The organism is Endozoicomonas montiporae CL-33, assembly GCF_001583435.1.
GTDB lineage: Bacteria > Pseudomonadota > Gammaproteobacteria > Pseudomonadales > Endozoicomonadaceae > Endozoicomonas_A > Endozoicomonas_A montiporae.
Genome location: NZ_CP013251.1, coordinates 4,360,123 through 4,417,793 on the forward strand (window position 1 = coordinate 4,360,123; position 57,671 = coordinate 4,417,793).

A 57,671-nucleotide genomic window follows, 5' to 3' on the forward strand; every position below is an offset into this window, starting at 1 on the left:
TCTCTTCCTACACCGGTTTTCCGGAAATGATGGATGGCCGTGTCAAAACCCTGCACCCCAAAGTCCACGGTGGCATTCTGGGCCGCAGCGGTCAGGATGAAGCGATCATGGCCGAACATGGCATCAGCCCGATTGACCTGGTAGTGGTCAACCTGTATCCGTTTGAGCAGACCATTGCCCGGGAAGACTGCGACCTGCCCACCGCCATTGAAAACATCGATATCGGCGGCCCCACCATGGTGCGATCGGCTGCCAAAAATCATCGAGACACCACGATTGTTGTGAATGCCAGCGACTATGCTCGGGTTCTAGAAGAAATGGATAGCAATGACAATGGCGTCACCGCCGCTACCCGTTTCGATCTCGCTGTTCAGGCCTTTGAGCACACAGCCCATTACGATGGTGCCATTGCCAACTATCTTGGCAAACGGGTCCATCAGAGTGAAAGCGATGCTGACCAAGAGTTCCCACGCACATTCAACACCCAGTTCCAGAAAGCGCAGGTCATGCGTTATGGTGAGAACCCTCACCAGAAAGCGGCGTTTTACGTTGAAAAGAACGCGCCTGCCGGAACCATTGCCTCAGCTCAGCAAATTCAGGGCAAAGCGCTTTCCTACAACAACATCGCAGACACCGACGCAGCCCTGGAATGTGTAAAAACCTTTGAAGAGCCCGCCTGCGTGATCGTTAAACACGCCAATCCCTGCGGTGTGGCTGTCGCCGAAACCCCTCTCGACGCTTACGATCTGGCCTATGCCACCGACCCAACCTCTGCGTTTGGTGGCATTATTGCCTTCAACCGGACATTGGATGCTGAGACCGCAAAAGCCATTATCGAGCGGCAGTTTGTGGAAGTGATTATCGCACCAGCGGTCGATACAGCAGCCAGAGAAATTGTTGCCAGTAAAAAAAATGTTCGTCTGCTGGAATGTGGTACCCTTCCAGAGAAACCAGCACCCTTCCTTGATTTCAAGCGGGTTAACGGCGGCTTGCTGGTTCAGGACTGCGACCAGTTTGTGACCACCCACGCCAACATGAAAGTTGTGACAGACCGGGCTCCAACCGAAGCCGAATTAAAAGACCTGTTGTTTGCCTGGAAAGTCGGCAAATTCGTTAAATCCAACGCCATCGTTTATGCCAAAAATAATCAAACCATTGGTGTGGGAGCGGGTCAGATGAGTCGTGTTTACAGTGCCAAAATCGCGGGTATCAAGGCGGCCGATGAAAACCTTGAAGTTCCCGGATCCGTCATGGCGTCTGATGCTTTCTTTCCGTTCCGCGATGGTATTGATGCAGCTGCCAAAGCCGGTGTAACGGCGGTGATTCAACCCGGTGGTTCCATGCGTGATCAGGAAGTCATTGACGCTGCCAATGAAGCAGGCATTGCCATGGTATTCACCGGTGTTCGCCACTTCCGCCATTGATAAGTAACACTGACATCACTCTCGTCTCTAATATTCTTTCGGGTTCACAATGGTTAAACTGCTAACCAGCGTGAACCCATAAAAAGCACCTGAAGGACAGGCAAATCATGAAAGTGCTGATCATCGGAAACGGCGGCCGCGAACATGCTCTGGCATGGAAGGTGGCTCAGGATCAAAACGTACAACAGGTTTTTGTGGCGCCCGGCAATGCCGGTACACACCTTGAGTCCGGCATTACCAATGTCAACATCGGTGTACTGGAGCTGGACAAGCTGGTTGCTTTTGCCAGAGAAGAAGCCATTGATCTCACCATTGTTGGGCCTGAGGCGCCTCTGGTGGCAGGCATTGTGGATCGTTTTGAGGCCGAAAGCCTGAACATCTTTGGCCCGACACAGGCTGCAGCCCAGCTTGAGGGTTCCAAAGCGTTCACCAAAGATTTCCTCGCCCGTCATAACATACCAACCGCTGACTACCAGAACTTTACCGAGATTGAACCCGCCAAAGCTTACGTACGGGAAAAAGGCGCCCCCATCGTGGTCAAAGCCGACGGCCTCGCTGCGGGTAAAGGCGTTATTCTCGCGCAAACGGAACAGGAAGCGTTTGCCGCTATCGACGATATGCTGGCAGGCAATGCCTTTGGCGAAGCCGGACACCGGGTAGTTATTGAAGAGTTTCTGACCGGTGAAGAAGCCAGCTTCATCGTTATGGTCGATGGCAAAAATATTTTGCCTATGGCCACCAGCCAGGACCACAAGGCGCGTGATAATGGCGACAAAGGGCCAAACACTGGCGGCATGGGTGCTTATTCACCCGCACCGGTGGTAACACTGGCTATCCATGACCGAGCCATGAAAGAAGTCATTATTCCAACCGTTGAAGGCATGGCGGCTGAAGGCAATGTCTACAAAGGTTTCCTGTATGCCGGTCTTATGATCGACACAAAAGGAACCCCTAAGGTGTTGGAATACAACTGTCGTTTTGGTGACCCTGAAACCCAGCCTATTATGATGCGCCTGCAGTCCAGTCTTGCCCAACTCTGCCTTGCCGGAGCAAAAGGGGAGCTGAATACCGTCCAACCTGAATGGGATTCCCGCACAGCATTAGGCGTTGTTATGGCTGCCGGAGGCTACCCTGCTGAATACCGCAAAGGGGATCAGATTACCGGTATCGAAGGCGCTAATAACAACAACTGTAAGGTATTCCACGCAGGCACCCAGCTGGAAGGCGATGACGTATTCACTAATGGTGGTCGTGTACTCTGTGTGACCGCTCTTGGCGAGTCAGCAAAAATTGCTCAGATGATGGCTTATCAAGGTGTCAAAAAGGTGAATTGGAAAGATGCCTACTACCGCACCGATATTGGATACCGGGCGATAGTCAGAGAAGAAGCATAAGCATTTAATGTAATTATTTCAGACAGGTGGCTCAGGCCCCTGTCTCTTATTGCCAGCAATTACACGTCAGGCGCGCAAGGCCAAAAAACTGGGCATACGAAGTATTCTGACCAAACCTGTGACTCGATTCACTCTGCAAAAGGCACTGGCGAAGTCGATTGGAACAGACAAAGAACCCGCGCAATCGGAACCCAAACGCAAAATAGCAGAACCCGCGTAACAGGCAGGCTCTGCGGGCCCGCTCAATGATAATCTTGAGACAACTCATGCACCGCATGAACAAAAACAGCGGCTTTTTCCGGCTCGACGAACTGATGAATTCCGTGTCCAAGATTAAACACATGACCGTCGCCTGAACCAAATTGCTGTAGAATCTTTCCTACTTCCTGTCGAATGCGCTGAGGAGAGGCATACAGCACTGAAGGATCCATATTCCCCTGTAAAGCCACTTTACCACCTATGCGGTTTCTGGCATCCGATATATTGGTTGTCCAGTCCAGCCCAAGAGCATCAGTACCGGTTTCAGCCATCCACTCCAGCCATTGGCCACCGTTTTTGGTAAACAGTATCACCGGCACCCGACGGCCTTCATGCTCCCTGATCAATCCGGAAACAATCTTTTGCATATAGTTGAGAGAAAACGCCTGATAGCAGTCCGGAGACAACACACCGCCCCAGGTATCAAAGATCTGAACCGCCTGAGCACCCGCCTGTATCTGGGCATTCAGATAAGCGGTAACCGACTCGGCCAATACCGTTAACAACTGATGCAGTGCCTGAGGCTGGTCGTACATCATGGCCTTTACAAGACGGAAGTCTTTGCTGCTGCCACCTTCCACCATATAGGTCGCCAGTGTCCACGGACTACCTGAAAAACCAATTAAAGGCACCCTGCCATTCAACTCCCGACGAATAACCCGAACCGCATCCATCACGTAACCAAGGTCTTTTTCAGGATCAGGCGCACTCAGCCGTTCAATATCGGCGGGCGTCCTGACCGGCTGTTTAAACCTCGGCCCTTCACCGGTTTCAAAATACAGACCAAGCCCCATCGCATCAGGAATAGTCAGGATGTCTGAAAACAAAATCGCGGCATCCAGAGGAAAACGTTCCAGCGGTTGAAGGGTCACTTCACAGGCAAACTCCGGATTCTGGCACAATGACATAAAGTCACCGGCTTCTTTTCTCAGAGCCCGGTATTCCGGCAAATAACGCCCGGCCTGACGCATCATCCAGACCGGAGTCACATCCACAGGTTCCCGCAGCAGAGCCTTTAACAGACGATCATTTTTTAATTCAGCCATACTCACCTCTGACCCTGACCCGAACCTTGTCGCGTTATTATTGATAGAAGAAAGTTATTAATAGAAAAAAGGAAGCTCACAGCTTCCCTTTTCAATCAAACATCCAAATAGTCAAGAATACCTTCTGCGGCCTGTCGCCCTTCCCAAATGGCCGTCACCACCAGATCAGAACCACGAACCATATCGCCTCCGGCAAACACTTTCGGGTTAGACGTCTGAAACTTGTACTGTGCCTGTTCAGGCGCCACCACACGACCACTTTCGTCCATCTGGATATCGTGATCTTCAAACCATGTAGCAGGACTTGGCCTGAAACCAAAAGCGATCAGCACCGCATCGGCTTCAAGGATTTCCTCACTTCCGGGAATAACCTGTGGACGACGACGACCGTTTTCATCCGGTTCTCCCAGCTCGGTGGACACCAGTTTGATACCTTCAACCTTGCCATCACCCACAATACCAACCGGCTGACGATTGAACAGGAACTTCACACCTTCCTGTTTGGCATTGGCTACTTCACGACGGGAACCGGGCATATTCTCTTCATCCCGGCGATAGGCACAGGTAACGCTGGCAGCGCCCTGACGAATGGAAGTCCGGTTACAGTCCATAGCCGTATCACCACCACCCAACACCACAACTCTTTTGCCTTTGAGATCAATAAAGTCAGTTTCATTTTGCTCAAAGCCAAGGTTGCGATTGACACTGGAAACCAGAAACGGCAACGCTTCATAAACACCCGGCAGACTTTCACCTTCAAAGCCGCCTTTCATGTAGGTATAGGTGCCCATACCCATAAAGACAGCGTCGTATTCTTTCAGCAGTTCCGCCATCTGCACATCTTTCCCGATCTCGGTGTTCAGCTGGAATTCGATCCCCATCTCGGTAAAGATTTCACGACGGCGGGACATCACGTTTTTTTCCAGCTTGAATTCGGGAATACCAAAAGTGAGCAGCCCACCGATTTCCGGATATTTATCAAACACCACCGGCTTCACACCATTGCGTGCCAGAATATCCGCACAACCCAGGCCTGCTGGCCCCGCACCAATAACAGCCACCTTTTTATCGGTCCACTCAACCTCTGACATATCCGGGCGCCAGCCCAGTGCCAGCGCTGTATCGGTAATGTATTTCTCAGTGGCACCAATGGTCACTGCACCAAAACCGTCATTCAGGGTGCAGGCACCTTCACACAGACGATCCTGTGGACATACACGACCACAGACTTCCGGCAGACTGTTGGTCTGATGGGACAATTCGGCTGCTTCAAACAGGTTCCCTTCAGACACCAGTTTCAGCCAGTCAGGAATGTAATTGTGTACCGGACATTTCCATTCACAGTAAGGGTTGCCGCAGGACAGGCAACGATGCGCCTGCCGCTTCACTTCGGTTTCACTGTAAGGCTTATAAATTTCCACAAAGTCCTGCTTGCGGGCTCTGAGCGTTTTTTTCTCAGGATCTTTGCGGTTCACTTCCACAAACTGAAAGTGATTGTTTAATCGGTTGCTACTGTAATGTGACATATCTGCCTGACCTCATTCGCTGTAATCATTAACGTTATTGCAACTTCCATGGACACCCTATTCAGGACGTCCGCGGGTGGTTGCCAGCAATGAGTCCAGATCCGCAGCCTTTGGCTTCACCAGCCAGAAGCGACCGCGGTAGTCATAGAACTCTTCATGCAGCTCACGTCCCCATTCACTGCCCGTTTTGTTGGCATAGTCTTCCAGCAGCCTCATCAGGTGCGACTGGTACATTTCCATGCTTTCAGTATCAATGCGGTGAATCTCTACCAATTCGTGGTTATAACGATCCACAAAGTGTCGATGCAGGTCCAACACATAGGCAAAACCACCGGTCATACCAGCACCGAAGTTATGCCCTGTCTCGCCCAGCACCACCACCAGACCACCGGTCATGTATTCACAGCAGTGATCACCGGCACCCTCAACAATGGCCGTCGCACCGGAGTTACGCACAGCCAGTCGTTCACCGGCTCGACCAGCTGCGTACAGTTGCCCGCCGGTTGCACCATACAAACAGGTATTACCGATGATGGCGGTTTCATTGGATTTAAACGTACTGCCCTGTGGCGGACGAATCACCAGCTCACCACCGGTCATGCCCTTACCCACATAATCATTGGCGTCGCCTTCCAGATGCATGTTCAAACCACCGGCATTCCAGACACCAAAACTCTGTCCGGCAGTACCCGTCAGGCTGAGCTGTATCGGATTATCATTCATCCCGTGGTTGCCATGTCGTTTGGCAATTTCGCCAGACAAACGGGCACCAATCGAACGGTCACAGTTGCCAACGGTGTAAGTAAACTCACCACCCTGACCACTTTCAATAGCTGACAGGCAATCCTTCACCATCTGCTCGGCCAGTTCACCTTTATCAAACGCAGGGTTACGTGCTACCTGACAGGTGTGCGGCTTATCTTCAGGTATCTGGTCACTACCAAGAATCGCCGACAAATCCAGATGCTTCTGTTTATCGCCTACCCCCGGAAGCTGCTCCAGCAGGTCTGTACGACCAATGACGTCTTCAAGACGGTTGACGCCGAGTTTTCCCAGAATCTCACGCACTTCAGTGGCAACAAATGTGAAGAAATTCATAATCATATCAACGGTTCCATTGAAGTGATTATCACGCAGATTCTTGTCCTGTGTCGCCACACCTGTCGCACAGTTATTGAGGTGACAGATACGCAAGTACTTACATCCCATAGCGATCATCGGGGTTGTACCGAAGCCATAGCTTTCAGCACCAAGAATGGCTGCCTTCACCACATCCAGACCCGTCTTCAAACCACCATCCGTTTGCAAACGTACCTTGCCTCGCAGATCATTACCTCTCAGGGTTTGATGGGCTTCACTCAAGCCCATCTCCCACGGAGAACCCGCGTAGCGAATAGACGTCAACGGGCTGGCAGCAGTACCACCGTCGTAACCGGAAATAGTGATCAGATCTGCATAAGCTTTGGCAACACCTGCTGCAATCGTACCCACACCAGGCTCTGACACCAGTTTCACTGAAATCAGCGCATCAGGGTTCACCTGTTTCAGGTCAAAAATCAATTGCGCCAGATCTTCAATAGAATAAATATCATGGTGTGGCGGCGGTGAAATCAGGGTTACACCCGGCACCGAATAACGTAAACGGGCAATCAACCGGTTGACCTTACCTCCGGGAAGCTGACCGCCTTCACCCGGCTTGGCACCCTGAGCTACCTTGATCTGCAACACCTCGGCATTCACCAGATAGTGCGGGGTAACACCAAAACGCCCCGACGCAATCTGCTTGATCTTGGAAACACGATTGGTGCCATAACGGGTCGGGTCTTCGCCACCTTCACCCGAGTTAGAACGTCCACCCAGTGTATTCATCGCCTGCGCCAGGGCTTCGTGCGCTTCCGGCGAAAGAGCGCCAAGACTCATAGCCGCCGAATCAAAACGTCTGACAATATCAGACACTGACTCGACCTCATTCAGGCTGATGGATTGCCCGGTCTCTTTCAGGGTAAACAGATCGCGCAGGGTGGCCGCTGGACGTTCATTCACCAGTTTTGAGTAACGACGAAACTCTTCGTAGTCGCCGGTCTGAACCGCTTTCTGTATCTGTTGCACAACATCAGGGTTAAACGCATGGTACTCACTGTCGTGTACATACTTAAGCAAACCGCCCTGCTGAATAGGCTTACGCTTTTTCCACGCTTCATTCGCTAGCAGCAATTGCTCCTGCTGGAATTCGGCAAACCCTGCACCTTCAATACGGCTCTGAACGTCTTTAAAGCAGAGATCAACGACTTCTGTCGCCAGGCCAATTGCTTCAAACAACTGCGCTGCGCGATAGGAAGCCACTGTAGAGATACCCATCTTGGACAGAATCTTCATCAGACCCTTATCAATACCTTTACGGTAAGACTTGTAGGCATCCAGAGGGTCCGCCAGTACTTCGCCGGAACGAACCTGGTCGTTAACAATTTCGTAAGCGAGATATGGATAGATACAGGTCGCACCAAAGCCCAGCAATACCGCAAAGTGGTGAGAGTCCCGAGCTGTGCCCGTTTCTACCAGCAGATTAGCATCGGAACGCAAACCCTGATCGATCAGCCTGTGGTGTACAGCACCCGTTGCCATGGCTGCATGAATTGGCAATTTGTCCTGAGCAATGTCCCGGTCGGTCAGGTGAATGACCACCTTGCCATTTCGAACCGCCTCTTCAGCCTGATCACAAATAAATTCAACAGCCGCCTTCAGACCCACTGCCGGATCGTAGTTCAGGTCAATACGCTCCACTTCCAGATCTTCCATCTGGTGATGAGCATTAATCAGGTTCAGGAATTTGGTGGTCGAAAGCACAGGTGACTTCAGAATCACCCGATTCGCCAGTTCAGGTGACTCCTGAAACAGGTTTTTCTCGCGCCCCAGACAGGTTTCCAGCGACATCACAATCGCTTCACGCAGCGGGTCAATGGGCGGGTTAGTCACCTGAGCAAACTGTTGCCGGAAATAGTCGTACACCGAACGGGTTCTGCCCGACAAAACGGCCATCGGAGTGTCGTCCCCCATGGAGCCCACCGCTTCCTGACCGTTTTCCACCAGCGGACGAATGATCTGGTCACGTTCTTCAAAACTGACACCAAACAGCTTTTGGTGCGTATTCAGTGCAGCCGTATCCAGATGCTCAATCTTGTGGGCATCTTCACGGAAGTCTGAGCGGATTCGGTAGGAGTATTTCTTCAGCCACTGCTTGTAAGGCTGACGATCTTTCAACTGCTCATCAATGTCGTGTGCCTGTAACAGTTCGCCGGTCTGAGTATCAATTGCCAGTACTTCACCGGGGCCGACCCGGCCTTTGGCCACCACATCTTCAGGCTTGTAATCGTAAACTCCAATCTCGGACGCAACCGTCAGATAGCCGTTGCGGGTAATCACCCAGCGAGACGGGCGTAAACCATTACGGTCAAGAGCACAAACGGCTTTGCGACCATCCGACAGCACCAGACCGGCAGGGCCATCCCACGGTTCCATGTGCATGGAGTTGTATTCGTAGAAGGCGCGCAGACCCGGATCCATGGTATCTACGTTCTGCCAGGCAGGCGGAATCAGCATACGAATCGCACGATATAAGTCCACACCACCCGTGACCAGCAGTTCCAGCATGTTATCCAGAGAGGATGAATCAGAGCCGGTGCGGTTGACCAGCGGCGTAACCTGATCCAAACCCGGCAACAGTTCAGACTGGAATTTCTTGCGACGCGCCTGAGCCCAGTTCCGGTTACCCATAATGGTATTGATTTCGCCATTATGAGCCAGCAGGCGGAAAGGCTGTGCCAGTTTCCAGCGAGGCATGGTGTTGGTGGAAAAACGCTGATGGAAGACGCAGATAGCGGTTTCGAAGCGTGGGTCGCCCAGGTCTTCATAAAAGTTGGCAAGATCCACCGGCATCATCAAACCTTTGTAGGTGATGACGCGGGTTGAAAGCGAGCAGATATAAAAATCATCATCGCCTTCCATAACCATATTGGTGTGACGACGAGCCATGTACATCTTTGCCGAAAAAGCCACATCATCGAGATCGGCATCGCCAGTAATAAATACCTGCTCAATCACTGGCAATTGCTCTAGCGCAATAGGTCCAAGGCATTGGTTGTTAACCGGCACTTTCCGCCAGCCTGCAACGGACAACCCTTGCTCAGCCAGATCTCGTTCAATTTGATCACGAGCCGTCTGTGCTTTTTTCTGATCCTGGCTCAGGAAAATCATACCCACCGCGTACAATTCTGGCAGAGCCTGGCCGAACTGTTCTTTGGCAATGGTTCGAAAAAAGGTGTCAGGGGTTTGAATAAGCAGACCACAGCCGTCGCCTGTTTTGCCGTCGGCCGCAATGCCTCCGCGGTGCGTCATGCAGGTGAGTGCTTCAATTGCGGTCTTCAGGAGATCATGACTTCTGTTCCCCTCCATATGGGCAATAAGGCCGAAACCGCAGTTATCCCGAAACTCCCCAGGATTATACAGACCTGATTTCATAGGCAATTTTCATCCACTCAGTCGTCAGTCGTTTGTTATAGGGTTCGAGAGCTGTCTTCCTGACATTGATGACTGCTGTTTAAGAGGTATGTTTGGTTATAACAAAACCACTTCCTACCTCGCACCGCTTCCTGATTCTAGCGCAGATTTTTTTACAGCAGAGGCTGGTAACCTTTCCTGATAGCAGATAGATGATGAAAATTTATTCTGATTAAAAAGCTGCCGTCTAAAGCAACATCCACCTTGCACAGCTTTCCTGAAAAGCAGCTATCCTGAAAAACTGCCTTGAGCAAGCTCACCTTATGGAAAGTCTTTTGCCCGGACAGTCAGTCACCAGTTCGAACCAACTATTTTGTTTGTTATCTCCCTTTGCCCATTACTGTCGTTATTGGATAGTGTTTTATAGACAAAGGGCTGACCATTTTACATGGGCAGCCCTTTAATCACAAATATCAAAAAACAACAATAAGTGTTAACTTTTAACCGAATAGCATCTAACACCTAACAAGAACACATTTCCAGCAATGTTGAATCCAGTTCACCACGGTCAAATTCAGATGTCACAACCGCCTTGCCAACCTGCTCCAGAAGCACCAGTCTGAGACGACTGTCCAAAACCTTCTTATCCACCGCCATGATCTCAAGGAAGTTTTCGGGCGTCATACCTTCAGGGGGAAGAACTGGCAGGTTTGCCTGTTTCAGCAATTGTTGAAGCTGCTCTACCTGATCCTCTGAAATAGCGCCCAGACGACAGGACAGTTTGGCTGCCATCACCATCCCTGCAGCAACGGCTTCACCATGCAACCATTCACCATAACCAACGTGCGTTTCAATGGCATGGCCAAAAGTGTGACCAAGGTTCAGAATGGCCCGAATGCCCGCTTCTTTTTCATCCTCCGCCACCACTTTCGCTTTGTCTGCACAGGATCTGTGTATGGCATACACCAATGAGTCGGTATCACGCGCCATCAGTTTTGCAATATTGTCCTGCAACCAGCCATAAAACTCTGGATCACAGATAAGCCCGTATTTGATCACTTCGGCAATACCGGCAGACAGTTCACGATCAGGCAGAGTACCCAGAACATCTGTATCAATCATTACGGCATTCGGCTGATGAAATGCGCCGATCATATTCTTGCCAAGTGGATGATTAACCCCGGTTTTTCCACCGACGGAAGAGTCCACCTGAGACAGCACCGTGGTAGGAACCTGAATAAATTCAACACCTCGCTGGTAACAAGCTGCCGCAAAGCCAGCCATGTCGCCAACCACACCACCACCCAGCGCGATCAATGTGGTCGTTCGGTTATGGCGTGCCTGCAACAGCCCGTCAAAAACGGTCTCCAGTGTTTGCAGGTTCTTAAAAGCTTCGCCATCCGGCAATACGATATCGATAACGTCAAAATCGTTCAGCAACGATTTAAGTTTATTCAGGTACAGGGGCGCAATGGTTTCGTTGGTCACAATGGCGACCTGCTTTGCCCTGATATAAGGCGTCAGCTTTGAAGCATCAGACAACGTTCCGGAACCAATGAAGATAGGGTAACTGCGATCACCAAGATCAACCGTTAACTCAGGCATTACAATCCTCGACTTTGTTCTACAGCCTTGATGATTTCATTAATCAGAGACTTGAGAGAATAACGTTCAGTATCCAGAGTAAGGTCTGCCACACCGGAATAAAGAGGTTCCCGTTCTTTCAGCAGGTTTTCCAGCACCGCCTTGCGATCCGGCCTTTGCAGTAAAGGACGCTTTTTGTCCTTTGCCGTGCGTTCCAGCTGGGCTGCAACAGAAGCTTTCAGAAAAACCACAAACCCATTAGTCCCCAGATGTCGGCGGTTTTCCTCCTGGGTCACCGCTCCGCCACCGGTTGCAAGAACGACTCCACGCTCTTCACAGAGCTCCCGGATAACCTGACGCTCACGCTGGCGAAAGCCTTCCTCACCCTCAACATCAAATATCCAGGGGATATTCGCTCCGGTGCGCGCTTCCACCTCATGATCCGAATCATAGAATGGCAGTCCCAGCTCTTTTGCCAGCATCCTGCCAATAGTACTTTTTCCAGCCCCCATGGGCCCAACAAGATAAATATTTGTTAACGGCATCTCTTGTCGCCCGACCTCCTGCCTGTATGTAGGCGAGACTAGCGCATAGTACAAGTCTCTGACAAATAAAAAACGGGAGCGTTGTCCGTTAACAACGTTCCCGTTCAGGAAATGTTTGCCCGGTATCAGCGCAGAGCGACATTCTCGTTGATGATGCGAGGTGTGATGAAGATCATTAGTTCAGTTTTTTCATCACTGTTTGATTCCGTTCGAAAAAGTCTACCAACAAAAGGAACATCACCTAGAAGCGGCACCTTGGTAATATTTTTTTTGACCTCTTGAGTAAACACTCCGCCTAAAACCACTGTCCCGCCGTCTTTGACTAAAATCCTGGTATCAACTTCATTCTTATTGATAGTGGGCACACCGTTTACCGCATCTGCTCCTTGTGAATCATTCTTCACAATGACATCCATGATTACGCTACCTTCAGGTGTTATTTGTGGCGTTACTTCCAGAGACAACACTGCGTCTTTAAAGGCGACTGAAGTCGCACCGCTTGATGTTTTTTCTTCATATGGAATTTCTTTACCTGACTTTATCACTGCTTTAGTTTTATCTGCCGTGATAACTTTTGGCTGAGCAACCGACTCGCCTCCACCGTCAGAAATAACTGCATTCATTTCCAGATTTAATATCGTTGTATTCGAAGCAATTCCTATTTTAAAGTTACTTCCAGCAGAGCCAAAGTCAATATAAGGGTTGTCAGCGTTGCCTACATCACTTTCATTTCCCAATTTCCAGTTAATACCTAGTTCTTTATTATAATCCGTATCCAAATTAATGATTCTTGCCTCAATCATCACCTGCCTGACCGGAATATCGAGCCGGTCAATCAGGTTTCGGATTTCATCCAGTTTTTCCTGGGTATCCTTTACCAAAAGACTGTTGGTTCTGGCCACCACCTGAACCGAACCGCGCTCTGTCAACAGCCCGGAGTCTTCACTTTCTCCCGAAAGCACCCCAGAGATTTCTTTGGCATCAGCGTAGTTAATCTGAATCAAATCGGTATAGACCGGTGCCAGTTCGCGAATTTGCTTGTCATTTTCCAGCTGCTGACGCTCCCGCGCAGCAATTTCTTCTGCCGGGGCAACGGTGAGAACATTACCTTCCTGACGCTTATCCAGCCCTTTCGCCTTAAGCACAATATCCAGGGCCTGATCCCAGGGAACATTCTGCAAGCGCAGTGTTACATTGCCAGTAACAGTATCCGAGGCCACAAGGTTAAGGTCGGTAAAATCAGCGATCAGCTGCAATACTTCCCTGACTTTAATGTCCTGGAAGTTCAGGGATAACTTATCGCCTTTGTAGGAAAGACCTCGACGACCACGGTTATAACTCTGCTGGCTGACGGGCTTGACGCTGACGGTAACAACATTGTCGGCCTGATAGGCGAGATAATCGAACTCACCCTTCGGCTCAATGACGATCACGGCATTACCATCTTCTGTTTTCGCATCGATGTATTTTACCGGTGTGGCAAAATCCATAACATCAAGACGATTCCTTAAGCGCCCGGGTAATACATTACCCTGAAACTCCAGACGAATTCGCCCGGCCATTTCATTCATATCCATGGGAATATTGGCATTGGCCAGAGTAATAACGACATTACCCTCACCCTCTTCACCACGCTGAAAGTCTATATGGGTAATTCCGGTACCACCCGGATCAGCCATTGGCGCTCCTGACTCGGCCACCATGGGTGACGACCCCGGACCGCCGGAATAAGCACTCTGCTGACTATCCGCACCCAGGTAAACATAAAGAACGTTGCCGTCATTTTTGGTAGAAAACTTGGTCGGGCTGCGCAAATTAACAACCAGACGAGTTCGGTCGCCGGCTTGAAGCACTGTGACACTCTTGGCGTTATCAAAGCCAATTTCGTTATATTTGGCCAGCGAACTTCGGGTGAAAGGCAAATCAATGGAAATTCTAGGTGGCTGATCGACACTGTAGCCTTTTGCCTGGGGAGCCGGCCCGTCAAACATTAATTTCAGCTCCACCATGCCGCCGGACAAGGAGCCTGCATCCATCCTCTTAAGGGTAACGGCCCAGGCCAAGGTCGGCATCCACGCCAGCAAAACAAACAGCAGTAAAGCTGCCGAAGTCTGCACTACGGGCTTTCTATTCATCTAAATGCCCCATTCCTGTATTTATTATTATTGTTCTATTCGGCACTGTCCGGGAAAAATCCAGCTTTCCACTCATAATTCAAAAGAGCCCTTGGTTCTATACCCATTGGATTTCGAGATGCTACTAGGCGACAAGTGAGTGAAGTCCCGTGAGCCTACGAGTAGTAGGTGATCGGAGTGAGCGAACGCTGACAACAACGTAGCATCTTGAAAGGCGATGGGTATAATCAATCCATTGAAAAGAGGCCATTCGACAAAGAGGCTATTGCCCACCCAGAACAAGTGATCGTGGTCGCTCAATCCAGAAGTCTTCACCGGCAGGAACAATCTCCAAAACACGGAGTTCCCGCTCATCAATGTAATCTATGCGTCCATGATTACGCCCCATGTAATCACCTACTTTAACACGATGAACCCCTTCACTGCTGCGTACCAGTCCCCATAATCCATCTTCGTTGCTGATAGAGCCCACCAGCGAAATAGACTCTATGTCAAACTGCTCAAGATAATCCTTATCCCGGTTCAGGTCTGGCTTAACATTCTTGTTGAGCTGCTGGAGATTGGCTTTTAAAACAACAGGAAGTTCAAAAGGGCTGCGCATACCCGCTGCACGATAAGCAAACGCTTCATAAGGCTTGAATTCCGGTAAGGGCTCAATTTTACCTGTCGGTCTGGCGCGCATTTCCTTCATGTACTGGTCAAGGTCAGACTTACCGGTTTGTCCGCCACAGCCCAGAACCGACAGCATCGCCGCAACCAGAACACTCCACTGCCATCCTTTCATTATTCAGCCTCCCTATCGTTGTAACGATAAGTTCGGGCCAGAATGTCCATTTTCAACACACTGCCACCAGACGATGGATCAATGGCAAAGTCATGCAGAGTGACTATTCTCGGCAGACTGGCAACGCCACTGACGAAACTGCCCAGATCATGATAATTGCCCTTCACCGTAATACTGATTGGCAATTCAATATAAAACTCAGATATTTTTTCCGGCTGCAGCTTAATAGCCTCAAACTGCAGCCCGGCTCCCCGTCCCGTAAAGGTAATGTCTTCAAGCAGTCCGGGAACTTCTGTATCACTGGGCAACTGCTTAACCAATGCTCCAAAAGACTCTTCCATCTGCCGCATCTGTTCCCGATAGGCCCCAAGGTTCGCGGCCTGAAATGCTTTGACCCGAAACTGCTCTTTTAATTCTTCTTCTTTTGCAATTTCACGATCCAAGTGAGTCTGAAACCCGCGCAAATGAAACTGATAGCCCAAAAAAACAACAAGAATAAACACAAGAACACAGGCGGTAACTCGAACCGGCAGAGGCCAGGAGCCAACGTTTTCAAGATCCAGTTCTGACACATCAAATTCAGACAGATTAATCTCATTCAGTTTCTTAAACGAATCCGCAATACTCATGACCTGTCCTCTTCATCCTCGGTATCCGGAGTCGTCTGCTGAATTGTCAGGTCAAACTCATTCTGTCGCTCGCCGTTAGCTGTCACTTTTCGAACGGCTGTAAGATTCGGATCTGTAAACCATTCAGAACTATTAAAGTTCCGCATCAGAGCAGAAATCTGATTATTGGACTCGGCAATCCCTACCAGTTTAAGGGTGCTGTCTTCCATGGACACTTTTTTGAAATACACACCCTTTGGCACCACCCTGACCAGCTGATCAAACACACGAACGCTGACAGGCCGATTACCCTGCAACCCCTGGATAACAGTCATTCTCTCCAGCAGCTGCTCGCGCTTTTTACGAAGATCTTTGATCTCGGCAATGCTTTTATTGAGTTTTTTGATATGACTTTGCAAATACAGATTTCTACTGGCTTGAGCATTGACAGAACTACTAACGGCAAGGTCACCCAGGAAAACAACCGCTGCGCCGAGAACAATGCTCATCATCAACACAGTGATAAACCGTTTTTTCCGTTCTTCCCTGAGCTGCTCCCGCCAGGGTAGCAGGTTAATTCTGGCCATCAGTCAAAGCTCCTCATAGCTAACCCGCAGGCAATAGTCAGTGCCGGAGCGGTAGAAGCCAACTGGCTGGCATCCACTTTTCCGGCAACGGCCATTTTCGCAAAAGGGTTGGCAACAATGGTTTGTGTGCCCAGCTTGTCCTGCATGAGTGCGGCAAGACCGTTCAGAGATGAAGAGCCCCCGGAAAGAATAATGGCATCAACATCATTAAACCGGGTGGCAGAATAAAAAAACTGCAGAGATCGGGAAACCTGCTGAATAATGGCGTCCTTGAATGGCTCAAGCACTTCAGATTCATAGTCTCCGGGTAAACCGCCTTTACACTTGGCTTTTTCAGCTTCTTCCGGTTCCAGTCCGTAACGGCGCTGAATTTCATCCGTTAACTGACGACCACCGAACAGCTGTTCACGGGTATAAATGCTCTGTCCCTTACTGAGCACATTCAGTGATGTATTGCTCGCACCAATATCAATAATGGCTACCACCGGATCATCTTCAGGCAATTCCAGCGAATCTTCCAGCAATTCAAAAATTCGCTCCATGGCAAATGCTTCAACATCGACAACTTTTGCTTTCAGACCCGCTGCTTCCAGTGCCGTTTCACGCATTTCAACATTATCCCTGCGGCAGGCTGCCAACAGTACTTCTGCGCGTTCCGGATTATTTTCCTTGAGACCCAGCACTTCGAAATCAATTGCTACTTCATCAAGTGCAAAAGGAATATACTGGTCAGCCTCAACGGCAATCTGGGACTCCATCTCGTCATCACTGAGAGAGGCATCCATTTCAACGGTTTTGGTAATAACAGCAGAACCGGATACGGCGATAGCCGCGTTCTTTACACCCGAACGGGAGTGGGCAACCGCCTTTTCAATGGCCTCCCCAACGGCTTCGGTTTCCTGAATATTATTTTCAACCACTGCACCGGGCTTCAGGGCATGTTCACCAAAAGCTTCCACGCGATACTTATCGCCACTTCGGCTAAGCTCAAGAACTTTGACAGACGTTGAACTGATATCGATGCCAAGAACAGAATTAGATTTATTTTTGAACAGTCCCAACACGGAGCTCATCCCTGTTCACTTGTTATAAGAGGTATAATTTCAATTAAATATCAGTATTTGCTTTTCTGCAATTACCGCAACAGACGATGCATACTCCACTACCTAAATTCACCAAAACGTGACAGTTACGGACACAAAACCGTGTAATCACCCGATAACATCGTCAAAATAATTTCAGGGTAACGTAAACTTCCCCGTTTTGTAGGGCATCGGAGTATTTTCCCTTTATAATGCCCCCACAGGATCGGCTCAATGAGCTGACAGGCTCAGATAAACTGGATGTCCCAGCAGAATGAAGCGAATGGTTAAATTTTTAAAATTCATACTATGGAGTGGCCTTGCCGGTTGCGGTGGCGCGCTGTTAATCGCAGCCAGCGCCTATCTGTACCTGAGCCCTTCCCTGCCATCTGTTGAAACCCTGCGGGACGTTCACCTGCAAACCCCTTTACGGGTATTTACCCGCGACGAGAAGCTGCTGGCAGAATTTGGTGAAAAACGCCGGACACCAGTGCGTATAGAAGAAACCCCTGAATTTCTGATTCAGGCGTTTATGGCCGCAGAAGACGACCGGTTTTACTCTCATCCGGGTGTCGATATCGTTGGCCTGATGCGTGCAGCGGTGCAACTGGTTTCAACCGGTCGCATCCAGTCAGGTGGCAGCACCATCACCATGCAGGTGGCAAAAAACTTCTTTCTCAGTCACGAAAGAGTGTTTTCCCGTAAATTCAATGAAATACTGCTGGCCCTCCAGATTGAAAGGGAACTCGACAAGTCCGAAATCCTTGAACTGTATCTGAACAAAATTTATCTGGGTCAGCGGGCCTATGGCGTAGAAGCTGCGGCCCAGGTGTATTACGGCAAATCCATTGATGAACTGAATCTGGCCCAACTGGCAATGATTGCCGGTTTGCCCAAAGCACCATCACGCTATAACCCGGTCAATGACCCTGAAAGAGCATTGATTCGCAGGGACTGGATTCTCGGGCGAATGCTGGAATTAGGCTACATAAACGACTACAACTACCAGACATCTGTCGCTGAACCAGTGACTGCCCGCTACCACGGAGCCCGCATTGAACTTCAGGCTCCCTATGTAGCTGAAATGGTTCGTCAGGAAATGGTCGAACTTTACGGCCCTGAAACCTATACCGAGGGTTATCAGGTATACACGACGGTTGACAGTTCCCTGCAGGAAGCCGCCAACCAGGCCGTCGTTAATGGTCTGTTTGCCTATACCGAACGACATGGCTATCGCGGGCCGGTCACCAATCTCAATGAAGCCGACCGCAACCTTGAAATCAATAATTCCGAGATTCAGTCCAACGTTGACGTCTGGAAAGAAGCTCTGAAAAACGCCCGCGCCAGCCGAATCCTCATGCCTGCGGTAGTCACTGCCGTTGAAGACAAGACAGCTCATATCCTGCTGCGCAATGATGAAATTGATGTCATTGAATGGGACAACCTGAACTGGGCCAAACATTTCATCAATGTGAATGCCTTTGGCTACGACCCAAAATCCGCCAGTGATGTCTTGAAAGCAGGGGATCTGATCCTTGTGCGCCAAATGCCGGATGGTCGTTACCGCCTGAGTCAGGCACCCGAAGCCCAGTCATCCCTGGTTTCCATGAATCCGAAAGACGGTGCCATCCTGTCACTGGTCGGTGGTTTTAATTTCTTTGACAGCATGTATAACCGCTCAACGCAGGCCGTCAGACAGGCTGGCTCGTCCTTCAAACCCTTTGTCTACGCTGCTGCCATTAACGAAGGCTTAACGGCCGCCACCATGATTAACGACGCTCCTATGGTATTCGCCGATGAAGGGCTAGAAGGTACCTGGCGCCCGAACAACGACAACATGAAGTTCAATGGCCCCATGCGATTAAGGGAAGGCCTGTACCGCTCCCGAAACCTCGTATCCATTCGACTGCTGCGTGAAATTGGCATAAACCGCACCATCAATTTCCTTGAAGGTCTGGGGTTCGAAGACGGAACGATGGAACGCAACCTTGGGCTGGCTCTGGGTAACGTTTCCATGACACCTCTGCAATTGACCACCGGTTACGCCACAGTGGCCAATGGTGGCTACAAAGTCAGTCCCTATCTGATTGAACGTGTGGAGACCATGGACGAAGTGCTGTTCCGGGCTTCACCCGCAACCGCCTGCCCGAAGTGTGAAGACCTGCAGGGCGACACCGACCTGCAGGCCGATGCACAAACAGAACCATCAGAAATAGACTCAGGTTCAGCTATCGTGCTTGCCCAAGGCGACCATGATGACAATGTTGTTGATCTGACCGGCGAGCTGGATACTCAGCGCATTACTCCGGCAGAACAGGTGATGGACCCACGGGTGAATTACATTATCAACGACATCATGAACGACGTGATCTGGAAAGGCACAGGCCGTCGTGCACAAGTACTAAAGCGCCGTGATATTGCGGGTAAAACCGGTACCACCAACGACAGCAAAGACGCCTGGTTCGTTGGCTTTAACCCTGAAGTGCTGACCAGCGTCTGGGTGGGCATGGATGATTACACGACACTCGGTCGCTGGGAGTACGGTGCCAATGCCGCTCTGCCTGTCTGGATTGATTTCATGAAAGTCGCTCTGGACGGTAAGCCGGAACAACGTTTGCCACAACCCGAAGGCATGGTGTCCCTGCGCATTGATCCCAAAACCGGTCGTCTGGCACGCCAGGGCGATAACGACGCTATTTTCGAAATCTTCCGTCAGGAAAAAGCACCTACCACCGTGAGTGAAGGGGCTATGCCTTCCTTTGATGATTTTGGGCAGTCGTTCAAGCCTGAAGATCTTTTCTGATTTTTCCATATATTGGGTGCTGCCTGTGCGGCACCCACATCCATACCGTGTTTCCACCTATTACCCATACGTCAACTGACTAATAAAATCTGCCTTTCTGCACAACACATCTAAATATTCAAGAAGTAATAGAATGGACAGATTAGTCAAGACCGTTGCCGTTGTTGGGCTGTCGAGCCTTTTGGCTGCTTGCCTGGGTGGCGATGACAAACCAACCATCAAAAGCCTCAGCAAAGAAGGCGAAATCATCCCGGGAACCGTGCTTAAGGCAGTCTCGCGATGCAGCGACTGCAGTTCAGGAAGAACTCAGTATCAATGGATCGTTAGTCGTGATGAAGGAGAAATCGTAATCACAGGCGACACCTATCAGGTTACCGATGAAGACTTTGGTAAACCAATAAAACTTATCGCTACGCCATATAAAGGTTCAAAATCAGGCAGGGATGCTTATGTTGTTTTCCAACGTATTTCTCCTATAGAAGTGACTTCAAACCTTGGTTCAATGGCTGCCCTTAAAAATGATGGCAGTGTTGTTGCTTGGGGGATAGGTCGTAGCGGCGGAGATATCACTTCTGGAAGTAGCGGTGATCTTAGTAAAGAGGTTCGTGAAATTTTCTCTGGCACTTCGTCTCACGTTGCAATAAAAAATGATGGAAGTGTTGTTGCATGGGGTGATCCATTCTTTGGTGGTGATGTAAACCATGGCTCGGGCGGCAATTTACGTTCAGCTGTTAAAGCTGTCTTTCCAGGACGAGGCTCATACGCAGCTCTCAAAGAAGATGGTAGTGTTGTTGCGTGGGGGCGTTCTATGGGAGGAGGAGATGTCAACCACGGCAGTGGTGGCGATTTAAGCTCTGGAGTAACTGACATATTTGCGACCAGAAATGCTTATGCTGCTCTAAAAAAAGAAACTGGAGATGTGATTACTTGGGGACCTGCAAGAGATGGCAATATCAACTCAAGAGAATGTGGAGAAATAGCACCCGGCGTTACTGACATTGTTTCTAGCCTTGATGCTTTTGCAGCAATGAAAAAAGATTCCACTGTTATTACATGGGGAATATCCTCCTATTCAGATATCAAACTTGACTGCGACTCCAAGCATAATTCACACATTAAGGAGGTCGTTGCTAATGACAAGGCATTTGCAGCCTTAAGGATAGATGGAAGTGTTCTGGCTTGGGGTAGCAGAGATGCAGGAGGAGATACCAGTAATTCAACTGGTGGCGACGTTGATGTTGGCGCCGGTGTCACCAAAATCGTTTATACACCTCAAGCCTTTGCCGCTCGAAAAAGAGATGGCAGCGTTGTAGCTTGGGGAAGAGAGAGCTATGGAGGTGACTTGACTAATAGTAACGGCGACCTTAGCTCAGGTGTTATATCAATCGTGCCAAACAAACAGGCTTTTGCTGCACTCAAGGAGAACGGTAGTGTTGTCACTTGGGGACACGAAGATTTCGGTGGCAAAATTGATCCTGAAACTCTGGAACTACTGCAATCTGGCGTTATTGAAATTACTGCATCAGATCAAGCATTTGCAGCACTGAAAGATGACGGCAGTGTAGTTGCATGGGGAGATCCTGCCTTTGGTGGAAGTACTCAGATAGTAAGCAGTGGAGACTTATCTTCTGGTGTCATTAAACTCGATGCTGCAGTTTTACCTAAACAAGTAACGTATTTATCTCGATTCTAAGCTGCATCTAAAAGTTTAAACTTCCGGGCGTGTGCTTTGAGTGAGTCAGTTGCCTTTTGTTCTCCCAGGTCTCTACCAGCCATATGCCTGCTCGACTCCCGCTTGGGCAAAGTATGCTCTAAGGCTAAGGCCAGAGCCTTAAGCTCGGTATCTGGATCTTCCGATTCAACCACTGATTTCACCGTAGCAAGCAAGGCTTCTGCATTGAGGCGTTCGATCAGACAGCCTGCGGGCATTCCGGCCTGTTTGTTTTTCAGTAGGACGAATTGCTCAGGGTGCAGTAACAGCATGTGTTCGCACAGCAGGCTCAGGATCACGCCGCGCTGCGATCCGTCAGCACCTTGCTGTTTGCTCAACCTGTTCCAGCCACAATGAGCTTTCCAGTCTTGAATGAAAACCTCGACCAACCACCTCAAGGTGTAAATCCTGGCTATGTCGGTATGCCGCCATGACATATCTGAAGCCACCAGATAGCGATAATCCTCTTCACCCTCATACTTCAGGGCAATAACAAAACGTCTTTTCCCATGAGCCTTAACATACAGCCGAGCAGCCAGCATCGTGACCTGCTCTTCTTTGCCACCGCGTATTATGAGTTGAGTTTCAGCGCCTTTCTGGCGCGAAAAGTAAGCTTTGAGAGTCGCTTCCGAGTGGTTTCGGTTGGATACTTTCTGATTCGAGCGCAGTTGGCTGACAACCTGGGCTCCGCCTGTTATTTCCGCAGCCTTATCCATAAAGTCTCCTGTGCCATACAGTGCATCAGCGAGAATTGCTTTGATCGTAATGTTGGGAAACGAATCAACAAATTCTTGCAGCATAACCAGCGTCAACGACTGCATGGTGGGGTAACGAACATGATCTGGCTCAGGACGGTTCGGTCGTTCTTTTTTCTGAATGCCTTGCTTCCTGAGCGCCTTGTCTTTCTTCCTCCATGCAGATAACTCAGGGTCAGGAATATAAAAGCGAAACCCTACTGGAAAGGTAGCTACTTCAGTAACGAGCACCATAAACACCAGTTCCTGCCCATTAAAATAACCACCTGTTGATTTGTCTTTTATCTTATGGGCACCGTCGATTTTTGAAGTCCTTTTAGTGCGCTTTTTTCCTGTATCGTCGATAGCAAGGGTTCCACTTTGTATTCCATAGCGTAGAAGAATATTTCTGACGCTGGCCTGTAGCAGGCTTTGCCATGCAATTTCTGCTTGATAAAACATCCAGCACAGACGGGTCGCTTTGAATCTGCCTAAGCTTCTGCGCTCAAAAGCAGCCCAGTTAATAGTTTTAGTTACCACGATTCCCATGATAAAAACGCCCAGTGCCACTTTCTGGGATCTACTCAACTGCGCAGAGGAATTGATGGACTTGAGCGAATCATTCAAAGCATCCAGAAAGGCAGTGACAACGGGTAATGGGCGAATTAGCAAGATACGACACTTGACGGTTATTAAGTTCCTATGAGATCTTACCTCCAACCTGCTGCTGTGGCTATGATGGAATCTCGCAAGGCTTGAATTCGGAGCTGCAGTAGTAGTCTGCTCTTATGCCACCCTGCCATTTCCTGCTCTCCCTCAAATATCAAAAACTGCAGCATCGAGTTAAAGTTATTTCCAATCAAGCCCATTTTCCTGTCAAAGATGACAGCTTCATTAATTTTAACAGTGCATTCGCGGCGGTAAAGGATGATGGTAGTGTTGTTGTCTGGGGCAACTATGACCGGGGTGGAAGTCTTAATTATGGATCAGGTGGCAACTTTGATTCTGGTGTTAAAAAAATTTTCTCCAATGGTTACGCTTTTGCAGCTTTGAGAAACGATGGACAGCTAATCGCTTGGGGAGATCCTGAAAGAGGTGGGGATATCAGCTCCATTCAAAATGAGCTAGCACCAAAGGAAGTCATCTTACAAAGCAACCTGTAACTCTTAGCTTTATCAAAGCTCCCACGCATAGCGTGGGAGCCTGCTGAAATCAAACGTCGTTCAACGACTCAAGCGGGTAATGCTTTGGGTAGTCCGATTTCGCCACACCACTCTCAATCGCCGCCTGTGCAACCGCCGCAGACACTCTGCCCAACAAACGCGGATCAGTGGGCTTCGGAATAATGTAGTCTACGCCGAAACTTAGCTGAACACCGTCGTAAGCATCCATCACTTCCTGTGGCACGTCTTCTTTAGCCAGTTCACGAATTGCATTCACTGCCGCCACTTTCATGGCTTCGTTAATGCGGGTGGCACGCACATCCAGCGCACCACGGAAAATAAACGGAAAGCCCAGAACGTTGTTGACCTGATTCGGGAAGTCGGAACGACCAGTTGCCATAATCACATCGGAACGGGCTGCTTTTGCCTCTTCCGGATGAATTTCAGGGTCCGGGTTAGCGCAGGCAAAAACAATGGGATTGTCTGCCATGGTTTGCAGTTGCTCTGGAGATAACAGATTTGGACCGGAAAGACCGAGGAATGCATCAGCACCCACAATGGCATCGTCCAGTTGACGACGATCGGTGTCTACTGCGAACAGGGCTTTGTACTGGTTCAGATCATCACGCCCGGTGTGGATAACGCCTTTACTGTCCAGCATCAGAATGTTTCCTGCCTTCATGCCACAGCTGATCAGCAGTTTTACACAGGCAATAGCCGCCGAACCGGCACCCAGACACACCATTTTAGCTTCGTCGATCTTTTTGCCAGCAATATCCAGCGCATTCAACATACCGGCTGCGGTAACAATAGCGGTACCGTGCTGGTCATCATGGAAAACCGGAATGTCGCATTCTTCTATCAGTCGTCGTTCAATTTCAAAACACTCGGGTGCTTTGATATCTTCCAGATTGATACCACCAAAACTGCAGGCAATGCGTTTTACGGTATCAATAAACGCCTGAGGACTTTCAGAGTCCACTTCAATATCAATAGAATCAACACCGGCAAAGCGCTTAAATAACAATGCCTTGCCTTCCATTACCGGTTTGCTGGCCAGTGCTCCCAGATTACCCAATCCGAGAATAGCGGAACCATTACTGATGACCGCAACGAGATTACCTTTGCCTGTGTATTTATAGGCATTTTCAGGATCGGCAGCGATTTCACGCACAGGCTCCGCAACACCCGGACTGTAAGCCAGAGAAAGATCCCTGGCTGTCTCCGCTGGTTTTGTCAGCGCAATTTCAATTTTACCGGGCTTGGGGTGGGCGTGATAATCAAGAGCCGCTTGCTTCATAATTTGCTGGTTCCAACCTACTCAAGAACAAGGTTCGCTTCAATCACAGCAACTATTGAATTACTTTGATTGAAATCAAGTAGGCAGAATATAGGAAGCGAATATAACGGACAAGCGCAAACAGGTTCAGAAAAGTACATCTACAGACTGAAAACAATGAAACAAAGCTAAATTACTTATCGATGGCGCGGTTAAAATACATTCACTTCGCAGTTAACAGATAGCGTCTGTTTAATTCATGCGCTTAATAGCCAGTGAATGGTAAATACCCATAATCCAGGGTTTGTATTTTTTGGATTGACGTTTCGGGTCATTACTTTTCATGATCCAGCCACGGGCTTCTATTTTTCGACCAATCGCATTTCGCAACCAGCGCTCATCTGCTCCGGATTTCATCACTCGAAGCACCAACGGTCCATCAAGATCAACCCAGTAATAATCACTGTTGCGAGGGGCGCGAACAGACATCACTACGCCACTGACCAGATGAAACCCCGGAGTAACGGGTTGTTTGGAAATCTCAACCACCGGTTTTGTTGACCAAACGCCTCGCCCTGCCTTTCGGGCATCTTTTTCCCGTTCGGAAAAGCAATCGTTATAGGCATTACGGTCATCGGGAAACAATTGGAAAGCCAATCCTTTTTCCAGCAGCATCGCTTCAACAGAGCGACCATCCGGCATAAACAAATGCGCCAGCACTCTTCCATGCTGATCTTCCTCTCGCTCGGCTCTTTGCATCTGAAGTCTGGAAGAACTTTTCAACAGGTTGCGCAAAGCGTTGGTGGCCTCGTCCCCAAAGGGTTCGGCTTCAAGACCGTCGTGTTCTGTTTCCGGTGTGTTGATCGAGGCAAGGCGAACCTTTCGGCCATCTTTAAGCCAAAGCGTATCGCCATCGACAATATAATCCCAGATCACCGTTTCCGAGCGGCCTTTGATAAAGCAGTGACTGTGCGGATCGACATTCGCCGGAGCTGCCCAAGAGAAAGGAACTAAAGTACAACTCATAAAAAAGGCACTGAACCAGAGGTAAAGTGCCTTTTTTATTAGCTGTCCACGCCTGAACACACTGCCCCGCGAAAGCGAATGGCCGAGTCTGCCCAGGGTAGACATACTCACAATTACTTGCGAGCGCTGAGCTTGCCGAAACGCTTGTTGAAGCGTTCGATACGGCCGCCGGTATCCATAACTTTCTGGGTGCCGGTGTAGAATGGGTGGCACTTGGAGCACACTTCAATGTGCAGATCCTTGCACAGAGTAGAGCGAGTCTGGATTTTGTTACCGCAGGAGCAGGTAACTTCGATCTGGTCGTAGTTCGGATGGATTTCCGGCTTCATGATATCTACCTCAAAAAACGCATGCCGCCACTGCACAGCCCCAAAAGCATCAACATGATGTCGGTTATGGAACAGCACCGCACACAAGAAAGCTGGCATTTTCACACTGAAAACACCAACCCCTGGAAATTGAGGGCGAATCATACCAGAGTATGGGTGTCAAGCAAACCTCCCCTGCTGCCCTTGCGGCTCATGGTCTGGCAGCCATTTTGCGAACATTGAGGGTACAACCCGAAATGGACTCGGGGTAAACTGCCAGAACCAGTCAAGAGTCCGCTTCATGAGTTCCAGCAACGACATCATTCTCAGCATTGCTGTGCCTGCGCCACTGCGTCAGCTGTTTGATTATCTGCCGCCCGAAGGGGTTGATCCGGACACCCTGCAACCGGGTATGCGTATTCAGGTTCAGTTTGGTCCCCGAAAAATGCTGGGCATTATTGAAGCCATCAAAGATCAATCCGACTGCCCACCCGATAAACTGCGCCATGCCATCGGCATTCTTGAACCGGAACCGCTGCTGCCTGTGAGCATTATGAAACTGTGTCGCTGGACGGCGGGCTATTACCACTACAGTCTGGGTGAAACCCTTTCCCTCGCCCTACCCCAGGCACTCAGACAGGGCAAACCGGCTTCGGCAGGCTCTATCACCCTTTGGAAAAGTGAGTGCGATCTGGACGAGAGCCTGAGAAAACAGCTGAAAAGTGCTAAACGCCAGTTACAGGCTCTGGAATTAATTCAAACCTCCTCTCAAGGCATGAGCGAGGTAGAGTTAAAAGAAGCCGGTATCAGTAAAGTGATTCTGACCAATCTGGCCAAAAAACATCTTATCTCCCGCCATGAACTGGAAATCCACGACGAGCCATTTGATTCAATCACCCCTTTACTAAAGGAAACACCCTTTACCCTTAATCCGGAACAACAGTTTGCCCTTGAAGGTATTCTGGAAACGCCTTCCTTTCACCCGGTTCTGTTAGAAGGCGTCACCGGCAGTGGCAAAACCGAAGTCTATCTTCAGGCGATTACCGCCACACTGCAGGCTGGAAAGCAGGCTCTGGTGTTAGTGCCCGAGATTGGCTTGACCCCACAAACCATTGAGCGGTTCAGAAAGCGATTCAGAGTTCCTGTAGTCTGTATTCATTCCGGTCTGGGCGATGGAGAGCGACTACAAAGCTGGCTGGCAGCCAGCCGGGCCAGTGCAGGCATTCTGATTGCAACCCGCTCTGGTGTATTTACGCCGATGCCCAGATTAGGGCTGATCATTATTGATGAAGAACACGACGGCTCCTATAAACAGCAGGACACCCTGCGCTACAACGCGAGAGATCTGGCCATTTACCGCGCCAAAATGGCTGACTGCCCTGTGGTGCTGGGTTCCGCCACACCTTCACTGGAAAGCCTGCAAAACGCACGAACGGGGCGTTACAGTCATATTCAGATGAAAAGCCGTGCCGGGGGCGCCAAAGCGCCTACCGTTGAACTGCTGGACATACGCCAGCAAGTACTGACCGACGGCTTTGCCCAACCCATTCTGGAACGTATTCAGCGCACTCTGCATCAGGGACATCAGGTCATGGTGTTCCTTAACCGCAGAGGCTACGCGCCATCACTGATCTGCCATGACTGTGGTGACATTATCGATTGCCCTCACTGTGATGCTCATATGACGTTGCACCGTCAGCCTCCTCACATGCACTGCCATCACTGCGACTATCAGACAGCGGTTCCGTGGAGCTGTCCGACCTGCCAGAGTAAAAAGCTGCAACCAGCCGGACAGGGCACCGAACGCAGCGAACAGGTATTGTCTCAGCTGTTTCCAGATTATCCGGTGCTTCGAGTGGATAGAGACTCTACCCGCCGGAAAGATGCGCTGCCTGCCCTGCTGGATCAGATTAATGAAGGCAAGCCCTGCATCCTTCTGGGCACCCAGATGCTGGCAAAAGGTCATCACTTTCCGGGGGTAACGCTGGTAGCCATTATCAATGCCGACGGCGGGCTGTTCAGTTCAGACTTTCGCGGCTTGGAAAAAACCGGACAGTTAATCATGCAAGTGGCTGGACGTTCTGGCCGGGGACAAATGCCTGGGCATGTGATTATTCAAACCCACAATCCGCAGCATCCGGCGCTACAAATGCTGTCGATGAATGACTACACCCGTTTTGCCAACAGTTTGTTTACCGAACGCCAGCACCTGCACCTGCCGCCCTGTGGCTATCTGGCCGTTTTTCGAACCGAGTCGGCTTATACGCAGGATGGGCAGGCTCTGCTGCAACAGTTACGACATCTGGTTTTAGAGCATTTCGGGGGAGCTGCTTCTTTGACACCACTGGGGCCTTTGCCCGCCATTATGGAGAAACGTCAGGGACGTTTTCGGCAGCAATTATTGTTACAGTCCGGTGAGCGGGCACCTCTGCATCGGGCACTGAAGTATCTGGTCGATTATCTGGACCGTTTAAAACTACCCAAGCACCTGCGCTGGACGCTGGACGTTGATCCACAGGAAATGACCTGAAGATCAAGCCTTATAACATTCGAGCCATCGCCTGCATCTGCCCGCGCTGAAAGTTCTGCATGGCTGAAGAGCGGGCAAAATCCAGATACGCTCTGATCTCGTTATCCGGCAGGCTGCGATAAGTGTAGAGATAAATGTTGCGCATTTCGTCGCTAATACCTTTGCGGATATCCGGCTTTTCTCTGGCTTTCAGAATTTCCGGCGGACGCATAGGGCGTCCATCCTGCATCGGCATAATTTCCCGTAATAAACGCTGGGCGCCCACCGAAGCACTGGCCACCAGTTCTGTGCCCAGTTCGGCTGCATCCATGGTTTCCATCAGCTCTTCAATCAAACGGATGCGACTGGTTCTAGGCAGTTGCTGACCTAATTTTTCTTCGATATAGCCCTGCATTCGCAGGCGATTAGAGGGGCTATTGGCGGCCATTTCCAGATGCAGCACCTTTTGACCAAGGTTGGAATTGTACCAATCCAGCAATTTGAGAAGCTCTCCAACGCTCAAAGCCTCATCCAGCGTTGCCAGCATAGATGAACGGTGAAACGTTCGGCTGTATCGCACCTCGACCACCTGATTAACCGTGCTGACGACGGTTTCAGGCAGAGCATACTGATCGCCGTCCAGCTTCATGCTGGCACGAACCCAGTCAATCTGGAGTTCCAGCCTTGCGTTATCGTAGAGTTCGTTGAGAAGAATTCGTTTATCGGCGGAGAATGCCTGACCAGACGACAGCAACAGTATGATCAGCGCAACAGCAAATCCATTTCTGTTTACGCTCATAACCAAGCCATTTTTAGAGTTGTTTAATTTAGAGTTGTTTAAACAATGTACTGACCACTACTCCAACCATACCGCCTTACGGGGTTAGTCGTAAAGTTTCGATGTGATAGCAGTAACGGCCGTTTCAACCCTGAGGATTCTTGAGCCCAGATGAATACGTTCAAAACCGGCCTCTTCGAGTTTTTCAACTTCGTAGGGAATAAAACCGCCTTCGGGGCCAATCGCCAGCACCACCTCATCAGAAATCTGGTGTGGACAGGCATTGCCTCCCACGGGGTGAGCCACCAACCCTCTTTTGCCTTCGACCATGGCAGGCAGGCGATCTTCCACAAATGGCTTAAAGCGTTTTTCCTGAACCACTTCCGGCAAAATCGTATCACGCGCCTGCTCAAGTCCAAGCACCAGTTGTTCATGAATCTTTTCTTCGGACAACCAGGGGGACTGCCAGAAACTTTTTTCAACCCGGTAGCTGTTCATTAATACGATACGCTTTACCCCAAGAGCCGTCAGATGTTGCAGGCTGCGCTTCAGCATTTTGGGTCTGGGCAAGGCTAGCAATACAGTCAGTGGCAAAGCCTCTGGCGGCTGTTCGGTCAGAGACACTTCCATTTCCAGAGAGTCCGCTGACAGCCCGGTGATAATGCCTTCCCCCATCCGGTCATTGACCAGACCGACCCGCAATGTATCACCCACTTTTGCCTGATGAACACCGAGTACATGCTGCAACTGCCGCCCCTGCAGTTTTACCAGAGAGTCCGATACAAAGTCGTCAGAAGTCAGCAAAAGTAAATTCATAAATGCTTAAAGCCAGTGAGAGGTCAAAATCCGGCCGTTTATTGTCCGGATTTTGAGGGTGGGGGCAAGTAGCAAACGCTATCAGCGACTATGTCGTTCAAAGAAGAGCTATCCCTCTTCGATACTCATCAATAATTATATCTACCTCTGCAAGCAACCTGCGCGCCAGCTGTCTGTCGCTCATTTCAGCAATGGCAGCCTTGAGATCATCAAGGTCTTCAAAGCCTTCTGACAACAATGATTGCAACGGGGTCAGACAAAACTCCCGGGCAATAGCATTCAACTCATGCAGAATCACTTCGAAAGGTACATCAAAAGGGTTGAACTCCCGAGTGATAGTATGTTCAGGATGCTGTTCAGACGAATTGCGGACTGTGGGCTTGGGATACGACATACTTCCTCCCTGGATGCTGCAGCAGTTTTCATTGCTATCTTTTAAACACAATAGACAAAAAAGCACTGCAGAGGCTGCCATATACCTGACTTCTGCAATTCAGGAAAAACAAGCAAGGAAAAGCTGTCAGAGGACTGACGGGAACCTCATCTAATCAGGATTAGATGGTTTAAGCTTTGAAAAAAGAATACCCGCCTCAAACAGCAACCACATGGGAATAGCCAGTAAAGACTGGGAAATAACATCGGGAGGCGTCAGCAGCATTCCCATAACAAAACAGCCAACCACGATATAAGGGCGTTTGGCTTTCAGCTTCTCAACGGTCGTGATACCGGACCAGACCATCAGAACCGTTGCCACGGGTATTTCAAACGCCAGCCCAAAGGCAAAGAACAGTTTCAGAATAAATTCCAGATAGCGATTAATATCCGTCATCACCGTGACTGACTCAGGCCCGACACTGGTGAAAAAAGCAAAGATCAGTGGAAACACCACATAGTAGGCAAAGGCCATACCCAGATAGAACAACACCACACTGGCTACCAGCAGAGGAATCGCCAACCGTTTTTCACTGCTGTACAGTCCCGGCGCAATAAACGCCCAGATCTGGTGGAGAACGTAGGGAATAGACAGAAAGAATGACAGTACCAGCGTCAGTTTGAACGGTGCCAGAAATGGAGAAGCCACTTCGGTAGCAATCATTGTGCTACCTTCAGGCAAGTGAGCGCGCAGAGGCTCCGAGATATACAGATAAATATCGTTGGCAAACCAAAACAATCCGATAAAAACCAGAGCAATGACCAGTAAACTGCGCAGTATACGACTACGTATCTCTAACAGGTGTTGTACCAGCGGTTGCTCGTTATCGTGTTCCGGTGCTTCGCTCATGAGGCTGACGTCTTGTTATTTAAAGAATCATCACCAAGATGACTGGCTGGAGTCCGACCATCCGATTGTGACTTTTCACCCTCGCTATGTGACTGGCTCATGGCTTCCGTCGTTTCTTTAAAAGGCTCTTTAAAAAGCTCTTTGAGAGGCTCTTCGAGAGGCTCATTGAGAGATTCATTGACTGACGCTTTCGTTTTCTCCAACTCCCGCATCACATTTTCATTATGAATCTGTCGTTTTATTTCCTCGACATTCAGTTCCCGCTCCAGCTCTTCACGGGCATTCTGAAAACTGCGTCTGAGCTTGCCAACCCAGTAGGCCGTGGTTCGAATGGCTCCGGGCAGGCGCTCGGGTCCAAGCACCACCAAAGCAATGACTGCGATCAACAGCAGTTCCATGAAACCAATATCCAGCACTGGCTACCTCGTCAGGTACTTGTTAAGTACTTTTTAATACGCAGTGAACAAGAATCAGGACTTTTTCTTATCCTTTTCATCAACACTGTCATTGGTAAAAGACGCATCAGGCTGGTCCGCTGCCACACTTTTTACCTCCTGTTCTTTAGCATCTTCATCGCTATTCAGAGCTTTTTTAAAGCCCTTTACGGCACTGCCAAGGTCACCACCCAGCCCTCTCAGCTTTTTGGTACCAAACAGCATGACGACTATCAACAGAATGATGAGCAGTTGCCAAAGGCTAATTCCACCGACACCCATAATGACCTTCCTCTTTCCAATTCTGGTTATTTATTGCCCCAGAAGCCTGCCAGACTTACCACTGACCTACAGGCTCCTGGAGGCTTTTTCTTCTATTCCAGACAAGCCAAAACGTCGTTCCAGCTCCGCCAGCACATCGTTATGAGACAAGCCAAGGTGAGACAACATCACCAGCGAGTGAAACCACAAATCTGCCGTTTCATACACCAGGTCAGACGTTGTACCACCCGCTTCACACCCTTTGGCAGCGATGATGGTTTCCGCAGACTCTTCCCCGACTTTTTTAAGAATTTTATCCAGTCCGGCCTTGTGCAAACTCGCCACATAGGAAGTGTCTGCTGCTGCTGATCGCCGTTGTTCCAGAACCTGCGCCAGCTGATCCAGTACATCACTCAATGTTTGTCTCTCCGCTGTTTCCATAAATCGCTGCCGGGTCTTTCAAAACCGGTTCCTCGGCCACCCATTCACCTTGATGCAGACGATTGAAATAACAGGACTCTCGCCCGGTATGACAGGCCATGCCACCCAGCTGTTCCACCAGCAACAGGATGGAATCACCATCACAGTCCAGCCGCAACTCTTTCAATTCTTGCACATGACCGGACGATTCCCCCTTGCGCCACAGTTTACCCCGCGAGCGTGACCAGTATATGCCACGCTGCTCCTGTACGGTTAATGTCAGCGCTTCACGGTTCATCCAGGCCTGCATCAGTACCTTGCCGGTTTGCCAATCCTGTGCAATGGCAACCACCAGCCCGTCATCATTCCAGCGGACAGCGTCCAGCCAGTGCAGATTTTCCGTTTGATCCTTCAACGACTCAGAAGCCATACGCCTGCCCCTCCCATCAATATGCCCTGCCAGGGCACCAGACTGACCCACCCGGGCTCAATCAACAACACACCGCCTGCAACCACCAGAGCAGCGCCCAACGCGTTTAGCCATTTCTTGCGTTTCTCTGTCTGCTTATGCATCTCCAGCAGTTTCTGCTGATGCTCGGACAGTTGCCTCAAACTAGCCAGAGCATTCTGTGTCATATTGGGGACACTTAGTATCCAGTCAGCGGCATTTTTTCTGATGGATTTGGCAATACCCAATGCTCCAACCTGATCCTTCATCCATTTTTCAAGGAAGGGTTGTGCCGTTTCCCAGAGATCAAGATCCGGATAAAGCTGACGTCCCAGCCCTTCCACATTCAGCAGGGTTTTCTCCAGCAGTACCAGTTGCGGCTGAACTTCCATATTAAAGCGACGAGCCACTTGAAACAGTCTGACCAGAAGGTGCCCAAAGGAAATATCTTTTAAAGGCTTTTCAAAAATAGGTTCGCAAACCGTACGAATCGCAGCTTCCAGCTCGCCAACCGGAGTGTCGGTGGGCACCCAACCGGAATCCACATGCAGCTGCGCCACCTTGCGATAATCCCGCTTAAAGAACGCCAGAAGGTTTGCTGCCAGATAGTATTGGTCTTCGGGCTCCAAAGTACCAATGATCCCGCAGTCAATCCCAATGTATTGAGGCTCTGCCGGATTTTCGATATCCACAAAAATATTGCCCGGATGCATATCGGCATGAAAAAAACGATCCCTGAACACCTGGGTAAAAAAGATTTCAGTGCCCCGTTCAGCCAACTTTTTCATATCCGTGCCACGGGCTTTCAGGGTTTTGATATCGGAAATCGGCACACCGTAAATCCGATCCATCACCATCACCCGTGAACGGCAGTAATCCCAATGCACCTGAGGTACATACAACAGATGGGAGGCCAGAAAGTTACGCCGAAGCTGCGAGGCATTGGCGGCTTCCCGCAGCAAATCCAGTTCGTCCAGAATCGTCCGTTCGTAATCCCTCACTACTTCCACAGGCCGCAACCGTCTGGCTTCGCGAATCAGGGTCACCAGAATACGGCTGAACAGATACATCAGGGCAATGTCTTTACGGATGACCTTTTCAATATCCGGTCGGATGACCTTGATCACTACTTCCTCACCCGAATGCAGCTTTGCGCCATGCACCTGAGCCACCGAAGCCGAGGCCATAGGTTCATGATCGAAACGGGCAAACAGCTCATCCACCGGCTGACCAAGGTCTTTTTCAATAATGTTGACCGCATCGCGGCCAGGAAAAGGAGGTACCTGATCCTGAAGTCTTGCCAGTTCGTCGCTCACATCTTCCGGTAGCAAATCACGACGAGTCGAGAGCAACTGACCGAACTTGATAAAAATAGGCCCAAGCGCCTCAAGAGACTTTCTGAGACGAACACCCCGAGGATCATGGTTTTGTATAAACAGACGCCACGGCAACAGCCGGACAAACCACCTTGCCAGAAATGGCAGGCGATCCGGATCAACCAACTCATCCAGACGATAGCGGGCAATAGCACCCATGATTTTCAGCAAACGGGTCAACTGCAGCACCCTTCACTCCCGTTTCTATTATTAACTGCGTTCATGGAGACCATGCGCCCAGATTTATTGTTAACAAGCCGCTGTACTTTATAGGCCAGTCATGACTGTTTGGATTTTATTTGCTCTTCCAGAGCGGCGATTCGTGCGGCTAACTTATCTGTTCTATCCTGCAACACTGTCGCTTCAGACTGGGAAAATTCCAGATCAGTTCTGGCAGGCAACACCTGCAGTTCTTCCTGCAGATAGTCCGGCACCTGTCGGGCAGTCCGTTCAAACAGCTGTTGAAATCCGCTGGATACACGACGAAAACCTTCTGAAACCGCATGCCCGGCTACATCACCCATATAGCGACAGACCAAACCTTCCCAGTCCAGATCCATGTCTTTGTGTATTTCACCCAGCTCGGTGATTAGAGCCTTATCACCTTCCGTAGACAGTCCGGCAATATCGTCGAAGGTCGCAAAGCGTCGTCCTGCCAGCTCCATATAAGACACCAGCGTTCCTTTGACAGTGGCGTCCACATTACCTTCATGGTATCCCGCCAGACGAATCCCATCGGCTTCTATCCACAGCCATGAGATAAAGTCAGGCTCCAGACACTCTACCTGCAGGACAGCGCCCTGATGCTGACTAAGTCTTTTTACGGTGACGGGATCAAGCTGCAGTGTTTTGTTCACTACGGTTTCGATGGAAGCCAGCAATCCGGTTTTAATGGATGGATCAATAGAACATTTTTGCTCCGGCATCAGGGTTTCACTCCCTTATGCAGAGCCACAACGCCACCGGTCATATTGTGATACGTTGTATTCACAAAACCGGCTTCTTTCATCATGCTTTCCAGCGTATCCTGATCCGGGTGTTTGCGAATGCTCTCTGCCAGGTATTTATAACTTTCAGAATCGTTGGCAATCAGTTTGCCCATGACCGGCAACAGATTAAACGAATAGGTATCGTAGACTTTGGTCAGCAGCGGGTTACGGGTTTTGGAAAACTCCAGCACCAGCAAACGTCCACCCGGCTTCAGCACTCTGCACATGGAAGCCAGCGCAGCCGGTTTGTCAGTGACATTACGAAGCCCGAAGGCAATGGTGATACAGTCGAAGGTATTATCAGGAAAAGGCAAACGCTCGGCATTGGCCTGAACGTATTCAATATTGCCCGCCATGCCATCGTCTACCAACCGGTCACGCCCGACTCTCAGCATGGAATCATTAATATCCGCCAGCACGACACGACCAGTGTCGCCCACCCGTCGGGAAAACTGTCGGGTAAGGTCTCCGGTGCCACCGGCAATATCCAGCACTTGATGCCCGCGCCGAACGGCAGACAGCTCAATGGCAAAACGCTTCCATAGCCGGTGAACGCCCATGGACATCAGGTCGTTCATCACATCGTAACGACTGGCAACAGAATGAAATACACCGGCCACAAGGCTTTCTTTCTGGTCAGGAGGCACTTCCCTGAAACCGAAATGCGTGCTGTCCTGATCCCGAACGTTTTGTTGAATCTGGTGGGTCTGGTGTCCACCGTTATTCTTATTGGACTCCGACGGTGGTTTCCCGCTGTCATGGTTGCTGGTCATCTACTCCCCCGACTCACAAAAACACACTACAACCTGCATGGTTGAATTGTGCGCCTGACACACAGTTTTACGAAGCAAACATGCGTACAAATGCGGAGTTTATTGTATATGAATCCCGCCGAGAGTGTAGAGAAATCTAATCGATCACATAAGTTTTACAACAGAGGCTTCCGGGTCACGGCTGGCACCGGCAGCATGAATCTGGCGCAGATAATCTTCCCAGTGGTTTTCCTGATTAACACAAAGGTCATGCAGGTAATCCCAGCTGAACAGGCCGCTGTTATGACCGTCATCAAAGGTCAGTTTAAGGGCATAGTTGCCCACCGCTTCAATACCTGTGATCACAACATGCTTTTTACCAGTCTGCAGTACCGGATTGCCATGTCCCAGAACTTCCGCCGAAGGGCTGAGAACACGCAGCAATTCGCAGGGTAATTTAAAACTCTGACCGTCGCTGTAGGTCAGCTCCAGCTCTTTGGAACGTTTATGCAGATTAATGGCGGATGGGATAGGCGTTGTCATTGGAGTGGTTGTCATTGAAGTCAGCTTCAAGCGTTCAGCAAATTAAAAGGATTGCTGCATAGCAACAGCAATCCTCTGGCATCATCACAGAATATAGCGACTCAGGTCTTCATCCTGAACCAGTTCACCCAGATGATCGTTGACATAAGCCTGATCAATCATCAGCGGCTTGTCAGAATGCTCCAGCGCCAGATCGGCCGCACTGTAGGAAATTTCTTCCAGCAGACGCTCCATCACGGTGTGCAAACGACGGGCACCAATGTTCTCGGTGTTTTCGTTAACCGCCCAGGCCACTTCGGCAATGCGGTTGATACCGGTCTGGTCAAACTCGATGTTGAGGTCTTCGGTTTTCATCAATGCCTGATACTGCTCGGTCAGAGAAGCGTCCGGCTCGGTCAGAATACGGGTAAAGTCCTTGGTACTCAGCGCCTTCAGTTCAACACGAATCGGCAGACGACCCTGCAGTTCCGGAATCAGGTCAGAAGGTTTGGCCAGATGGAATGCACCGGAAGCAACAAACAGAATGTGGTCGGTCTTGATCATGCCGTACTTGGTAGACACGGTGCAGCCTTCGATCAGTGGCAGCAGGTCACGTTGAACGCCTTCACGGGACACATCCGCAGACGCACCGCTGGAACGCTTGGCAACCTTATCGATCTCGTCAATAAAGACAATGCCGTTCTGCTCAACCGAATCAATGGCGCGGGCTTTCAGCTCGTCTTCATTGACCAGCTTGGCGGCTTCTTCATCCTGAACCAGCTTCAGGGCATCTTTCACCTTCAGCTTGCGGGATTTCTTCTTGCCCTGGTTCAGGTTAGAGAACATACCCTGTAGCTGATTGGTCATTTCTTCCATGCCCGGAGGTGCCATGATCTCAACCCCCATGGCCGCTTCGTTCACATCGATCTCGATTTCTTTGTCATCCAGATCGCCTTCACGCAGCTTCTTGCGGAACACCTGACGAGTGCCGGACTCCTTCGGCTGGGACTCTTCATTAAAGTCACGAGCCGGTGGCAGCAGAGCATCCAGAATACGTTCTTCAGCGGCATCCATGGCGCGATGCTTCACTTTCTCCATTTCCTGTTCACGCAGCATTTTTACCGCAGCGTCCATCAGGTCACGGACAATGGATTCAACATCACGACCCACATAGCCCACTTCGGTAAACTTGGTGGCTTCTACCTTGATGAACGGTGCGTTAGCCAGCTTCGCCAGACGACGGGCGATTTCTGTCTTACCCACACCGGTAGGACCGATCATCAGAATGTTTTTAGGGGAAATCTCGTTACGCAGCTCTTCATCCAGCTGCATACGACGCCAGCGGTTACGCAGGGCAATGGCCACCGCACGCTTGGCGTCGTCCTGACCAATAATATGCTTGTCCAGTTCGTGAACAATCTCACGAGGTGTCATATTAGACATGATTAAAAACTCTTAATACTGTTCGTTCCGGAAATGCTTGCTTGTTAAGACTGCATTGCCTGTTCGGGATGTTATTTATTCTTCGATGGAGATTTCTTCAATCACGCGATTGTGGTTGGTGTAAACACACACATCGGCGGCAATTTCCAGACTCTTTTCAACAATATCCCGGGCGCCCAGCTCAGTATTCTGATACAGCGCCTTGGCGGCAGACTGGGCAAAGAAACCACCGGAACCAATGGCCAGAATGCCATCTTCAGTGACCATAACGTCACCGTTACCGGTAATAATCAGGGAAGATTTCGCGTCAGCCACAATCAGCATGGCTTCGAGGCGATTCAGGGTGCGATCGGTGCGCCATTCTTTGGCCAGCTCAACCGCCGATTTTTCCAGACGTCCCTGATGCTTTTCAAGGTGCGCTTCAAAACGTTCAAACAGGGTAAAGGCGTCAGCAGTACCACCGGCAAATCCGGCAATGACCTTACCTTTGTACAGGCGACGTACTTTGTGGGCGTTGCCCTTGATGACGGCGTCACCCAGGGAAACCTGACCATCACCGCCTACCACCACGCTGTCAGCTCGACGGACAGACAGAATAGTTGTGCCACGATACTGTTCCAAGGTGGACTCCTTTCATTCAATGATGTAGTTCAGGAGTCTATATTGGGCGCATCACGGCTTTATCAAGGGCAAACTCCAATTATTTTAATTTCAACAGCAAACTGTCGATCTTCTGTTCAGCCAGAATCCGGCGGGCATTGTCCAGACTGCCCTGATCATCAAACGGCCCGATCTGCACCCGGTGCCAGGTTTCCCCGCCCGCCACATTGACTTTGGAAATGCGCGGCGTCAGCCCGGATAAAATCAAAGTTGCCCGCAGCCGGTCGGCATCCTTTTCACTGCGGAATGAACCCGCCTGAAGCAGATAACGATTATGCTCTGCAGGCTTTGTTGCCGGTGCCCTGGTGGTTGCGGCAGGTTTTGGAGCAGGTCGGGTAACCGGTGTGGCTTCCGGCTCTGGCAGCACAACCTCGGTTTCCGGCAACAACGTATAAAAATCAAACACCGGATTCGGCTCACTGTTTTTCGCTGAAGCCTTACCATCCTCGCGCTGTGGCACAGGCACATCAATGGCTGAAGGCGTCAGACTGATCAGTGACGCGACAAAAAAGCCCAGAGCAAAACCGGTGACAAGGAATAGCCATCCCGGCACCTTGGGTTTTCCGCTACTGGATTTGCGGGTACTGCCTTTACTGGCTCCCCGTCGGCTGGTTGCTCTCTGGGCACTCATTCGGTTGACATTCCAATCTTCAATCTTACAGAGTCGTTTCTCGCAGCCCCTATTATCACCGTTGGAACCAGCATCAGGTCAAGCCTCACAGGTCAATGCATGTTGTTTAAATGCGCTATTTTCGCTAGCATTCGCAGCCAGGATCGCCCTCACTCACCCTGCTATCAAGCCCTGTTTTCCTCCTACGGGCGAACCTTTTCAGGGTACCGACTGAGAGCAACACCCCATAACGACGATCAATAGCCCGGAACCCTCCTGACGGCTATTGAAGTAAAATTGATACGAGTTTCACATCAAGGACTCATCCATGAATATTCTCAAGCTGCTTGAAGACAGGGTCATCAAGGCGCTGAACGCCGCCGGTGCTCCAGAAGACACGCCTGCCATGGTTCGCCAAAGTGCCCGCGCTAACTTTGGTGATTACCAGTGCAATGCGGTTATGGCAGCTGCCAAGAAAATGGGTCAGAAGCCCCGTGATCTGGCTCAGACCGTTGTTGATCATCTGGATCTGGACGGTATTGCAGACAAAACCGAAATTGCCGGTCCGGGCTTTATCAACATTTATCTGGCCCCTGAGTTTCTGGCAAAAGGTCTGCATTCAGCGGTTTCTGACGAACGCATTGGCGTCGAGGCCGTCGCCAAACCACAAACCGTTATTGTGGACTACTCTGCACCGAACGTTGCCAAAGAAATGCACGTGGGTCACCTGCGCTCCACCATCATTGGTGACTCTACCGCCCGTACTCTGGAGTTTCTGGGTCACAAAGTGATTCGCCAGAACCATCTGGGCGACTGGGGCACCCAGTTCGGTATGCTGATTGCGCACTTGGAAGAGCTGGAGCAGAGCAATCAGGAAGAAGCCATGGATATGGAACTGTCTGACCTGGAAACGTTCTACAAAGCCGCCAAAAAGCACTTTGACGACGACGAAATTTTCGCCGCCAAAGCCCGTGACTATGTTGTACGCCTGCAGGCCGGTGAACCTCACTTCAAAAAACTGTGGAAGCGACTGGTTGACGTCACCCTGTCTCACAACCAGGAAGTGTACGAACGTCTGAACGTTTCCCTGACTCCGGGCGATGTGATGGGCGAAAGCGCCTACAACGACAGTCTGCCAGTGATCATTAAAGAACTGGACAGCAAAGGTCTGCTGAGCGAAGACCAGGGCGCCAAAGTGGTGTTCCTCGATGAGTTCAAAAACAAGGACGGCGACCCGATGGGTGTGATCGTCGAGAAGTCCGGCGGCGGTTTCCTGTATTCCACCACCGACCTCGCAGCCATCCGTCACCGTGTTCACACCCTGAACGCCAACCGTGTTCTGTACTATGTAGACGCTCGTCAGGGTCAGCACTTCGAACAGGTTTACACCATTGCCCGCAAGGCCGGTTTTGCGACAGACGACGTACAGCTGGAACACCATGCGTTCGGCATGATGCTGGGTAAAGACGGCAAGCCATTTAAAACCCGTGCCGGTACAACCATCAAACTGGTTGACCTGCTGAACGAAGCGGAAGAGCGTGCCGCCCGCCTGCTCGCCAGCAAGGACAGCGACCTGAGCGAAGAACAGAAGGTTAACGTCATTAAAGCGGTGGCAATGGGTTCCGTAAAATACGCCGATCTGTCCAAAAACCGCACCAGCGACTACGTATTCGACTGGGACAACATGCTGGCCTTTGAAGGCAATACCGCGCCTTACATGCTGTACGCCTACACCCGTGTACAAAGCATCTTCCGTAAAGCCGGTGTTAGCGAAGCCGGTCTGAAGGGCGATATCGCCATTAGCGAACCCACCGAGCGCGAACTGGCTCTGAAGCTGGCACGGTTCAGCGAAACCGTTGAACAGGCTGCCCGTGAAGGCATGCCACACATTGTTTGTGGTTACCTGTACGAACTGTCCGGAGCCTTTATGAGCTTCTACGAATGCTGCCCGGTTAACAAAGAAGGGGTTTCTGAAGCACTGAAGAACTCCCGTCTGCAGCTGTGCTCTCTGACAGCCAGAACCATTAAACAGGGTCTGGATCTGCTGGGTATTGAGACCGTAGAGCAGATGTAATCTGTCGTTTGTCTGAAAAAATACCGGTCAGTTGGCCGGTATTTATTATGACGGCTCACACATCCAGATTAAACGTCACTGGGCCATCATTAAGGAGGGAGATTTTCATATCGGCAGCAAACTGGCCGGTAGCAACATCATCATGTAATGCTTTTGCACGCTGGACAAAATAATCGTACATCGCTTCACCGTGTTCAGGGCTGGCACCTGAGCTAAAGCCGGGGCGCAACCCTTTGCGGGTGTCGGCCACCAGTGTGAACTGGGAAACCACCAGCAGACCACCGCCAGTATCTTTCAACCCCAGATTCATCTTACCCTGTTCATCCGAAAACACGCGATACTTCAGCACCTTTTCCAGCAGTTTGTCGGCTTTGGCCTGATCATCGTCTTTTTCAACACCAAGAAACAGCAACAGGCCTTCACCAATTTCTCCAACGGTTTCGCCATCTACCTTCACATTGGCAAACTGAACCCTTTGAATGAGTCCGCGCATAATCGAACTAACTCCTGAAATGTAATAAATAAATCAGATAAAAAATAAATCGGATAGAGAATGATGCAGTCTGAACCTGTCGGTGAGTCACCGTGTTGGGAGGTCGCTGCGCTCGTCCCAACCTACGGTACAACGATCAAACGGGCTATTCGAATTGTCGGGCAAACTTGTCTGACGCACGCACCAGAGCATCGGTAATGGATACTTCACTGGCAGCGTGACCGGCATCACGAATGACTTGTAATTCAGCTTCGGTCCAGTGATTCGCCAGTTCAACCGCATTATCCAACGGACATACCATGTCGTAACGACCATGTATGATAATGCCGGGAATCTGGTCAATCAGCCCCATATTATTAATGATCTGCCCGGGTTTCAGGAAGGTATCGTTGACAAAATAGTGCGCTTCAATACGAGCAATGGCGGTAGCGAAGTGCGGGTCAGCCGCTTCGTCTTCCATTTCCTGACTGGGTCGCAGTGAACTGATTCTGCCTTCCCAGAGTGACCAGTGTTTGGCAGCGTTCATTCTTGCCAGCTCATTATCTCCCATCAAACGACTGTGGTACGCCTTCAGCATATCGTCTCGTTCATCTTCCGGAATAATCTCGGCAAAATGCGCCCAATGATCAGGAAAAATACGGGCAGCTCCCTCGGGTTTATAAAGCCAGTCCTGATCCTGTTGCCGGGCAAGGAAGATACCCCGAAGAATCATCCCCATAACTCTTGCCGGGTGCGCCTGAGCGTAGACCAGCGCCAGAGTCGATCCCCAGGAACCACCAAACAAAACCCAGCGATCTATCTTGAGAGATACGCGAATCTTTTCAATGTCTTCAACCAGATGTTGGGTGGTGTTGTTCTTCAGCTCCAGATGCGGTTTGGAATGGCCGCAACCCCGCTGATCAAATACCACAATCCGATATTTTTCAGGATCAAAAAAACGTCGGGACTTTTCCGAACTGCCTGCCCCCGGACCACCATGAATGAACAGCACCGGAATGCCGTCCGGACTTCCACTTTCCTCAACGTACAGTTCGTGAAGCTCATCCACTTTCAGGAAGTGGGTGGCGTAAGGCTTGATGGCGGGGTAGAGCGTATGCATGAACCTTCCTTCGGGGCGTACCGACAGATCATAACGTTCAATTAAAACATACTCTGAAATGTAGTCAGTGGGAAGCGGTCAGGAATGGAAAAAGGAGGCACAACCGTGAGAGACTGTCTTAGAAAACAGAAAGGGGCATAAAGCCCCTTCCTTTCAGCAGATCACATTACTTGGAACGGCTGGCACGCTTACGCTCGTGCTCCTTCAGGAGCTTCTTGCGCAGACGAATGTGGTTAGGCGTTACTTCCACCAGCTCATCGTCATCGATGAATTCCAGAGCCTGCTCCAGAGAGTGACGAATAGGCGGTGTCAGCTGAATGTTTTCATCGGAACCGGACGCACGAACGTTGGTCAGCTGCTTACCCTTGGTCGGGTTAACCACCAGATCGTTGTCACGGTTGTGCAGGCCGACAATCTGACCTTCATAAACGTCAACGTTAGGCGGCAGGAACAAACGACCACGGTCTTGCAGGTTCCACAGAGCGAAGCCCAGCACTTTACCGTTTACCATGGACACCAGAACACCGTTCTGACGATGGGTCACTTCACCGTCTTTTACCACGCCATAGTGATCAAAGACATTGGTCAGAATACCGCTACCGGACGTCATGGTCAGGAACTGGGAACGGAAACCAATCAGACCACGGGCTGGCATGATGAATTCCAGACGTACACGACCTTTACCGTCGGGTACCATGTTGGTCAGTTCCGCTTTACGCAGACCCATTTCTTCCATCAGGGAACCCTGATGTTCTTCTTCGATGTCAACAACCACCTGTTCGTAAGGCTCTTGCTTAACACCGTCAATTTCACGCACGACCACTTCCGGACGGGAAACACCCAGTTCGAAGCCTTCACGACGCATGGTTTCAATCAGAACCGACAGGTGCAGTTCACCACGGCCAGACACTTTGAACTTGTCCGCACTGTCACCCGGCTCAACCCGCAGGGCTACGTTGTGCAGCAGTTCCTGTTCCAGACGATCCTTGATGTTGCGGGAAGTCACGAACTTACCATCCTGACCCGCAAACGGAGAGTTGTTGACCTGGAAGGTCATGCTCACAGTAGGCTCATCCACGGTCAGTGGCGGCAGCGCTTCAACGTGATCCGGGTGGCACAGGGTGTCAGAGATGTTCAGCTTGTCGATACCGGTGACGCAGACAATATCCCCCGCACGGGCTTCTTCTACATCAACACGCTCCAGACCCAGATGACCCATCACCTTAAGAATCTTGGCACTGCGAACGTTGCCATCGGCATCAATCAGTTTGATCGGGGTGGATGGTTTCAGGGAACCACGGGTGATTCGACCCACACCGATAACACCCAGGAAGCTGCTGTAATCCAGCGCAGATACCTGCATCTGGAACGGCGCTTCAACGTCTACTTTAGGAGCCGGTACGTTGCTGGTGATCATTTCGAACAGCGGCGTCATATCGTCAGCCATGTTTTCCGGATCATCACCGGCAATACCATTCAGGGCGGAAGCATAGATCACCGGGAAGTCCAGCTGTTCTTCAGTCGCACCCAGACGATCAAACAGATCAAATACTTCGTCCATTACCCAGTCAGGACGGGCACCCGGACGGTCAATTTTGTTGATAACAACAATCGGGCGCAGACCCTGTTCAAACGCTTTCTGGGTCACGAAGCGGGTCTGGGGCATTGGGCCATCAACCGCGTCTACCAGCAGCAGAACAGAATCCACCATGGACAGAACCCGCTCTACTTCACCACCAAAGTCGGCGTGTCCCGGGGTGTCCACGATGTTGATGTGGAAATCCTGCCAGTTGATCGCGGTGTTTTTCGCCAGAATGGTAATGCCGCGCTCTTTTTCCTGATCGTTGGAATCCATAATGCGCTCCGCACCCTGATCTTTACGACCCAGAGTTCCGGACTGCTGCAGCAGTTTGTCTACCAGCGTGGTTTTACCGTGGTCAACGTGCGCTATGATCGCCACGTTCCGCAATAAATTGTTACGAAGTTTTTCTATCACAGTTTTTCTCTCATCAAATCTCGTTTACTGTCCCCGGGAGGACTGAATAACACGGGCAACGTCTTCGGCGTTCATACTGGCCTGTTCTGCATACACCGAAGGAAAGGTGTTATTTTCAAGCAGGTAATTCACATCGACCTCGTAGCGGGCCATGTGACGAAAATTCCTCAAGCGCAGCTCTTTTTTCAAGGTGCCGCAGCTAAAGCGCATATCGGCAATATCAATCAGCCCGAGAGTGCCATCAGGCTGCTGCACGATATTGCCCAGATGGGCCGAGCGAAAATACACGCCCAACCGGTGCATTCTGGCAATCAGCCGGGCGTTGTCGGCCAGCAGCTTTTGCCGCTCCTCGCTATTAAGCCCGGACAACACCTGTCTCAGGGTTTTCCCCGGCAGAGGCTGATAATGCACCGCGGTTCTTGCAATAGAAGGTATACGGTAGCAGTTAATGATGGTGACCGTTGGAATATTCATTCGGTGCAGTTTGTCAGCATTGGTAGCAAACCGGACCGAGTAAGGCAGGAGCCGGGCGGAACTGAACCGGCTTTTAACCATAAACAGTTTCAGGAACGAGCCATCGGCCAGACGCAGGACTTTATCGCCATCCCCGTCGTGCTCGATCACCTCTGCGCCCTGACGCAAGACCTGATAATCCCTGCCAGAAAGTCGCTTGCCAAACAGCCGCCGCATCACCTGATAGTCACCTGATAGTCACCTGAGAGTTACCTGCAAAAACCGGGAAAATTAAAAAGCGGTGAATAGTACCCCATACCGATAAAAAATGCTCATACCAATCGTCATAACGGTATAAATGACAAACCGGAACTTTATCGACGCCTGCCAGTCTTATAAGGGAAGCAGTAATTCCAGGATGGAGTGAAACCTATGTATTCCGGCAGGATCGCCCGTTTAATTATAAAATCTTGCGCCATCACGCTGTGTTTCAGTGTCGCAGGTGCCAAAGCTGACGTTGATAACCAGGCTGAAACCTATCCTCTGGAATTCCTGTATGAGTCCTCTTCAGCCAGGTTTAACTGGCAACCCCATGCCGAACAGTTGACCAGCGCTCTGCAACACGTCTCAGCCGGACACAACTTCAATAGCTTGTTGCACTCCATAAACAGCACGACTGGAGGCCCTGTTTATGGCTTCAGTCAGGCCTTTGCCGAATACCTTCCTGAACAACTCCTCAAGGCCACTCCAGGGGGCATTGAACCAAACTATGGCGAGATGGCTCAGCACGCCATGAATCAATCGTCTGTCACCGGTCAACGCTTCGACAATAACGCAGCTGACGACGGTATCGACCTTATTGATGATTCTTTTGAAGCTAACCATCTGGTTCATATGCGTATGGTCTTCCCTGCAAATACGTTTTCGACAGAACAAAAAGCATCTGGAAAGAAAACCTTTTACGGCAAGCCTCTGGGCAAACGGTTAAAAACAACCAATGACATACACGCCAGCGTGCTGCAAAGCAAAAGCCGCTCACAGCCATACATCGATGTATCTCCTAAATGGAAACCAAAACCGGGGATGTATGTCAGCCGTTACATCAAGGCCCTGATTAAACTTCAGAAACAACTACCCAAGAGATCAACCCTGAGGCTGTTTCCTACGACAACACCGGATGGAAAGTACCTGACCTGCGAAGTGATGCTTATTTACCCGGATGACAATGGCATCATGAATTACAGCGCAGTACTGGACATTATCAGGGACTGGGGAGCACCCGGCACGGCGCTCTGGCTGACAGACCGGATCGCGCAGGGTAACCTGGTTGCAACACCACCCGAAAACCTCTGGCAAAGTGTTATGAGTCACTTTCGGGTCAACCCGGCCAGCCTACCCGTCTTTAATCCTGTCGATGCAGAAATGATTGAAGTACTAGCCGAACTGGTGAAAGAGTATCTGAAAGACCCGGATGCAACCTCCCTGAGCTGCAAACCCTACTGTAACAATTTTGATTTCCGGGACTTCCCCAAACCAAAACCTGTAGACATTAAACGTTCGGGCCATTATGTTGCTGCGCTGGATGCTGGCGGTATGGTTTTCTTTGTGGATACTTTTTCTTCAACGAGTTCTTCAACGAGTTCTTCAACGAGTTCTTCAACGAGTTCTTCAGCAAGTTCTTCAGCGAGTTCTTCAAAAGCCGCTTCAAAAAGCCCTGCCAAGCCCAGAATCACCTTAAAAAAGACAGCATTCAAAAACGTGGACGCAGACGCGCTAAGAAGTCTGGACGAGCAGAGAATCCAGCTTCACCCCGAGATTCTTCAGGGCAAAAAGCCTTTCAACCCCGAACGAAAACGTGTGGAAATGGCTTTACTGAAGCTACTGATCAGCCGGTCTTTGCATCAAGGACTTCCAGAAGGAAATCCGGTTCTGGAAAATATGCATAACACCATCAGTCGCTATCAGTAGAGTTCAACAACACAGACTCTCTCCCGTCACTGTTGCACATTTGTGCTAATATTACCGGTTCGCCGATTTTCACAGTCTTGACTCGGTTTGCATTGAGCAATGCTGTGACTTCATCCACAATAGCGAACACTTTAACTGATTGATTTTTAATGGCCATGTCAGAACCAGCCAAGGCCAGTGGCCTGCAGATCTATCTGCGGCTATTGACCTATGTAAAACCCTATACCGGTTTCTTCGTTATCAGCCTGCTCGGCTATGCCCTGTTTGCATTGACTCAACCAGCTTTTGCCCGGCTGCTGGAGTACTTTGTTGAAGCTTTGGAAGGCAGCCATGCCACCATCACCCGAGACCTTGGCGGATTTATCCCGGTTGAGGTCTTTGCTTCTGCAGCATTAATACCTGCTGTAATGACTGTTATCGCTATTTTACGCGGTATCGGATCATTTTTGGGTAACTATTATCTTGCCAAGGTATCACTCCGTATTGTTCATGACCTGCGAAGCCTCATGTTTAGCCACATGGTACAACTGCCCAATGAGTACTTTGACAACAACAACTCGGGTCACCTGATAGCCAGAATCACCTATAATGTCAGCCTGGTGACGGGCGCAGCTACCGATGCCATCAAAGTAGTGGTCAGGGAGGGGTTAACGGTTACTTTCCTGATCCTGTACCTCCTCGTCACCAACTGGAAGCTCACTCTGGTGTTCTTTGCTGTTGGCCCGTTGATCGCTCTGGTAGTTTCCACAGCAAGCAAGCGTTTCCGCAAGCTCAGCTCGAAAATCCAGGATTCTATGGGTGACCTGACCCATGTCAGCTCTGAAACGATCAATGGTTACCGGGTCGTTCGAGGCTTTGGTGGTGAAGATTATGAAATAAACCGCTTTGGCAGTGCCAGTAAACAAAATACCCGCCAAAACCTGAAAATGGTTAAAGCGTCTGCTATTCACACCCCGACCCTGCAACTACTGGTAAACTCGGCCCTCGCGATCCTGTTTTTCCTGGTACTCTGGTTGAAAGGCGATGCAACCACTGCCTCTCTGGTCAGCTTTGTTACAGCCGCCGCTTTGCTACCGAAGCCTATTCGTCAGCTCAGTGAAGTGAATGCCAATATCCAAAGGGGTATTGCAGCGGCCGAAAGTATCTTCAGGATGGCAGACGAACCCTCGGAGTCCGATAACGGCTCCTTCACATCCGAAAAAGTCGAAGGTCATCTGGAGTTCAAAAACGTTACCTTCCAATACCCGAATGCCGACCGTCCGGCTCTGGACAACATCAGCTTTACCGTAGAACCCGGACAAACCATTGCTCTGGTGGGTCGTTCCGGTTCGGGTAAAACGACCCTGGCTAATCTGGTGCCACGTTTTTATAACCACGGGCAGGGAAAGATTCTGCTGGACGGCACCGATGTTGAAGATTTTGCCCTGAGAAACCTTCGCAGCCACATTGCTCTGGTTGACCAGAATGTCACCCTGTTCAACGACACCGTCAGCCGCAACATTGCTTATGGTTCTCTGGAAAAAACCAGTGACTCCGATATAAAAGCCGCTGCCGATGCGGCCTATGCCAGTGAATTTGTCGCCAACATGCCAGAAGGCTTTGACACACTGGTCGGCGAAGACGGCGTACTGCTGTCCGGTGGTCAGCGTCAGCGTCTGGCAATTGCCCGGGCAATCTTAAAAGACGCTCCGGTTCTGATTCTCGACGAGGCCACTTCGGCTCTGGATACCGAGTCCGAGCGCCATATTCAGGCGGCTCTGGAAGAAGTGATGAAAGAGCGAACCACACTGGTGATTGCCCATCGACTGTCCACCATCGAAAACGCTGATCGCATTCTGGTGATGGACAAAGGTCAGATTGTTGAAACCGGCAACCACGCCGAGTTGCTGGCAAAAGGCGGTCACTACGCCAAATTGCACAAACTGCAGTTTAAAGAAGATCAGGAAGACTTACTGGAAGCCCTGTAAACACAGTGGTCTGCCTGATACTGTTTGATGACTGTTTGATGACTGTTTGACTACTGTTTGACTACTGTTTGACAAGAGGGCCAATCGACAGGGTTGGCTCCTCTCCTTCCAGATAAAGGAAGGTAAAAAAAGCGGAATACACTGAATGAAATTGACTCTGCCCCGTTTCGACCAGGCCCGGGTCCTGGTGGTAGGCGACGTAATGCTGGACCGCTACTGGCATGGCGCGACTTCCCGAATCTCACCGGAAGCACCCGTTCCCGTTGTCCGTATTGGTCAGGTGGAAGATCGCCCCGGCGGTGCCGGTAACGTTGCCCTGAACATTGCTTCACTGGGTGCACCGGCCTGGCTGATTGCCGCCACCGGTGATGATGAGGCGGCCGATGCCCTGCAAACCCGTCTGGAAGCCGCAGGCGTGTTCTGCGACTTCGCGCGCATGCCCGATGCTCCCACCATTACCAAACTGCGAGTGATCAGCCAGCACCAGCAGCTGATTCGCCTGGATCACGAAGAAGCATTCCGTAGCCTGAGCAGCGATATTCTGGAAGAAAAAACGACAGCGTTACTTGATAACATTGACGCTGTCGTATTGTCCGATTACAACAAAGGCACACTGCAAAATCACCAGCAACTGATTCGCAATGCCCGCACCCGCAACATTCCGGTTCTGGTTGATCCCAAAGGCACCGACTTTAAACGTTACCGTGGTGCTACCGTGATCACACCGAATCTGCACGAGTTTGAAACCGTTGTCGGTCATTGCAAAGACGAACAGGAACTGGTGGATAAAGGCCAGAAGCTGATGCAGGAGCTGGAACTCGAAGCCCTGCTGATTACCCGCAGCGAACACGGTATGACCCTGATCTGCAAAGACCGTCAGGAAGTTCATCTGCCAGCCCGTGCCCGGGAAGTGTTTGATGTGACCGGAGCCGGTGATACCGTGATTTCCACTCTGGCTGCCGCACTGGCAGCGGGTGCAGAACTGCCACAGGCGGCCGCTATTGCCAACATTGCCGCAGGCATTGTGGTGGGCAAGCTGGGTACTGCCACCATCAGCATGCCGGAGCTGCGCCGCGAAGTGAACCGCGAGCTGGGTGCTGAACGCGGTGTTGTCACCAAAGATCAGTTGATGATTGCCATTGAAGATGCCCGCGCTCACGGTGAAAAAATCGTCTTTACCAATGGTTGCTTCGATATCATTCACGCCGGACATGTCGGTTATCTGGAACAGGCTCGCAAACAAGGTGACCGTCTGGTACTGGCGATTAACAGTGACGAGTCGGTGAAACGCCTGAAAGGCGAAGGTCGCCCGATCAATACGGAAGATCGACGTATGGCAGTATTGGCGGGTCTGGAAGCCGTTGACTGGGTCGTCAGCTTCAGTGAAGACACCCCCGAAAACCTGCTGCGCATGGTGAAGCCCGACGTACTGGTCAAAGGCGGGGATTACAGCATTGATGAAGTGGTCGGTGCTGATATCGTTTACGAATACGGCGGTGACGTGAAAGTTCTGGCCTTTCTTGATAACTGTTCAACGACAGCGATCGTTGAAAAAATCCGTACTGACAAAATAACAGAGGGAACCACCTGATCAATAATAAAAATGCAACCCCATCAATCACTGGAAAGTGAAAACAGTTGTATTTTTTATTATCTTGTTTTACCTGTAACGGGAAGGGATTAACTCTTCCCTTTTTTGTAATCATTACAAAGCAAAAACAATGTTGGCTGCTAAGATTAACGCTTAAAATAATCCAGGTAGTTATCCTTATGGCTTGCTATTTTATCCAACCATGGTTGGCTTTGCGTGCAAGTATCGCTCTTCTGTTAGTGCTATTTACTTGCAAATCTCAAAGTGATCTGGCTAACCACATTATCAGCTTTACTGCAACAGACTGTACTGCAACAGACTGTACTGCAACAGACTCTACTGCAACAGACTCTACTGCAACAGACTCTACTGCAACAGACTCTACTGCAACAGACTCTTCCATTCAGAAAAGCAATGGTTTTTACTGTCTGAAAAAAGACAATAGTCAACACTTCTGCTCTCTTACTGGTCTGCCGTCGAAAAACACAACGCCTACCTTTGTCAGGGTGCAGTCATCATCGCTCCTGACAGTCAATATAAATAATGATTCTAAAGACCCGGGTCGTCTGCTCATTAACAATGATGAAATCGTTGTGGTCTCCCTCAATGAACAGCCTGAAACCATTGAACTTAAGCTTCGCGACAAGATTAAACACCTGCCCGAAAGCCAGACAGACTCGGGCAACAGCTATTGCCAGACTGTTCCTGAACAGGAAGACATTCTGTCTTGTTACATGTATCCCGGAGATACTGTAAGAATAAAAACCCCTGCAGAATTGCTGCTGAGCAAAAAAACGCGATATTCTGATACATATGCAGAAATGACAACAGGCGAACCCAAGGACGCGAGCCACCAAACCTTTCCACCAGATGATTTTACCAATGGCTCTTTTCTTGTGATTAATACAAGAAAGACAACCCCAAGTTCAGAAGAACAGAAGCCACTCCACTCACCTGATACATTCATAACAGCACTGGTTACTGCAAAAATGCAGCTATTATTGGAAATGACCGGTAATAATTTACACCACCGAGGACGGTATACAACCGTACCTGATAGTTTTAATCAAGAGCTATTGCTTTCACCAAAAACAAAATTTCCTGCTTACGACCTGTCCATTAAGCCTGATAAATCCTACACAACTGTTATCACTTATATGTTTGGAAGCTCTCCACACCAATATGGTGATTCAACTCTTATACTTCTTATTGAATACTATAGAATTCAATACCATATGGACAATCAGCAAGCGGCAGCTGCAATGAGTTTTGAGCAATACCTGTTAAATGAAATGCGCCAACAAAATCACATTTATACAGAGCAATATATACTTGACCACCTTGCGTATATTAATTGGATTCAAGCTTCAGGAGCAACCTTCACCAACATTCAACCACCTACCCCAATCATTGTACCTTATGGCATATGCGGCAAATGCTTACTATCAGGTGCCGCCTGCACCTGCACAATACCACAACAACCTGCACTGACACATACGCGCACACCTACAGATGGACACACACATATACGCCATAAACGTAAAAGAGCATTTTTTACTCCTTCACAAAAAAATAGTCTTTTTAATGCTTTTAAAAAAGATAATTATTTAACCTCAGATGTTCTAGAGGAACTTTGTCAATCGACTGGACTCTCTGAGGTGCAAGTTACAAACTGGTACAGCAATCAAAGAGTAAAACAAAAAAAAGCTGAGTCTAATTCAAACGCTTCCAATCAGGGTCAAAATACGACCGCACAAAGTGGAGGGTATTTATCACTTGCACCAACAGTGCAACCGAATATTCCGCCACCAATCATTTCAAATAATACTGTTAGTGTTAGCTCTGAACACGTTGTTCTTCTAAAACTGAAAAGGCAAGAACCATTCACAACCCGGGAGTTCCCCGACTATCCAGAATCGCCTGCACAGACAACAGCAAACAATGATAATGCTGTGCCAGCAGCATACATGTATGAATCGAGTTCAAAATCAGGCACTTCTGAGCCAGATGGCAGAAACCCTGCGTCAAGTGAAAGTACAAAATCTGAAAATGAACAAAATCAATCACAAAGAGCAATTAAGCCAAGGGAAAAGCCAAATTTTACAAAGGATGGTAAACCTGTCGAAATGGAAGTTAATGAAAACGGTGATATAAATTTCAAAAGCGTCTAATTTAAAAAAAGAAGAGCAAATGATTCAATCACCAGTAAAGCATAACTGGTGAATGCCGCCCAAAGGAAATGCAGTTGGTCAGCAATTCCCGCTGAATATTAAAGCTCTTGTGCTGCAAGGTTTGTAGATCAGTAAAAAATAATCACATCGCAGACTCTATAGGGCTATATTGAAGAGCATTATATAGGCTCTTCGCCGTTTCATATGGATTTCAGCACATCAGCTACAGGACTGGAGATCATGTACTCCACCTTAGAGTTTTAAATGTACGACTGTTTGGTTAGATTTTTTCCTCACGAAAACCAGTCCGTCAGCCTGCTGTTTAGCAGTCTGTCCAAACAGTCAACTCTCTTTGTTAACTCCGCTTTAATATGACCTTCTTCCACCGGTTTGAGATGACCCGTTTTCAGCAATACTTTTGACCCGCTTTCAACGGTTAAGTTCACTGTGTTTTCAGGTTTATTTCTTGGCAGAAGTGCCTTTCAGTAATCCAGCTTTGCGCTTCTCTTTCAGGCGGTAACTCTCACCTTTGATATTGAGAGTTGTCGCATGATGCAGTAGCCGATCCAAGATCGCAGTGGCTATGGCTTGATCGCCAAAGATCTCGCCCCAGTCGACAAAGCTCTTATTCGAGGTCAGGATGATACTTGCCTTTTCGTAACGGCGAGTCACGAGTCGGAAGAAAAGGCTGGCTTCATCCTGATCCATAGGAAGGTAGCCAATTTCATCCAGTACCAGCAGCTTTGGGTACATCAGTTGCTGCATCTGTCTTTCAAGCCGGTTCTCCTGCAACGCTTTTTTCAGCGTAGTCATCAGCTTGTCGAGGCTCATGAACATAACCCGATGTCCGGCTTCTGCTGCCTTAACAGCCAGAGCTATTGCCAGATGTGTTTTACCAACACCTGGCGGTCCGAGTAATACGACATTTTCAGCACGATCAACAAAACCAAGACCGGAGAGTTCCCGAACCACTTTTCGGTCAACGGTCGGCTGAAAGCTGTAGTCAAACTGCTCTAATGTTTTTAGCCATGGTAACCGGGCTTGCTTTAGACGACTCTCAAGCCCTTTCTGGTGACGGCCAGCCCACTCAGTAGAAAGCACTTCTACCAGGAACTCCCGGTAATTCAGGTCTTTCTTGCTGGCTTGCTCACACAGGGTATCAAGGTTGTCAGCCAGGTGGTCAAGCTTAAGGCGATTGACCAGTGTCGTTAACTGTTCCATCACACCACCTCCTCATAATGGCTGAGGTCACGGGTTTCAACCTTGATCTCGTCATACAGGGCACGGTGGTGGGTGGCGTCGAGTACCCAGCGGTTCTTTGCGTCAACCAGCAGATGGCTGGCAACGAGGGTATCGTCCGGGCCATAAACCCGTAGCTGCCGGTCAAGTCCCATGCGGATACTGACTTGCTGACCAACCAAAGTACTGGGAACACTGTAGCGATTCGTCTTAAAATTAATGTAACCATCAACCGGCACACGTCGTGTTTCCCGGTAGCTGGTGTCATAACGAATATCCGGTAGCTTTTGAAGGTGCGGCTGTTCTTTAGCAAAGCGTCAGCCACTTTTTCTTTCAGAGTGTCATGATGGCGTTCATCTGCTACGTTGGTCAGCCAGTCTCCCAGTTGCTGGTTCAAGTGCTCAAGGCTTTCAAAGCTGCGATAGCGCTGGAAGAAGTTTTCTTTTACGTAGCGCACCATACGCTCGGTTTTTCCCTTGGTCTGTGCTCTGTAGGGTTTGCAGGCTTTAGGCTGAAACTCGTAGTGTCGAGACAACAACAGAAAACCTTCATTAAACTTCACCTGTCCGTTACCAGGATGCTCCAGAACTGCAGCCTTCTGGTTATCAACCAGTACCTGCGCACTTGAACCCCCGAACCACTCGAACGCCCGGATCAGGCTTTCATAAGTGTGTTCCGCATCATTGCTGTAAGCAGCAAAGGCATAGAAGCGGCGTGAGTAGCCCAGAACATTAACGGAGACATAAACTTTGCGAAGCTCACCTCCAACTTCGATCTGCAGTTCTCCCCAGTCGTGCTGCAACTGGTGACCGGGAGCCGTTTCATAACGGGTGGTCGCCTTGCTTTCACGCAGGGTGCGTTTAGGGTGGATATAGTCCCGTAAAATGGTGATGCCACCGGCATATCCCTGCCCTTTGATTTCGGCAAATATGACCTCGGCATTCCAGACATTCTCAGCCAGTAACGCGTCAATGACGGATTTGAAATCATCAAGCTTACTCTGGCGAACACCGGATTTGCGTCTGGGTGGTGGCCCTTGCCTTTGCAGGGCTCTCTTGACGGTACTGACAGAGCAACCTCTCTGGCAGGCAATGTCCTCAAGATAGCAGCCTTTGTCTCTGGCTTGCTTTATCATAAGGTAGTCCTCTCGGTTGATCATGGCTCCTTTTCCTGAGTGCTGATAACACTATGGGATTCGGCCATGAAGTGGTAAATCGAGAGGTCATTTCAAACCGGTGATTTGGGGTCATTTATTGGCGGAGGTAACATCTTCCTTTTCTTAAGAGAATTATGCTGCTTTCGGCGAAATACTGATCGGTCGGTCGTGTATTTTCTCCGATATCAGCTCCAATTTTTGTTCATATCGGTTCCAGCAGCGGCGCACCCGAAGTGGAGGAATAATCCAGCACAAAGGACACTTTAACATTCCTGCTGTAACGGTATTCTCTGGCCGCCAGGCAATTTTTCCGACTTCCAGGGCCGATTTATTCTGGCAAATGGTCAACAATTGCAATAAGGCATAACCAGCCATTTTTATATGCATCCACCGAAGCAACGTTCTGAGTTTTTGCTGCCAGAGATGCTTACAGCCGAATTCATGTTTCATTTGTTGAAACATAGGTTCGATAGGCCATCTTTGGGCATAAGCGAGCAGCACCTCTTCTGCTTCCATTGTCGTATCTGTCGAGATGAATATTTTACTTTCTGTTTCCCCTTGTTAACTCCGCTTTGTCGTTTATAAAACGGCTCCAGACGACAAGGACTATACGACCTTTTAGAAAACGAGCTCGGCAAAGACAGGAGCGGAAGGATACTGTCCGATGCTTTCCATAGAGCCAAACTTTCACACCTCCAGATTCCTTGGGAAATCCAATGATGATAGCTATTCCAGAACCCTTCGTAGTGGATAGCCAGCAATGCCTGTGTAACAAAGCCCTCACCGGAGAGCATACTCCCAAGGAGCAGTTCGCAGAACGTTGGTGCTGCATTTGAAGATAGCGCTCCGACAAGAAATGTCGTATATATAGAGTTCCTGAAGAATTACTCTTTGTTCTGAAGTGAACATGGCAACTGTTTCCTCTTGCTAGGAGGCTGTCCGAGAATAATCTGATTCGAAAAATACAAAACTTTCGTGCTTATAATTCTCTAAACTCGAGTATCCGTATGGCTTGCTATTTTATTCAACCATGGTTGGCTTTGCGTGCAAGTATCGCTCTTCTGTTAGTGCTATTTACTTGCAAATCTCAAAGTGATCTGGCTAACCACATTATCAGCTTTACTGCAACAGACTCTACTGCACCAGGCTCTTCCATTCAGAAACGCAATGGTTTTTTCTGTCTGAAAAAAGACAATAGTCAGCACTTCTGCTCTCTTACTGGTCTGCCGTCGAAAAACACAACGCCTACCTTTGTCAGGGTGCAGTCATCATCGCTCCTGACAGTCAATATAAATAATGATTCTAAAGACCCGGGTCGTCTGCTCATTAACAATGATGAAATCGTTGTGGTCTCCCTCAATGAACAGCCTGAAACCATTGAACTTAAGCTTCGCGACAAGATTAAACACCTGCCCGAAAGCCAGACAGACTCGGGCAACAGCTATTGCCAGACTATTCCTGAACAGGAAGACATTCTGTCTTGTTACATGTATCCCGGAGATACTGTAAGAATAAAAACTCCTGCAGAATTGCTGCTGGGCAACAAAACGCGATATTCTGATGCATATGCAGAACTGACAACAGGCGAACCCAAGGACGCGAGCCACCAAACCTTTCCACCAGATGATTTTACCAATGGCTCTTTTCTTGTGCTTAATACAAGAAAGACAACC

48 protein-coding genes and 1 pseudogene (2 of these 49 only partly in view) are annotated in these 57,671 nt (G+C 49.8%); 13 read left to right on the top strand and 36 right to left on the bottom strand.

Going from position 1 to position 57,671, the window contains the following annotated elements:
- The 3 genes from purH to EZMO1_RS27005 form a co-directional block, all read left to right on the top strand.
- A protein-coding gene (purH, locus tag EZMO1_RS19965; RefSeq protein WP_034877326.1) for a bifunctional phosphoribosylaminoimidazolecarboxamide formyltransferase/IMP cyclohydrolase crosses the window boundary here: on the top strand, window positions 1–1,424 show its 3' portion. It extends 169 nt beyond the left edge of the window; the window shows 1,424 of its 1,593 coding nt (coding positions 170–1,593); the start codon falls outside the window, past its left edge; its stop codon occupies window positions 1,422–1,424.
- A gap of 107 nt (window positions 1,425–1,531) precedes the next feature.
- Complete coding sequence (purD, locus tag EZMO1_RS19970) at window positions 1,532–2,818, top strand: phosphoribosylamine--glycine ligase (RefSeq protein ID WP_034875958.1); 1,287 nt, start codon at window positions 1,532–1,534, stop codon at window positions 2,816–2,818.
- 49 nt (window positions 2,819–2,867) lie between these two features.
- Window positions 2,868–3,038, top strand: coding sequence for a hypothetical protein (locus tag EZMO1_RS27005; RefSeq protein ID WP_160174055.1), 171 nt, complete (start codon window positions 2,868–2,870; stop codon window positions 3,036–3,038).
- A 22-nt stretch (window positions 3,039–3,060) separates the two neighbouring features.
- Here the strand turns inward: EZMO1_RS27005 and hemE are convergent, their stop codons facing one another.
- The 10 genes from hemE to EZMO1_RS20020 all read right to left on the bottom strand — a co-directional run bounded on the left by hemE (window position 3,061) and on the right by EZMO1_RS20020 (window position 17,458).
- Complete coding sequence (hemE, locus tag EZMO1_RS19975; protein ID WP_034875956.1) at window positions 3,061–4,122, bottom strand: uroporphyrinogen decarboxylase; 1,062 nt, start codon at window positions 4,120–4,122, stop codon at window positions 3,061–3,063.
- Between the two features lie 95 nt (window positions 4,123–4,217).
- A complete protein-coding gene (locus tag EZMO1_RS19980; protein WP_034875955.1) occupies window positions 4,218–5,648 on the bottom strand; it encodes an FAD-dependent oxidoreductase in 1,431 nt (476 codons plus the stop codon).
- Between the two features lie 57 nt (window positions 5,649–5,705).
- Window positions 5,706–10,163: a glutamate synthase large subunit gene (gltB, locus tag EZMO1_RS19985; RefSeq protein ID WP_034875954.1), complete on the bottom strand. Its 4,458-nt coding sequence runs from the start codon at window positions 10,161–10,163 to the stop codon at window positions 5,706–5,708.
- Window positions 10,164–10,664: 501 nt separating this feature from the next.
- Window positions 10,665–11,747 (bottom strand): 3-dehydroquinate synthase, encoded by a 1,083-nt coding sequence (aroB, locus tag EZMO1_RS19990; protein ID WP_034875952.1) that lies wholly within the window; start codon window positions 11,745–11,747, stop codon window positions 10,665–10,667.
- Window positions 11,747–12,271 (bottom strand): shikimate kinase AroK, encoded by a 525-nt coding sequence (gene aroK / locus EZMO1_RS19995; protein ID WP_034875951.1) that lies wholly within the window; start codon window positions 12,269–12,271, stop codon window positions 11,747–11,749. Before aroK ends, aroB begins: the two co-directional genes overlap by 1 nt.
- Before the next feature lie 125 nt (window positions 12,272–12,396).
- Window positions 12,397–14,406, bottom strand: coding sequence for a type IV pilus secretin PilQ (locus EZMO1_RS20000; protein WP_034875950.1), 2,010 nt, complete (start codon window positions 14,404–14,406; stop codon window positions 12,397–12,399).
- 262 nt (window positions 14,407–14,668) lie between these two features.
- Window positions 14,669–15,190, bottom strand: a complete 522-nt coding sequence (locus EZMO1_RS20005) for a pilus assembly protein PilP (RefSeq protein WP_034875947.1) — start codon at window positions 15,188–15,190, stop codon at window positions 14,669–14,671.
- Window positions 15,190–15,819: a type IV pilus inner membrane component PilO gene (locus EZMO1_RS20010; RefSeq protein WP_034875945.1), complete on the bottom strand. Its 630-nt coding sequence runs from the start codon at window positions 15,817–15,819 to the stop codon at window positions 15,190–15,192. The genes EZMO1_RS20005 and EZMO1_RS20010 overlap by 1 nt, the downstream gene beginning before the upstream one ends.
- Window positions 15,816–16,385 (bottom strand): PilN domain-containing protein, encoded by a 570-nt coding sequence (locus EZMO1_RS20015; RefSeq protein ID WP_034875943.1) that lies wholly within the window; start codon window positions 16,383–16,385, stop codon window positions 15,816–15,818. Before EZMO1_RS20015 ends, EZMO1_RS20010 begins: the two co-directional genes overlap by 4 nt.
- Window positions 16,385–17,458 (bottom strand): pilus assembly protein PilM, encoded by a 1,074-nt coding sequence (locus EZMO1_RS20020; RefSeq protein ID WP_338030426.1) that lies wholly within the window; start codon window positions 17,456–17,458, stop codon window positions 16,385–16,387. The genes EZMO1_RS20015 and EZMO1_RS20020 overlap by 1 nt, the downstream gene beginning before the upstream one ends.
- Before the next feature lie 292 nt (window positions 17,459–17,750).
- Between EZMO1_RS20020 and EZMO1_RS20025 the strand changes: the two genes are divergently transcribed.
- The gene (locus tag EZMO1_RS20025) at window positions 17,751–20,270 is read left to right on the top strand and encodes a penicillin-binding protein 1A (protein ID WP_236632017.1); all 2,520 of its coding nucleotides are present in this window, start codon (window positions 17,751–17,753) and stop codon (window positions 20,268–20,270) included.
- Between the two features lie 133 nt (window positions 20,271–20,403).
- A complete protein-coding gene (locus EZMO1_RS20030) occupies window positions 20,404–21,963 on the top strand; it encodes an RCC1 domain-containing protein (RefSeq protein WP_034875939.1) in 1,560 nt (519 codons plus the stop codon).
- On the opposite strand, the gene EZMO1_RS20035 is transcribed toward EZMO1_RS20030, so the two are convergent.
- Window positions 21,960–23,387, bottom strand: a complete 1,428-nt coding sequence (locus tag EZMO1_RS20035) for a transposase (protein WP_145912468.1) — start codon at window positions 23,385–23,387, stop codon at window positions 21,960–21,962. The two genes, EZMO1_RS20030 and EZMO1_RS20035, sit on opposite strands and share 4 nt — an antisense overlap.
- Window positions 23,388–23,503: 116 nt before the next feature.
- Between EZMO1_RS20035 and EZMO1_RS20040 the strand changes: the two genes are divergently transcribed.
- Window positions 23,504–23,878 (top strand): RCC1 domain-containing protein, encoded by a 375-nt coding sequence (locus tag EZMO1_RS20040; protein ID WP_034875933.1) that lies wholly within the window; start codon window positions 23,504–23,506, stop codon window positions 23,876–23,878.
- Between the two features lie 49 nt (window positions 23,879–23,927).
- Here EZMO1_RS20040 and EZMO1_RS20045 read toward each other — a convergent pair whose 3' ends face one another.
- The 3 genes from EZMO1_RS20045 to rpmE all read right to left on the bottom strand — a co-directional run bounded on the left by EZMO1_RS20045 (window position 23,928) and on the right by rpmE (window position 26,512).
- Complete coding sequence (locus tag EZMO1_RS20045; RefSeq protein ID WP_034875931.1) at window positions 23,928–25,178, bottom strand: malic enzyme-like NAD(P)-binding protein; 1,251 nt, start codon at window positions 25,176–25,178, stop codon at window positions 23,928–23,930.
- A gap of 231 nt (window positions 25,179–25,409) precedes the next feature.
- Complete coding sequence (locus tag EZMO1_RS20050) at window positions 25,410–26,183, bottom strand: thermonuclease family protein (protein ID WP_160174054.1); 774 nt, start codon at window positions 26,181–26,183, stop codon at window positions 25,410–25,412.
- A gap of 113 nt (window positions 26,184–26,296) precedes the next feature.
- On the bottom strand, window positions 26,297–26,512 hold the full coding sequence (gene rpmE, locus EZMO1_RS20055) for a 50S ribosomal protein L31 (protein ID WP_034877317.1): 216 nt from the start codon (window positions 26,510–26,512) through the stop codon (window positions 26,297–26,299).
- A 280-nt stretch (window positions 26,513–26,792) separates the two neighbouring features.
- On the opposite strand from rpmE, the gene EZMO1_RS20060 reads away from it, so the two are divergent.
- A complete protein-coding gene (locus EZMO1_RS20060) occupies window positions 26,793–29,021 on the top strand; it encodes a primosomal protein N' (RefSeq protein WP_034875929.1) in 2,229 nt (742 codons plus the stop codon).
- A 10-nt stretch (window positions 29,022–29,031) separates the two neighbouring features.
- On the opposite strand, the gene EZMO1_RS20065 is transcribed toward EZMO1_RS20060, so the two are convergent.
- From EZMO1_RS20065 to EZMO1_RS20135, 15 genes are all read right to left on the bottom strand, one after another.
- On the bottom strand, window positions 29,032–29,799 hold the full coding sequence (locus tag EZMO1_RS20065) for a DUF2059 domain-containing protein (protein ID WP_034875927.1): 768 nt from the start codon (window positions 29,797–29,799) through the stop codon (window positions 29,032–29,034).
- Window positions 29,800–29,883: 84 nt separating this feature from the next.
- Complete coding sequence (locus tag EZMO1_RS20070) at window positions 29,884–30,594, bottom strand: 16S rRNA (uracil(1498)-N(3))-methyltransferase (RefSeq protein ID WP_034875925.1); 711 nt, start codon at window positions 30,592–30,594, stop codon at window positions 29,884–29,886.
- Between the two features lie 97 nt (window positions 30,595–30,691).
- Entirely contained in the window at window positions 30,692–30,988 is a 297-nt protein-coding gene (locus tag EZMO1_RS20075) for a hypothetical protein (RefSeq protein WP_034875923.1), read from the bottom strand.
- Window positions 30,989–31,138: 150 nt separating this feature from the next.
- Entirely contained in the window at window positions 31,139–31,876 is a 738-nt protein-coding gene (tatC, locus tag EZMO1_RS20080; RefSeq protein ID WP_034875921.1) for a twin-arginine translocase subunit TatC, read from the bottom strand.
- Window positions 31,873–32,274 carry a Sec-independent protein translocase protein TatB gene (gene tatB / locus EZMO1_RS20085; RefSeq protein WP_051789917.1) on the bottom strand — a complete coding sequence of 134 codons (402 nt, stop codon included), beginning with the start codon at window positions 32,272–32,274 and terminating at the stop codon, window positions 31,873–31,875. Before tatB ends, tatC begins: the two co-directional genes overlap by 4 nt.
- A gap of 72 nt (window positions 32,275–32,346) precedes the next feature.
- Complete coding sequence (gene tatA, locus EZMO1_RS20090) at window positions 32,347–32,592, bottom strand: twin-arginine translocase TatA/TatE family subunit (RefSeq protein WP_034875920.1); 246 nt, start codon at window positions 32,590–32,592, stop codon at window positions 32,347–32,349.
- A 66-nt stretch (window positions 32,593–32,658) separates the two neighbouring features.
- Window positions 32,659–32,988, bottom strand: a complete 330-nt coding sequence (locus tag EZMO1_RS20095) for a phosphoribosyl-ATP diphosphatase (RefSeq protein WP_034875918.1) — start codon at window positions 32,986–32,988, stop codon at window positions 32,659–32,661.
- Complete coding sequence (gene hisI, locus EZMO1_RS20100; protein ID WP_086936428.1) at window positions 32,981–33,421, bottom strand: phosphoribosyl-AMP cyclohydrolase; 441 nt, start codon at window positions 33,419–33,421, stop codon at window positions 32,981–32,983. The genes EZMO1_RS20095 and hisI overlap by 8 nt, the downstream gene beginning before the upstream one ends.
- On the bottom strand, window positions 33,403–35,004 hold the full coding sequence (ubiB, locus tag EZMO1_RS20105) for a ubiquinone biosynthesis regulatory protein kinase UbiB (protein ID WP_034875915.1): 1,602 nt from the start codon (window positions 35,002–35,004) through the stop codon (window positions 33,403–33,405). Before ubiB ends, hisI begins: the two co-directional genes overlap by 19 nt.
- A gap of 89 nt (window positions 35,005–35,093) precedes the next feature.
- Entirely contained in the window at window positions 35,094–35,741 is a 648-nt protein-coding gene (locus EZMO1_RS20110) for a ubiquinone biosynthesis accessory factor UbiJ (protein ID WP_034875913.1), read from the bottom strand.
- Window positions 35,741–36,577, bottom strand: a complete 837-nt coding sequence (ubiE, locus tag EZMO1_RS20115) for a bifunctional demethylmenaquinone methyltransferase/2-methoxy-6-polyprenyl-1,4-benzoquinol methylase UbiE (protein ID WP_082212064.1) — start codon at window positions 36,575–36,577, stop codon at window positions 35,741–35,743. The genes EZMO1_RS20110 and ubiE overlap by 1 nt, the downstream gene beginning before the upstream one ends.
- A 144-nt stretch (window positions 36,578–36,721) precedes the next feature.
- Window positions 36,722–37,099 (bottom strand): gamma-butyrobetaine hydroxylase family protein, encoded by a 378-nt coding sequence (locus EZMO1_RS20120; RefSeq protein WP_034875910.1) that lies wholly within the window; start codon window positions 37,097–37,099, stop codon window positions 36,722–36,724.
- 84 nt (window positions 37,100–37,183) lie between these two features.
- Complete coding sequence (gene hslU / locus EZMO1_RS20125) at window positions 37,184–38,521, bottom strand: HslU--HslV peptidase ATPase subunit (RefSeq protein WP_034875900.1); 1,338 nt, start codon at window positions 38,519–38,521, stop codon at window positions 37,184–37,186.
- Between the two features lie 75 nt (window positions 38,522–38,596).
- Window positions 38,597–39,142 carry an ATP-dependent protease subunit HslV gene (hslV, locus tag EZMO1_RS20130; RefSeq protein ID WP_034875898.1) on the bottom strand — a complete coding sequence of 182 codons (546 nt, stop codon included), beginning with the start codon at window positions 39,140–39,142 and terminating at the stop codon, window positions 38,597–38,599.
- Window positions 39,143–39,221: 79 nt separating this feature from the next.
- Window positions 39,222–39,812, bottom strand: coding sequence for an SPOR domain-containing protein (locus tag EZMO1_RS20135; protein WP_034875896.1), 591 nt, complete (start codon window positions 39,810–39,812; stop codon window positions 39,222–39,224).
- Window positions 39,813–40,119: 307 nt separating this feature from the next.
- Here EZMO1_RS20135 and argS point away from each other — a divergent pair, with 307 nt between their 5' ends.
- Window positions 40,120–41,865 (top strand): arginine--tRNA ligase, encoded by a 1,746-nt coding sequence (argS, locus tag EZMO1_RS20140; protein ID WP_034875894.1) that lies wholly within the window; start codon window positions 40,120–40,122, stop codon window positions 41,863–41,865.
- Window positions 41,866–41,920: 55 nt separating this feature from the next.
- Here argS and dtd read toward each other — a convergent pair whose 3' ends face one another.
- The 4 genes from dtd to EZMO1_RS20160 form a co-directional block, all read right to left on the bottom strand.
- On the bottom strand, window positions 41,921–42,358 hold the full coding sequence (gene dtd, locus EZMO1_RS20145; protein WP_034875892.1) for a D-aminoacyl-tRNA deacylase: 438 nt from the start codon (window positions 42,356–42,358) through the stop codon (window positions 41,921–41,923).
- Between the two features lie 145 nt (window positions 42,359–42,503).
- Entirely contained in the window at window positions 42,504–43,457 is a 954-nt protein-coding gene (pip, locus tag EZMO1_RS20150) for a prolyl aminopeptidase (RefSeq protein ID WP_034875890.1), read from the bottom strand.
- A 166-nt stretch (window positions 43,458–43,623) separates the two neighbouring features.
- Window positions 43,624–45,453: a translational GTPase TypA gene (gene typA / locus EZMO1_RS20155; protein ID WP_034875888.1), complete on the bottom strand. Its 1,830-nt coding sequence runs from the start codon at window positions 45,451–45,453 to the stop codon at window positions 43,624–43,626.
- Window positions 45,454–45,477: 24 nt separating this feature from the next.
- Window positions 45,478–46,146, bottom strand: coding sequence for a BUD32 family EKC/KEOPS complex subunit (locus EZMO1_RS20160; RefSeq protein ID WP_201772193.1), 669 nt, complete (start codon window positions 46,144–46,146; stop codon window positions 45,478–45,480).
- Window positions 46,147–46,329: 183 nt separating this feature from the next.
- On the opposite strand from EZMO1_RS20160, the gene EZMO1_RS20165 reads away from it, so the two are divergent.
- The 4 genes from EZMO1_RS20165 (at window position 46,330) to EZMO1_RS20180 (ending at window position 53,603) form a co-directional block, all read left to right on the top strand.
- The gene (locus EZMO1_RS20165; protein WP_222842149.1) at window positions 46,330–47,874 is read left to right on the top strand and encodes a hypothetical protein; all 1,545 of its coding nucleotides are present in this window, start codon (window positions 46,330–46,332) and stop codon (window positions 47,872–47,874) included.
- Between the two features lie 155 nt (window positions 47,875–48,029).
- The gene (gene msbA, locus EZMO1_RS20170) at window positions 48,030–49,841 is read left to right on the top strand and encodes a lipid A export permease/ATP-binding protein MsbA (protein WP_034877306.1); all 1,812 of its coding nucleotides are present in this window, start codon (window positions 48,030–48,032) and stop codon (window positions 49,839–49,841) included.
- 145 nt (window positions 49,842–49,986) lie between these two features.
- Complete coding sequence (gene hldE, locus EZMO1_RS20175) at window positions 49,987–51,432, top strand: bifunctional D-glycero-beta-D-manno-heptose-7-phosphate kinase/D-glycero-beta-D-manno-heptose 1-phosphate adenylyltransferase HldE (protein WP_034875881.1); 1,446 nt, start codon at window positions 49,987–49,989, stop codon at window positions 51,430–51,432.
- A 179-nt stretch (window positions 51,433–51,611) separates the two neighbouring features.
- On the top strand, window positions 51,612–53,603 hold the full coding sequence (locus EZMO1_RS20180) for a homeobox domain-containing protein (protein WP_061509666.1): 1,992 nt from the start codon (window positions 51,612–51,614) through the stop codon (window positions 53,601–53,603).
- Window positions 53,604–54,062: 459 nt separating this feature from the next.
- On the opposite strand, the gene istB is transcribed toward EZMO1_RS20180, so the two are convergent.
- The 3 genes and pseudogenes from istB to EZMO1_RS20195 all read right to left on the bottom strand — a co-directional run bounded on the left by istB (window position 54,063) and on the right by EZMO1_RS20195 (window position 56,514).
- Entirely contained in the window at window positions 54,063–54,824 is a 762-nt protein-coding gene (gene istB / locus EZMO1_RS20185; RefSeq protein WP_034873160.1) for an IS21-like element helper ATPase IstB, read from the bottom strand.
- A pseudogene (istA, locus tag EZMO1_RS20190) lies at window positions 54,824–56,001 on the bottom strand (IS21 family transposase). The gene istB and the pseudogene istA overlap by 1 nt, the downstream one beginning before the upstream one ends.
- 129 nt (window positions 56,002–56,130) lie before the next feature.
- The gene (locus tag EZMO1_RS20195; RefSeq protein ID WP_061509668.1) at window positions 56,131–56,514 is read right to left on the bottom strand and encodes a hypothetical protein; all 384 of its coding nucleotides are present in this window, start codon (window positions 56,512–56,514) and stop codon (window positions 56,131–56,133) included.
- Window positions 56,515–57,005: 491 nt separating this feature from the next.
- On the opposite strand from EZMO1_RS20195, the gene EZMO1_RS20200 reads away from it, so the two are divergent.
- Window positions 57,006–57,671, top strand: partial view of a homeobox domain-containing protein gene (locus EZMO1_RS20200; protein WP_061509670.1) — the 5' end (the start) only. Its footprint extends 1,176 nt past the window's final position; only the first 666 of its 1,842 coding nucleotides appear in the window; the start codon lies at window positions 57,006–57,008; its stop codon lies off the right edge, out of view.

Bases quoted from the DNA above. Each gene is read 5' to 3' on its own strand.
- purD (WP_034875958.1), top strand. From the start codon at position 1,532: ATGAAAGTGCTGATCATCGGAAACGGCGGCCGCGAACATGCTCTGGCA.
- hemE (WP_034875956.1), bottom strand. From the start codon at position 4,122: ATGGCTGAATTAAAAAATGATCGTCTGTTAAAGGCTCTGCTGCGGGAA.
- EZMO1_RS19980 (WP_034875955.1), bottom strand. From the start codon at position 5,648: ATGTCACATTACAGTAGCAACCGATTAAACAATCACTTTCAGTTTGTG.
- gltB (WP_034875954.1), bottom strand. From the start codon at position 10,163: ATGAAATCAGGTCTGTATAATCCTGGGGAGTTTCGGGATAACTGCGGT.
- aroB (WP_034875952.1), bottom strand. From the start codon at position 11,747: ATGCCTGAGTTAACGGTTGATCTTGGTGATCGCAGTTACCCTATCTTC.
- aroK (WP_034875951.1), bottom strand. From the start codon at position 12,271: ATGCCGTTAACAAATATTTATCTTGTTGGGCCCATGGGGGCTGGAAAA.
- EZMO1_RS20000 (WP_034875950.1), bottom strand. From the start codon at position 14,406: ATGAATAGAAAGCCCGTAGTGCAGACTTCGGCAGCTTTACTGCTGTTT.
- EZMO1_RS20005 (WP_034875947.1), bottom strand. From the start codon at position 15,190: ATGAAAGGATGGCAGTGGAGTGTTCTGGTTGCGGCGATGCTGTCGGTT.
- EZMO1_RS20010 (WP_034875945.1), bottom strand. From the start codon at position 15,819: ATGAGTATTGCGGATTCGTTTAAGAAACTGAATGAGATTAATCTGTCT.
- EZMO1_RS20015 (WP_034875943.1), bottom strand. From the start codon at position 16,385: ATGGCCAGAATTAACCTGCTACCCTGGCGGGAGCAGCTCAGGGAAGAA.
- EZMO1_RS20020 (WP_338030426.1), bottom strand. From the start codon at position 17,458: ATGAGCTCCGTGTTGGGACTGTTCAAAAATAAATCTAATTCTGTTCTT.
- EZMO1_RS20025 (WP_236632017.1), top strand. From the start codon at position 17,751: ATGGTTAAATTTTTAAAATTCATACTATGGAGTGGCCTTGCCGGTTGC.
- EZMO1_RS20030 (WP_034875939.1), top strand. From the start codon at position 20,404: ATGGACAGATTAGTCAAGACCGTTGCCGTTGTTGGGCTGTCGAGCCTT.
- EZMO1_RS20040 (WP_034875933.1), top strand. From the start codon at position 23,504: ATGCCACCCTGCCATTTCCTGCTCTCCCTCAAATATCAAAAACTGCAG.
- EZMO1_RS20045 (WP_034875931.1), bottom strand. From the start codon at position 25,178: ATGAAGCAAGCGGCTCTTGATTATCACGCCCACCCCAAGCCCGGTAAA.
- EZMO1_RS20050 (WP_160174054.1), bottom strand. From the start codon at position 26,183: ATGAGTTGTACTTTAGTTCCTTTCTCTTGGGCAGCTCCGGCGAATGTC.
- rpmE (WP_034877317.1), bottom strand. From the start codon at position 26,512: ATGAAGCCGGAAATCCATCCGAACTACGACCAGATCGAAGTTACCTGC.
- EZMO1_RS20060 (WP_034875929.1), top strand. From the start codon at position 26,793: ATGAGTTCCAGCAACGACATCATTCTCAGCATTGCTGTGCCTGCGCCA.
- EZMO1_RS20065 (WP_034875927.1), bottom strand. From the start codon at position 29,799: ATGAGCGTAAACAGAAATGGATTTGCTGTTGCGCTGATCATACTGTTG.
- EZMO1_RS20070 (WP_034875925.1), bottom strand. From the start codon at position 30,594: ATGAATTTACTTTTGCTGACTTCTGACGACTTTGTATCGGACTCTCTG.
- EZMO1_RS20075 (WP_034875923.1), bottom strand. From the start codon at position 30,988: ATGTCGTATCCCAAGCCCACAGTCCGCAATTCGTCTGAACAGCATCCT.
- tatC (WP_034875921.1), bottom strand. From the start codon at position 31,876: ATGAGCGAAGCACCGGAACACGATAACGAGCAACCGCTGGTACAACAC.
- tatB (WP_051789917.1), bottom strand. From the start codon at position 32,274: ATGGAACTGCTGTTGATCGCAGTCATTGCTTTGGTGGTGCTTGGACCC.
- tatA (WP_034875920.1), bottom strand. From the start codon at position 32,592: ATGGGTGTCGGTGGAATTAGCCTTTGGCAACTGCTCATCATTCTGTTG.
- hisI (WP_086936428.1), bottom strand. From the start codon at position 33,421: ATGGCTTCTGAGTCGTTGAAGGATCAAACGGAAAATCTGCACTGGCTG.
- EZMO1_RS20110 (WP_034875913.1), bottom strand. From the start codon at position 35,741: ATGCCGGAGCAAAAATGTTCTATTGATCCATCCATTAAAACCGGATTG.
- ubiE (WP_082212064.1), bottom strand. From the start codon at position 36,577: ATGACCAGCAACCATGACAGCGGGAAACCACCGTCGGAGTCCAATAAG.
- EZMO1_RS20120 (WP_034875910.1), bottom strand. From the start codon at position 37,099: ATGACAACGCCTATCCCATCCGCCATTAATCTGCATAAACGTTCCAAA.
- hslU (WP_034875900.1), bottom strand. From the start codon at position 38,521: ATGTCTAATATGACACCTCGTGAGATTGTTCACGAACTGGACAAGCAT.
- EZMO1_RS20135 (WP_034875896.1), bottom strand. From the start codon at position 39,812: ATGAGTGCCCAGAGAGCAACCAGCCGACGGGGAGCCAGTAAAGGCAGT.
- argS (WP_034875894.1), top strand. From the start codon at position 40,120: ATGAATATTCTCAAGCTGCTTGAAGACAGGGTCATCAAGGCGCTGAAC.
- dtd (WP_034875892.1), bottom strand. From the start codon at position 42,358: ATGCGCGGACTCATTCAAAGGGTTCAGTTTGCCAATGTGAAGGTAGAT.
- pip (WP_034875890.1), bottom strand. From the start codon at position 43,457: ATGCATACGCTCTACCCCGCCATCAAGCCTTACGCCACCCACTTCCTG.
- msbA (WP_034877306.1), top strand. From the start codon at position 48,030: ATGTCAGAACCAGCCAAGGCCAGTGGCCTGCAGATCTATCTGCGGCTA.
- hldE (WP_034875881.1), top strand. From the start codon at position 49,987: ATGAAATTGACTCTGCCCCGTTTCGACCAGGCCCGGGTCCTGGTGGTA.
- EZMO1_RS20180 (WP_061509666.1), top strand. From the start codon at position 51,612: ATGGCTTGCTATTTTATCCAACCATGGTTGGCTTTGCGTGCAAGTATC.
- istB (WP_034873160.1), bottom strand. From the start codon at position 54,824: ATGGAACAGTTAACGACACTGGTCAATCGCCTTAAGCTTGACCACCTG.
- EZMO1_RS20195 (WP_061509668.1), bottom strand. From the start codon at position 56,514: ATGGAAGCAGAAGAGGTGCTGCTCGCTTATGCCCAAAGATGGCCTATC.